Annotated in this window: 56 protein-coding genes and 1 pseudogene (2 of these 57 running past the window's edge); 27 read left to right on the top strand and 30 right to left on the bottom strand. The window is 64.5% G+C overall.

Annotated features, from left to right (window positions below; all coding sequences use genetic code 11):
• Together ATB98_RS09300 and ATB98_RS09295 are read left to right on the top strand one after the other, a co-directional pair.
• Positions 1-179 carry the end of a tripartite tricarboxylate transporter permease gene (locus ATB98_RS09300; protein ID WP_066872381.1) on the top strand. It extends 1330 nt beyond the left edge of the window, so only the last 179 of its 1509 coding nucleotides appear in the window; its start codon lies beyond the left edge, outside the window; it ends in the stop codon at positions 177-179.
• Positions 180-259: 80 nt separating this feature from the next.
• Complete coding sequence (locus tag ATB98_RS09295; protein ID WP_066872378.1) at positions 260-1465, top strand: alpha-hydroxy acid oxidase; 1206 nt, start codon at positions 260-262, stop codon at positions 1463-1465.
• A 90-nt stretch (positions 1466-1555) separates the two neighbouring features.
• On the opposite strand, the pseudogene ATB98_RS29955 reads toward ATB98_RS09295, so the two are convergent.
• The 4 genes and pseudogenes from ATB98_RS29955 to ATB98_RS09280 form a co-directional block, all read right to left on the bottom strand.
• A pseudogene (locus ATB98_RS29955) lies at positions 1556-1645 on the bottom strand (SAM-dependent methyltransferase); the annotation flags it as partial.
• Between the two features lie 58 nt (positions 1646-1703).
• Positions 1704-1892, bottom strand: coding sequence for a DUF1059 domain-containing protein (locus ATB98_RS09290; protein ID WP_066872375.1), 189 nt, complete (start codon positions 1890-1892; stop codon positions 1704-1706).
• A gap of 347 nt (positions 1893-2239) precedes the next feature.
• A complete protein-coding gene (locus ATB98_RS09285) occupies positions 2240-3625 on the bottom strand; it encodes an MFS transporter (protein ID WP_066872372.1) in 1386 nt (461 codons plus the stop codon).
• A 165-nt stretch (positions 3626-3790) separates the two neighbouring features.
• Positions 3791-4738, bottom strand: a complete 948-nt coding sequence (locus tag ATB98_RS09280; RefSeq protein WP_066872369.1) for a dihydrodipicolinate synthase family protein — start codon at positions 4736-4738, stop codon at positions 3791-3793.
• 174 nt (positions 4739-4912) lie between these two features.
• Between ATB98_RS09280 and ATB98_RS09275 the strand changes: the two genes are divergently transcribed.
• From ATB98_RS09275 to ATB98_RS09240, 8 genes are all read left to right on the top strand, one after another.
• Positions 4913-5947: a LacI family DNA-binding transcriptional regulator gene (locus ATB98_RS09275; RefSeq protein WP_066872366.1), complete on the top strand. Its 1035-nt coding sequence runs from the start codon at positions 4913-4915 to the stop codon at positions 5945-5947.
• Between the two features lie 318 nt (positions 5948-6265).
• A complete protein-coding gene (locus ATB98_RS09270) occupies positions 6266-7048 on the top strand; it encodes a FadR/GntR family transcriptional regulator (RefSeq protein ID WP_066872363.1) in 783 nt (260 codons plus the stop codon).
• A gap of 34 nt (positions 7049-7082) precedes the next feature.
• Positions 7083-8066 (top strand): D-erythronate dehydrogenase, encoded by a 984-nt coding sequence (gene denD, locus ATB98_RS09265; protein ID WP_066872360.1) that lies wholly within the window; start codon positions 7083-7085, stop codon positions 8064-8066.
• A gap of 1 nt (position 8067) precedes the next feature.
• Positions 8068-8844 (top strand): SDR family oxidoreductase, encoded by a 777-nt coding sequence (locus tag ATB98_RS09260; RefSeq protein ID WP_066872357.1) that lies wholly within the window; start codon positions 8068-8070, stop codon positions 8842-8844.
• An 86-nt stretch (positions 8845-8930) separates the two neighbouring features.
• Positions 8931-9998 (top strand): ABC transporter ATP-binding protein, encoded by a 1068-nt coding sequence (locus ATB98_RS09255; RefSeq protein ID WP_066872354.1) that lies wholly within the window; start codon positions 8931-8933, stop codon positions 9996-9998.
• Positions 9999-10150: 152 nt separating this feature from the next.
• Positions 10151-11455 carry an ABC transporter substrate-binding protein gene (locus ATB98_RS09250; RefSeq protein WP_066872351.1) on the top strand — a complete coding sequence of 435 codons (1305 nt, stop codon included), beginning with the start codon at positions 10151-10153 and terminating at the stop codon, positions 11453-11455.
• Between the two features lie 99 nt (positions 11456-11554).
• Positions 11555-12487, top strand: a complete 933-nt coding sequence (locus ATB98_RS09245) for a carbohydrate ABC transporter permease (RefSeq protein ID WP_066872348.1) — start codon at positions 11555-11557, stop codon at positions 12485-12487.
• A gap of 15 nt (positions 12488-12502) precedes the next feature.
• Positions 12503-13402, top strand: coding sequence for a carbohydrate ABC transporter permease (locus ATB98_RS09240; protein ID WP_066872345.1), 900 nt, complete (start codon positions 12503-12505; stop codon positions 13400-13402).
• Between the two features lie 15 nt (positions 13403-13417).
• Here ATB98_RS09240 and ATB98_RS09235 read toward each other — a convergent pair whose 3' ends face one another.
• The 7 genes from ATB98_RS09235 to ATB98_RS30335 form a co-directional block, all read right to left on the bottom strand.
• Positions 13418-14077, bottom strand: a complete 660-nt coding sequence (locus ATB98_RS09235) for a DUF6064 family protein (protein WP_066872342.1) — start codon at positions 14075-14077, stop codon at positions 13418-13420.
• Between the two features lie 38 nt (positions 14078-14115).
• The gene (locus ATB98_RS09230) at positions 14116-15033 is read right to left on the bottom strand and encodes an aldo/keto reductase (protein ID WP_066872338.1); all 918 of its coding nucleotides are present in this window, start codon (positions 15031-15033) and stop codon (positions 14116-14118) included.
• 148 nt (positions 15034-15181) lie between these two features.
• Entirely contained in the window at positions 15182-15664 is a 483-nt protein-coding gene (locus ATB98_RS09225; protein ID WP_066872335.1) for a VOC family protein, read from the bottom strand.
• A gap of 109 nt (positions 15665-15773) precedes the next feature.
• Complete coding sequence (locus tag ATB98_RS09220) at positions 15774-18884, bottom strand: efflux RND transporter permease subunit (protein WP_066872332.1); 3111 nt, start codon at positions 18882-18884, stop codon at positions 15774-15776.
• Positions 18884-20101, bottom strand: a complete 1218-nt coding sequence (locus ATB98_RS09215) for an efflux RND transporter periplasmic adaptor subunit (RefSeq protein WP_066872329.1) — start codon at positions 20099-20101, stop codon at positions 18884-18886. The genes ATB98_RS09220 and ATB98_RS09215 overlap by 1 nt, the downstream gene beginning before the upstream one ends.
• A 103-nt stretch (positions 20102-20204) precedes the next feature.
• Positions 20205-20477, bottom strand: coding sequence for a hypothetical protein (locus ATB98_RS09210; protein ID WP_234781894.1), 273 nt, complete (start codon positions 20475-20477; stop codon positions 20205-20207).
• A gap of 252 nt (positions 20478-20729) precedes the next feature.
• Positions 20730-20852, bottom strand: coding sequence for a hypothetical protein (locus tag ATB98_RS30335; RefSeq protein WP_268801781.1), 123 nt, complete (start codon positions 20850-20852; stop codon positions 20730-20732).
• Between the two features lie 376 nt (positions 20853-21228).
• On the opposite strand from ATB98_RS30335, the gene asnB reads away from it, so the two are divergent.
• The 4 genes from asnB to nadE are packed head-to-tail and all read left to right on the top strand — an operon-like array spanning position 21229 to position 26045.
• Complete coding sequence (gene asnB, locus ATB98_RS09205) at positions 21229-23166, top strand: asparagine synthase (glutamine-hydrolyzing) (protein ID WP_066872323.1); 1938 nt, start codon at positions 21229-21231, stop codon at positions 23164-23166.
• A 28-nt stretch (positions 23167-23194) separates the two neighbouring features.
• Positions 23195-23461, top strand: coding sequence for an acyl carrier protein (locus ATB98_RS09200; RefSeq protein WP_066872320.1), 267 nt, complete (start codon positions 23195-23197; stop codon positions 23459-23461).
• A gap of 29 nt (positions 23462-23490) precedes the next feature.
• Positions 23491-25038, top strand: a complete 1548-nt coding sequence (locus tag ATB98_RS09195) for a class I adenylate-forming enzyme family protein (RefSeq protein ID WP_066872317.1) — start codon at positions 23491-23493, stop codon at positions 25036-25038.
• On the top strand, positions 25035-26045 hold the full coding sequence (gene nadE, locus ATB98_RS09190; protein ID WP_066872314.1) for an NAD(+) synthase: 1011 nt from the start codon (positions 25035-25037) through the stop codon (positions 26043-26045). Before ATB98_RS09195 ends, nadE begins: the two co-directional genes overlap by 4 nt.
• Before the next feature lie 149 nt (positions 26046-26194).
• On the opposite strand, the gene ATB98_RS09185 is transcribed toward nadE, so the two are convergent.
• Positions 26195-26479, bottom strand: a complete 285-nt coding sequence (locus tag ATB98_RS09185) for a dynamin (protein WP_192934013.1) — start codon at positions 26477-26479, stop codon at positions 26195-26197.
• 233 nt (positions 26480-26712) lie between these two features.
• Between ATB98_RS09185 and minC the strand changes: the two genes are divergently transcribed.
• From minC to minE, 3 genes are all read left to right on the top strand, one after another.
• Positions 26713-27468 carry a septum site-determining protein MinC gene (minC, locus tag ATB98_RS09180; protein ID WP_066872311.1) on the top strand — a complete coding sequence of 252 codons (756 nt, stop codon included), beginning with the start codon at positions 26713-26715 and terminating at the stop codon, positions 27466-27468.
• A gap of 69 nt (positions 27469-27537) precedes the next feature.
• The gene (gene minD / locus ATB98_RS09175) at positions 27538-28353 is read left to right on the top strand and encodes a septum site-determining protein MinD (protein WP_066872308.1); all 816 of its coding nucleotides are present in this window, start codon (positions 27538-27540) and stop codon (positions 28351-28353) included.
• The gene (gene minE / locus ATB98_RS09170) at positions 28350-28613 is read left to right on the top strand and encodes a cell division topological specificity factor MinE (RefSeq protein ID WP_066872305.1); all 264 of its coding nucleotides are present in this window, start codon (positions 28350-28352) and stop codon (positions 28611-28613) included. Before minD ends, minE begins: the two co-directional genes overlap by 4 nt.
• A 192-nt stretch (positions 28614-28805) precedes the next feature.
• On the opposite strand, the gene ATB98_RS09165 is transcribed toward minE, so the two are convergent.
• From ATB98_RS09165 to ATB98_RS09125, 9 genes are all read right to left on the bottom strand, one after another.
• On the bottom strand, positions 28806-29372 hold the full coding sequence (locus ATB98_RS09165) for a thioredoxin family protein (protein ID WP_066872302.1): 567 nt from the start codon (positions 29370-29372) through the stop codon (positions 28806-28808).
• Positions 29373-29493: 121 nt separating this feature from the next.
• A complete protein-coding gene (gene rpe / locus ATB98_RS09160) occupies positions 29494-30186 on the bottom strand; it encodes a ribulose-phosphate 3-epimerase (protein WP_066872299.1) in 693 nt (230 codons plus the stop codon).
• Positions 30183-31118, bottom strand: a complete 936-nt coding sequence (gene cbbX / locus ATB98_RS09155; RefSeq protein WP_066872296.1) for a CbbX protein — start codon at positions 31116-31118, stop codon at positions 30183-30185. Before cbbX ends, rpe begins: the two co-directional genes overlap by 4 nt.
• 13 nt (positions 31119-31131) lie before the next feature.
• On the bottom strand, positions 31132-31521 hold the full coding sequence (locus ATB98_RS09150; RefSeq protein ID WP_066872293.1) for a ribulose bisphosphate carboxylase small subunit: 390 nt from the start codon (positions 31519-31521) through the stop codon (positions 31132-31134).
• Between the two features lie 24 nt (positions 31522-31545).
• Positions 31546-33006, bottom strand: a complete 1461-nt coding sequence (locus tag ATB98_RS09145) for a form I ribulose bisphosphate carboxylase large subunit (RefSeq protein WP_066872290.1) — start codon at positions 33004-33006, stop codon at positions 31546-31548.
• 29 nt (positions 33007-33035) lie between these two features.
• Entirely contained in the window at positions 33036-34115 is a 1080-nt protein-coding gene (gene fba / locus ATB98_RS09140; protein WP_066872287.1) for a class II fructose-bisphosphate aldolase, read from the bottom strand.
• A 1-nt stretch (position 34116) separates the two neighbouring features.
• Positions 34117-36183, bottom strand: coding sequence for a transketolase (gene tkt / locus ATB98_RS09135; RefSeq protein ID WP_066872284.1), 2067 nt, complete (start codon positions 36181-36183; stop codon positions 34117-34119).
• Between the two features lie 11 nt (positions 36184-36194).
• Complete coding sequence (locus ATB98_RS09130) at positions 36195-37064, bottom strand: phosphoribulokinase (protein WP_066872282.1); 870 nt, start codon at positions 37062-37064, stop codon at positions 36195-36197.
• A 12-nt stretch (positions 37065-37076) separates the two neighbouring features.
• Positions 37077-38126 (bottom strand): class 1 fructose-bisphosphatase, encoded by a 1050-nt coding sequence (locus tag ATB98_RS09125; protein WP_066872279.1) that lies wholly within the window; start codon positions 38124-38126, stop codon positions 37077-37079.
• Positions 38127-38226: 100 nt separating this feature from the next.
• Between ATB98_RS09125 and ATB98_RS09120 the strand changes: the two genes are divergently transcribed.
• The 6 genes from ATB98_RS09120 to pqqE all read left to right on the top strand — a co-directional run bounded on the left by ATB98_RS09120 (position 38227) and on the right by pqqE (position 42822).
• Positions 38227-39168, top strand: a complete 942-nt coding sequence (locus ATB98_RS09120) for a LysR family transcriptional regulator (protein WP_066872276.1) — start codon at positions 38227-38229, stop codon at positions 39166-39168.
• A gap of 420 nt (positions 39169-39588) precedes the next feature.
• Positions 39589-39684 carry a pyrroloquinoline quinone precursor peptide PqqA gene (pqqA, locus tag ATB98_RS09115; protein ID WP_066872273.1) on the top strand — a complete coding sequence of 32 codons (96 nt, stop codon included), beginning with the start codon at positions 39589-39591 and terminating at the stop codon, positions 39682-39684.
• A 45-nt stretch (positions 39685-39729) separates the two neighbouring features.
• Entirely contained in the window at positions 39730-40641 is a 912-nt protein-coding gene (pqqB, locus tag ATB98_RS09110; RefSeq protein WP_066872270.1) for a pyrroloquinoline quinone biosynthesis protein PqqB, read from the top strand.
• On the top strand, positions 40638-41408 hold the full coding sequence (gene pqqC, locus ATB98_RS09105) for a pyrroloquinoline-quinone synthase PqqC (protein ID WP_066872267.1): 771 nt from the start codon (positions 40638-40640) through the stop codon (positions 41406-41408). The genes pqqB and pqqC overlap by 4 nt, the downstream gene beginning before the upstream one ends.
• Entirely contained in the window at positions 41405-41701 is a 297-nt protein-coding gene (pqqD, locus tag ATB98_RS09100; RefSeq protein WP_066872264.1) for a pyrroloquinoline quinone biosynthesis peptide chaperone PqqD, read from the top strand. The genes pqqC and pqqD overlap by 4 nt, the downstream gene beginning before the upstream one ends.
• Positions 41698-42822, top strand: a complete 1125-nt coding sequence (gene pqqE / locus ATB98_RS09095; RefSeq protein WP_066872261.1) for a pyrroloquinoline quinone biosynthesis protein PqqE — start codon at positions 41698-41700, stop codon at positions 42820-42822. The genes pqqD and pqqE overlap by 4 nt, the downstream gene beginning before the upstream one ends.
• 32 nt (positions 42823-42854) lie before the next feature.
• Here the strand turns inward: pqqE and ATB98_RS29950 are convergent, their stop codons facing one another.
• On the bottom strand, positions 42855-43064 hold the full coding sequence (locus tag ATB98_RS29950) for a hypothetical protein (protein WP_084435396.1): 210 nt from the start codon (positions 43062-43064) through the stop codon (positions 42855-42857).
• A gap of 355 nt (positions 43065-43419) precedes the next feature.
• Between ATB98_RS29950 and ATB98_RS09090 the strand changes: the two genes are divergently transcribed.
• Positions 43420-43800 (top strand): DUF427 domain-containing protein, encoded by a 381-nt coding sequence (locus tag ATB98_RS09090; RefSeq protein ID WP_066872258.1) that lies wholly within the window; start codon positions 43420-43422, stop codon positions 43798-43800.
• Between the two features lie 12 nt (positions 43801-43812).
• On the opposite strand, the gene ATB98_RS09085 is transcribed toward ATB98_RS09090, so the two are convergent.
• The 8 genes from ATB98_RS09085 to uxaC form a co-directional block, all read right to left on the bottom strand.
• Positions 43813-44148, bottom strand: coding sequence for a cupin domain-containing protein (locus ATB98_RS09085; protein ID WP_066872254.1), 336 nt, complete (start codon positions 44146-44148; stop codon positions 43813-43815).
• Positions 44149-44158: 10 nt separating this feature from the next.
• Complete coding sequence (gene kduD / locus ATB98_RS09080) at positions 44159-44923, bottom strand: 2-dehydro-3-deoxy-D-gluconate 5-dehydrogenase KduD (protein ID WP_066872250.1); 765 nt, start codon at positions 44921-44923, stop codon at positions 44159-44161.
• The gene (gene kduI, locus ATB98_RS09075) at positions 44920-45768 is read right to left on the bottom strand and encodes a 5-dehydro-4-deoxy-D-glucuronate isomerase (protein WP_066872247.1); all 849 of its coding nucleotides are present in this window, start codon (positions 45766-45768) and stop codon (positions 44920-44922) included. Before kduI ends, kduD begins: the two co-directional genes overlap by 4 nt.
• Positions 45769-45796: 28 nt before the next feature.
• Entirely contained in the window at positions 45797-46558 is a 762-nt protein-coding gene (locus ATB98_RS09070) for a FadR/GntR family transcriptional regulator (protein WP_066872244.1), read from the bottom strand.
• 7 nt (positions 46559-46565) lie between these two features.
• A complete protein-coding gene (locus ATB98_RS09065; RefSeq protein ID WP_066872241.1) occupies positions 46566-47849 on the bottom strand; it encodes a TRAP transporter large permease in 1284 nt (427 codons plus the stop codon).
• A 4-nt stretch (positions 47850-47853) separates the two neighbouring features.
• Positions 47854-48423, bottom strand: a complete 570-nt coding sequence (locus ATB98_RS09060; protein WP_066872238.1) for a TRAP transporter small permease — start codon at positions 48421-48423, stop codon at positions 47854-47856.
• 143 nt (positions 48424-48566) lie between these two features.
• The gene (locus tag ATB98_RS09055; protein ID WP_066872236.1) at positions 48567-49544 is read right to left on the bottom strand and encodes a TRAP transporter substrate-binding protein; all 978 of its coding nucleotides are present in this window, start codon (positions 49542-49544) and stop codon (positions 48567-48569) included.
• Between the two features lie 31 nt (positions 49545-49575).
• A complete protein-coding gene (uxaC, locus tag ATB98_RS09050; RefSeq protein ID WP_066872233.1) occupies positions 49576-50985 on the bottom strand; it encodes a glucuronate isomerase in 1410 nt (469 codons plus the stop codon).
• Between the two features lie 223 nt (positions 50986-51208).
• On the opposite strand from uxaC, the gene ATB98_RS09045 reads away from it, so the two are divergent.
• The 3 genes from ATB98_RS09045 to ATB98_RS09035 all read left to right on the top strand — a co-directional run.
• Positions 51209-52228 carry a Gfo/Idh/MocA family protein gene (locus ATB98_RS09045; RefSeq protein WP_066872231.1) on the top strand — a complete coding sequence of 340 codons (1020 nt, stop codon included), beginning with the start codon at positions 51209-51211 and terminating at the stop codon, positions 52226-52228.
• 138 nt (positions 52229-52366) lie between these two features.
• On the top strand, positions 52367-53695 hold the full coding sequence (locus tag ATB98_RS09040; RefSeq protein WP_066872228.1) for an MFS transporter: 1329 nt from the start codon (positions 52367-52369) through the stop codon (positions 53693-53695).
• 252 nt (positions 53696-53947) lie between these two features.
• Positions 53948-55749, top strand: partial view of a hypothetical protein gene (locus tag ATB98_RS09035; RefSeq protein ID WP_066872225.1) — the beginning only. Its footprint extends 5278 nt past the window's final position; the window shows 1802 of its 7080 coding nt (coding positions 1-1802); its start codon is at positions 53948-53950; its stop codon lies off the right edge, out of view.

The following is a 55749-nucleotide window of genomic DNA, read 5'->3' as shown; positions in this document are numbered from 1 at the left end:
CGCTACTCGAAACAAACATTCGCCGCGCCATGACCATCTCTCATGGTGATCCGGGCGTGTTCTACGAGCGCCCGATCAGCCTGTTACTGCTCATCGCGACCGTCGGCATGTTTGTACTGATGATCCTACCGTCGTTCCGGCGGACACGCCAAGAGGCCTTCCAGGACGAAGAGGCATAAGCCTCCTGCAGATCACTGAACTTCACAACGGCCGCCACGTGCAGTCGTCATTCTTCCAACCTCAACCGGGCTGATTCCGCATGTCGGAGAATTCAGAGAACCGGGCGCCGGCCGAGCGGATGACCCGTCAGCTAAAACATTATTTGTGCCTCAGCGACTTCGAACAGAAGGCCAAGCGTCATCTGCCTCATCCCTTGTTCGCTTATGTGTCCGGTGCAAGTGAGACCAACGCTTCGTTGCGCTACAATACTGAAGACTTCGATGCGTACGCCTTCAAGCCGCGCGTGCTACGAGACGTGTCCCAACGCAGCACCGAGACGACGTTATTCGGTGAGACTTTCAGCGCGCCGTTCGGGATTGCTCCGATGGGGATCAGTGCATTGATGGCCTACCGGGGCGACATCGTGCTTGCGGAAGGGGCGGGCCGAGCGCGAATTCCGATGATAATGAGCGGCTCTTCCCTCATCAGGCTTGAAGACGTCATTTCCGTTAGTCCCCAGAGCTGGTTCCAGGCTTATCTTCCGGGAGAGCCGGACAGGATCGACGCTCTGATTCAGCGGGTGCAAAAGGCCGGCTTTCAAACGATGGTACTCACGGTTGATACCGCCGCTTTGGCGAACCGCGAAAACAACATCAGAGCCGGATTCTCTACCCCACTGCGACCCAGCGCGGGGTTGCTGTGGGAAGGCATCACCCATCCTCGCTGGACGATAGGGACGTTCTTGCGCACCCTCGTGCTGCACGGCATCCCGCACTTCGAGAATTCATACGCGACGCGCGGCGCCCCCATCATTTCGTCCAATGTCCTGCGGAACTTCGGACGCAAAGATCACCTGAACTGGACGCATCTTGAACGCATCCGCCAGCGTTGGCCGGGAAAACTCATCGTCAAAGGCGTGATGCATCCGGAGGACGCTGCCAGAGCCCATAGTGCCGGTGTCGACGGCCTCATAGTTTCCAACCATGGCGGTCGCCAGCTCGATGGAACGATGTCGCCGCTCAGCGCGCTTCCCGAGATTGTCGATCAGGTCGGCGGCAAGACAACGGTCATGGTCGATGGGGGCTTCCGGCGGGGCACCGATGTCATCAAGGCCCTTGCTTTGGGCGCGCGCTTCGTTTTTGTCGGTCGCCCATTTCTGTATGCGGCTGCCCTAGCGGGATTGCCCGGCGTTTTGAAGGCCGCCGACATTCTCAAGACGGAGCTGCACAGAAACATGGCGCTCCTCGGACTCACAACGATCGATGAGATCACGGGGGCGTGCATCGTCCGCCGTAGGCCGGCTTGATCCATCTAAGGGAAGATCGAGGAACTGAAGGACATTGATCGCCTGCACCGCAGATGACCGCTTAGGAGAGAGTTTTCGATGCGGGCCGCGGCGCGACGCTGGCGGCCCTACCACGCGCTCGCGATAGGGATGCAGGCGCCCGTTACGCATGGAAAGATCGCATAGCTTCGGCAGGATCACATCGCTGTAAAATGCCCATCCGCGGCTCCTTAGAGTGACGCGACGGTGCGCGTCCGTCCTACGTTTCGCGAACTAAGTTTTTGATCTGTTGCCGATCTTCCGAGGACCACTTGTTGGGTTCCTCCTGATGGGCGGTTTCTCCGTGGAGCTCGATGTGCTTCCATAGCTCCGCTTCAGTCTCGGCCGTGAACGACGCCGGACAGGTTTCCATTCCAGGGTAATCCTTGCAGCGATATGAATAGGCCATTGCTTCACCCTCCTACGCTGCCATCAAAGTAGCATGGGTCGTACCAACAACGAACAGAGGCAAAACGCTGGAGCCGCCGAACCTAGGACGAACTCGGCGAATGACCGCACAGAGCCGAACCGTGCCATTCTTGGTGCGGATGCCGCCGACCGCTCCGGGCCGAGCTTTCAGGGTTCCTAACGTCGTGGAAGGGCGGAAGCCGAAGTTCGGCGGTCCTTCCAAGCGGACATACAGCCAGAGCTATAATGGAGGCCTTTGGCAGTCGTTTTGTCGGCCAAATTACAACCGATGACCCGGCGGTTTCCCGCCAGGTCCGGAATCAGTTCCGATCAACAGCCAAGTGTTGCTTACGGCGACAGTTCCTCAAGCACGCGCCCCTTGGTCTCGACCGCGAACACGGTGGTTATCAGCGCACCGATAAGGAGGATAACGGCAAACGCGGCAAAGACGTACTGAATGCCCATCGACGACATCACCCATCCGACGACGATCGGCCCTGCGGACGAACCAAGCCGCAGCCAAGCGCTGCCCGTGCCGGTGCCCACAGCGCGAAGGCGCGTCGGGTAGATCTCGGCCGAATAGAGATAGAGCGAGAAGGTGACCGTCTGGACGATCGCATAGGCAAGTCCGGCGAGGATGAGCACCTGGGTCGCCGAGGTTGCGCCAAGCCATGCCAGCAGGAGCAGCGGTAACGGAGCGATCAGCAGCGCGCCAGTGTACCACCGCTTGCGCCCGACCTTGTCGATGAACAGTGCGCAGATCACGGCCGCGATGACGCCGCCGACCGAGGTGAAGAAACCGTAGAGAATGCTCGTTTCGAGCGGCAGGTTGAAGCTCTGGCGGTAGAGCGTTGGCAGCCAGGTGATGGTGCCGTTCGCAACCATATAGGCTGAGAACCACATCGCCCAGACCGACAGCGTCCGCTTCAGGTAAACGCCTTGGAAAAGCTCACGCCAGTCCGATTTGCGCTGAACAGGCCGCGCTACAATCTCGGGCTCGGGCAATTCTCGACCAGCCGCGCGAGCACTATCCTCCATCCGCGTCACGAGCCGATCGGCTTCCTCATAGCGGCCGTTCGCCACCAGCCAGCGCGGTGATTCCTTCAGGAACCAGCGTAACGGGATCATCAGGATCGCGGGGACGAGGCCGACGACGAACATCGCCTTCCATCCGTAAGCCGGAACCATGAAGTAGCCGATCATGCCCGCACCGACGAGGCCAAGCAGGAACATGACCTCATAGAGGAGGAAGAAGCGGCCGCGCCCCTTGGAACTGATCATTTCATTGATATAGGCGCTGGCGACGGGGACCTCGCCACCCGTGCCAATTCCTTGAATGAAGCGGAAGGCCATCATCATCCCGGCTCCTGCGGCGAAGAGGCAGGCGACGTCCATGCTCACGAACAACAGGATTGTGAACAGCAGAACCTTGAGGCGTCCTACCCTTTCCGCCAACCAGCCAAAGAAGATCGCACCAAGGAGCTGACCGAGATAACCCATCGACAGGATCATGCCCGTCTGCCCTGGTGAGAGACCCCACTCGCGGACAAGTACCGGCATGGCATAGGCTATGGCGATGACGGTGTAGCCGTCGAAGAAGGTGGCGGCGCCTACAATGTTGCGTGCCCAGAAGACCTCACGGGTGACCGGCAGGCGTTCAAGGCGAGCGCTGATTTCGGCTTGCGGATCCAAGGGTGGTTTTGCCGTCCCCACGGGGAGTGGCTGATAATACATTTTCTCCTCCTATTGAAACAGCCCCGACATCTTTTCTCCCGGCCGAAGGCTTTTCGCGTTGTGCGTTGACATCAGATCGGCAGCGCAACGAGCCGCTGCGCGTCGTTTCTCCTCTGGACTCAGTCGAGCAAAAGTGCCCCCGTGGAGAGCACAGGGGCATGAAGATCACTCGGCAGCCTGGAGTTGATCGACGCGGCCGATGCCGGCGGCATCGAAGGCGGCAAAGATCTCGGCTTCCGCCTTTTCGCCGAGGTTTTTCAGCGGCTCCCGGATTGTCGCATGATCGAGCAAGCCGCGGTGGACGAGGCCGAGCTTCAGCGCAACGGTGCCTTCCATGTGGGAGCCGCGATGATAGACGGCGCGGGTCACCGGCAGCAGACGTTCGAAGATCTTGCGGGCTTCCGGATAGTTCTGGGCCTTGCCAGCCTTGATCAGCTCGATCAGCAGTTCCGGCGCGATATTGCCGTAGCCGACGAGCAAGCCGTCGACGTCGAACATGGTCGGAAGCAGCCACTCGTCGTGGCAGCTGAGGACCTGCAGATTCGGATTAGCCTTTTTCAGTTCCGGAATTTCCACGTACCAGCGCTTCATGTTGCGCACGCCGTTCTTGGTGGCGACGACACCTTCCTGCGTGGCGATCGCGAGCTGGGTGTCGAGATCGTAGGATGCCTTGGTCACATCCGGATACTGGAACAGGATGCACTGAAGGCCTGACTCTTCCCAGATCGCCTTGTAGCGGCTTTGCGGAGCGCCCTTCTGGAAGCCGAAACGCAGCCAGCCGTGGTTCGGGTAGACGAGCGCGCCGGTTGCCCCTGCGGCCTTGCATTTCTTGGCTTCCTCAGCGGCCACCTTCGTACCCTCGCCGGTGATGCCGGCGATAATCGGCACTGCGCCGTCAACCGCTTCGACATAGGTGCGGATCAGCGCGAGACGCTCTTCCACGGTCAGGAATGTACCCTCGCCGGCATGGCCGAGAATGACGAGGCTCTTCACGCCCTCCATTGAGACGAGCCATTTGGCAAGGCGGGCGTTCGCCTTGTGGTCTACTTCGCCATCACGGGTAAAGGCGGTGACGGGTGCCGGGCTAAGGCCGCGAAGGTCCATCGGTTGCATTGGGTATCTCCTCATGAGCAATCACTGTTCTCTTGGAACAGTGACGGGATCGTTAGTGGGAACGTTCCCAATATCGTTCTCGATTTTGCTGGAGTCAACAATTTTTTTGGTGCATGGTGATATCGAGTGGGCGGCAGGGACCGACTCGCGTGGCAGAGGCTCGGAAAAGACGCAATGAATTCAAAGGTGGATGAAGCTTCCAGGCACTCCCGCGTCACCATTCTCGAGGTGGCGGCGGCGGCTGGAGTCTCGAAATCAACCGTGTCGCGGATCCTCGATGAGCGGCTGCCGCGCTCGGACAGCGATACCGCGCGACGCGTACGGCAGATTGCCGAAGACCTTGGATACGTCCGGGATGTTTCCGCAGCAAGCCTGAGACGCGGCAGCACTATGACGGTCGGCGTGATCGTGCCGCGGCTGACGGACACCGTTATGGCGATGCTCTACGAAGCCCTGGCAAAGGCCTGCAGCCGATCCGGACGGTTCGCAATCGTGGCAACCACCGACGATAAGCCGAAAGCCGATCGCCTCGCGGCCGAAACCCTGCTGAAGCGAGGTGTCGACGGCCTCATTCTCTCGACCGCGCGCGATGATGACGACTTTCCGGACGAACTGACCGCCAGAGGCGTGCCGCATGTGCTTGCGGTGAGAACGGACGGCCGGAGCCTTTCATCCGTCGGCGACGACAAGCTCGGCGGCTATCTGGCAACCCGACACCTCCTCGACCTCGGCCATCGCCGGATTGGCATCATTGCCGGGCCGGCCTATGCATCGAATTCGCGGGGGCGGGTCGAAGGCTACAGGCATGCCCTGAGCGAGGCGGGTCTGACGATCGACCCCGCATGCATCGTCGCGTCGACCTTCGGCATCGACTCCGGGTCGGAAGCCGTCGAGAAACTCATGCTGCTTGACGCACGGCCGACCGCGATCTTTGCCGTCAACGACAATACCGCGATCGGAGCCCTTTCCGGCTTGGCAAGGCTTGGACTGTCCGTGCCGGGGGATGTTTCCTTGGTGGGGTACAACGACATACCGATCGTCAGCCATCTTCCGACACCACTGACGACATTGCGCGTGCCCTTCGAGCAGATTGCGGCGAATGCGCTCGACCTGCTCTCCAGCGAGACCGTTCCGGGCGACGATCGTATTCGTGTCGCCGCACCAACGCTCATTCCCCGGAAATCCAGTGGCCCGGCAGGGGCAAGCTGAAAGAGCAGATCCAGGGAGAGCGGGTGCCCACTTTCTGGCTAACACCGGAAATCCCGTTTGCGGCACAGGATCAGCCACACAGCATATCACGCGCGGCACCTCAGTCTCTCTACGCTCAGGCGAGGAGCCTCAAACGGCGCGGCACGGGCCAGCCGGGATGGACAGCCCTCCCGAACTCGCGTGCGCTGCACAAAAGCCTCATGCATTTTTGGTGCGGCGCGGCGACGAACTGGGGTTGACCGGGCACTCCTTTAGGCGATCTATTCGTATTACTGATCTGCTGGACCAACCAGTGGATCAGTCGGAGGAGTGGCGCCGATGGCTGGCAGTCCGATACTCACGCAGATGCCGAAGGTTGGGCGCAGCCTCGACCGCCGCACGGCGCGCGACCTGATTGCCGACAAGCTGATGGTGCTGGTCGCCACCAATATGCTGAGGCCGGGCGACGAGCTGCCGGGCGAGCGGGAGCTGGCGAGCGTGCTCCATGTCAGCCGCGAGACGGTGCGCGGTGCCATCCAGACGCTGGCGGCGCGAGGCATCATCGAGGTGTCGCAGGGAAGCCGCAGCCGGGTCGCCGATGTCGACCTCAGCGACGTCACGGTTACGATCGCCTCGCCGAACGCCATCGACAGCTACGACCTCGAAGACGTTCATGCCGCAAGGCTCCATATCGAACTCAAGGTGGTGGGCGACGCCGCCGACAAGATCGACGAGGAGACGCTGAAGAAGCTCGAGAGCCTGCTCGACGCGCAGAAGCTCTGCGGCGACGATGCGATGCGATTCCTGATCTGCGACCGCGAGTTCCACGTGGCGATCTACCGGGCCTGCGGCAATCCGCTGCTCTCCGATTTCGTTACCGATCTTTACACCTACATGATGGATTTCCGGCGGAGCGCCATGTCGCGCCCGGGCGCGATCGAGGCGAGCTACAAGGACCACGGCGAGATCGTCGCCGCCTTGAGGCGGCGCGACCGCGCGGCTGTGGTGGCCGCCTTTCACCACCATCTCATCCGCATTTACGAGACGACGAAGGACATGCTCGCCGGCAAGGACGCCGGTGGGAGAAGGCAGAAACAGAAAGGCACGCTGAGCCCGGATTGATCGGGCGTGGCCGGACAGAGGAGGTTCGCCGCGAATGCATGTCATGGTCATAGGTGCGGCCGGGATGGTCGGCCGGAAACTGGTTGGAAAGCTGGCCGCCGAGCCGGCCGTCCTCGGCTACGAGGTTACCCGGCTGACATTGGTGGACGTGGTCGAGCCGCCGGTGCCGGCGGCACTCTCCGCGACGTCGACGGCGCCCGCAGTCGATCTGTCGTCCGAAGGCAGCGCGGAGCGCCTCATCGCATCGCGGCCGGACGTCATCTTCCACCTCGCGGCGATCGTCTCCGGCGAGGCCGAGGCCGATTTCGACAAGGGATACCGCGTCAATCTCGACGGCACGCGGGCGCTCTTCGAGGCGATCCGCCAGGAGGCCCGACGCGAACGCTATTTCCCGCGCATCATCTTCGCCTCGTCGATCGCCGTCTTCGGCCAGCCGTTCCCGGAGAAGATCGGCGACGAGTTCTTCACGACGCCGCTGACGAGCTACGGCACGCAGAAGGCGATCTGCGAACTTCTGCTCGCCGACTATACGCGGCGCGGCTTCTTCGACGGCATCGGCATCCGCCTGCCGACCATCTGCGTCCGCCCGGGCCAGCCCAACAAGGCGGCCTCCGGCTTCTTCTCGAACATCCTGCGCGAGCCGCTCGCGGGGCAGGAGGCCGTCCTGCCGGTGGATGAAGACGTCCGCCACTGGTTCGCGAGCCCCCGCTCGGCCGTGGGCTTCTTCGTCCATGCGGCGCGGATCGACACGAGCCTGATCGGCCCGCGGCGGAACCTCACCATGCCCGGCCTCTCGGCGCTGGTGGGCGAAGAGATCGAGGCGCTCGGCCGCATCGCCGGCAAGAAGGCCGTCGGTCTAATCCGCCGCGAGCCGGACCCGGTGATCCGCGCGATCGTCGCCGGCTGGCCGACCAATTTCGACGCGCGCCGGGCGCGCGAGCTCGGCTTCACGGCGGAAAGCAACTTCGACGAGATCATACGCATCCATATCGAGGACGAACTCGGAGGGAGGGTCTGACATGGCGCAGGCGAAAAGATCGGGCGAAGGCAGGATCGCGCTGGTGACAGGCGGCGGCACCGGCGTCGGACGCGGGATCGCCGCGGCCCTGAGTGCCGAGGGCTACAGCCTCGTCATCACCGGCCGCCGTCCGGACGTGCTCGAGAAAGCGGCCGCCGCGATCGCGGCGGAAACCGGCGGCAACGTCCGGGCGATCGCCTGCGATATCGGCGATCCGGACCAGGTCGGGGCGCTCTTCGGCGCCATCCGCTCCGAATTCGGCCGGCTCGACCTGCTCGTCAACAATGCCGGCTCGAACGTGCCGGCCGTGCCGCTCGAAGAGGTGACCTTCGAGCAATGGAGCAGCATCCTCGCGGCGAACCTGACGGGCGCCTTCCTCTGCACCCAGCACGCCTTCCGGCTGATGAAGGCCCAGGACCCACGCGGCGGGCGGATCATCAACAACGGCTCGATCTCGGCAACGACGCCGCGGCCGAACTCGGCGCCCTATACGGCCACCAAGCACGCGATCACCGGGCTGACGAAATCGACGGCGCTCGACGGGCGGCCGTTCGACATCGCCTGCGGGCAGATCGATATCGGCAACGCCTCGACCGACATGACCGAGAAGATGAGCACCGGCGTGCTGCAGGCGAACGGCGAGGTCGCACCGGAGCCGACCATTCCGGTCGCGCATGTCGCCGAGGCGGTCGTCTACATGGCGAGCCTGCCGCTCTCGGCCAATGTGCTGACCATGACGGTGATGGCGACGAAAATGCCGCTGGTCGGGCGCGGATAGGAGAATTCTGCGCCGGCCGCTCCATATCCGAAGGGGTGCGGAAGGGTGCGGCGCGGAGGCAGGTATCAGTTCTGGGAGGAACGCATATGGCAGGCGTGGATTTTGTCGATGTCAGGAAATCCTTCGGTGCCTTTCCGGTCATCAAGGGTGTGAACATCGAAATCGAGGACGGCGAGTTCGTGATCCTCGTCGGCCCCTCCGGCTGCGGAAAGTCGACGTTGCTCCGGATGCTGGCGGGGCTCGAGAACATCACCGCGGGCGAGATCCGCATCGGCAATCGCGTCGTCAACCGGCTGCCGCCGAAGGACCGCGACATCGCCATGGTGTTCCAGAACTACGCGCTCTATCCGCATATGACGGTCGCCGACAACATGGCCTTCTCGCTGATGCTCGCGGGCAAGCCGAAGGAAGAACGGGACAAGCGCGTCGGTGTGGCGGCGGAAATCCTCGGTCTCGCGAAGCTGCTCGACCGCTATCCGCGCCAGCTCTCCGGCGGTCAGCGCCAGCGCGTCGCCATGGGCCGGGCGATCGTGCGCGATCCGCAGGTGTTCCTCTTCGACGAGCCGCTGTCGAACCTCGACGCGAAGCTGCGCGTCGCCATGCGCGCCGAGATCAAGGAACTGCACCAGCGGCTGAAGACGACGACGGTCTATGTCACCCACGACCAGATCGAGGCGATGACCATGGCCGACAAAATCGTCGTCATGCATGACGGCATCGTCGAGCAGATCGGCGCGCCGCTGGACCTTTACGACAACCCGGCCAATCTCTTCGTCGCCGGTTTCATCGGCTCGCCGGCGATGAACATGATCAAGGGACGGCTCGATGCGAACGATCCCAATCGGTTTCTCACCGCCGACGGAACCGCGCTGCCGGTGGCGCGGCCGGCGGCAGCCGCGCGCGGGCGCGACCTCGTCTACGGCCTCAGGCCCGAATATATCGCGCTCGACCCGAACGGCCTGCCGGCGGAAGTCGTAGTGATCGAGCCGACCGGCTACGAGACGCAGATGATTGCGAGGCTCGGCGGCAACGAGGTGACCTGCGTGTTCCGCGAAAGGGTGAATGCCAAGCCGGGTGAGACGATCCGGCTGTCGATCGATGCGGCGCATGTGCACCTTTTCGACGCCGACAGCGGGCGACGGCTGTTCGACTGACGCGCGGGCGGGCCCGGAGAAGGGGAGGAGCCTTCTCCGGGCGCCGCGGCCAGGATGCCGGGTAAGTCGCCGGGCATCGCCATCAAAGCATTCGCCCCGCGGGACGGTGAATGCCGGAAGAAGATGCTCCCGCTCTCAAGGAGGAGTACCAAATGCCGATAAGAAGACGTGATTTTCTCGCCGCCTCCGCCGCGCTTGCGGGCGCCGCGGGCCTTGGCATCCGCCCGTCCTTCGCGCAGGCGGAGCCGAGCTACAAGCCCGAGGAAGGGGCGAGCCTCAGGCTTCTTCGCTGGACGCCCTTCGTCAAGGGCGACGAGGACGCCTGGCTCGCCAACACGAAGAAGTTCACCGAGGCGACCGGCGTCGAGGTCCGCATCGACAAGGAAAGCTGGGAGGACATCCGCCCGAAGGCGGCGGTTGCCGCGAATGTCGGCTCGGGCCCGGACATGGTGATGTGCTGGTTCGACGATGCCCATCAATATCCCGACAAGCTCGTCGACGTCACCGAGCTCGCCAACTATCTCGGCGAAAAATATGGCGGTTGGTATGACGGCCTCAAGGGCTATGCCACCCGCGGCGACAAGTTCATCGCCATGCCGCTGACGGCGATCGGTAACGCCGTCTGCTACCGCGACAGCCACATGAAGGCGGCGGGCTTCAGCGAATTCCCCAAGGATACCGCAGGCTTCCTCGAGCTTTGCAAGGCGCTGAAGGCCAAGGGCACCCCGGCCGGCTTCCCGCACGGCAAGGCGGTCGGCGACGGCAACAACTATGCCCACTGGCTGCTGTGGAGCCACGGCGGCAAGATGGTCGACGAAAGCGGCAAGGTGACCATCAACAGCCCGGAGACGCTCGCCGCGGTCAACTATGCCAAGCAGCTCTACGAGACCTTCATACCGGGCACCGAGAGCTGGCTCGACATCAACAACAACCGCGCCTTCCTCGCCGGCCAGGTGTCGCTGACGGCGAACGGCGTCTCGCTCTACTACGCGGCCAAGAAGGACCCGGCGCTTGCGGAGCTCGCAGCGGATATCCGCACCACCAACTTCCCGGTCGGTCCGGTCGGCCAGAGCGTCGAGCTTCATCAGACGAGCTCGATCCTGCTCTTCAACCACAGCAAGTATCCGGAAGCGGCGAAGGCCTACATCAAGTACATGATGGAGGCCGACCAGATGAACGCCTGGATCGAAGGTTCGAGCGCCTATTGCTGCCAGCCGCTGAAGGCCTTCGCCAATAACCCGGTCTGGACCTCCGACCCGATCCACGCGCCCTATGCGCGGGCTTCCGAGACCTTGCGTCCGAACGGCTACGCCGGCCCGCTCGGCGCGGCGTCCGCAGGCGTCATGGCGGACTACGTGCTCGTCGACATGTTCGCCACCGCGGTGACGGGCCAGATGTCGCCGGAGGACGCGATCATCGAGGCCGAACGGCGGGCCAACCGCTATTATCGCGTCTGATTGCTCGTGGCGGCATATCGGCCGCCACGACTATCGACAAGGCCGGCGGTAAGAGCCGCCGGCCCCATTTCTAAACCCATTCTTGGCCGGAGAATTTCGATGTCCATCACGTCGTCCGGAAAGCCGCCATCCGCCATGGCTTCGCTGATGCAGAACAACAATGTGCTCGGCTTCCTGTTCATGCTGCCGGCCGCCGTGTTTCTCATCTGCTTCCTCACCTATCCGCTGGGGCTCGGCGTCTGGCTCGGCTTCACCGATACGCGCATCGGCCGCGACGGCATCTTCATCGGGCTCGAGAACTACGAGTTCCTGGCGCGGGACTCGGTCTTCTGGCTCTCGGTCTTCAACACGCTGCTCTACACCTTCGTGGCGTCGATCCTAAAATTCGTGCTCGGCCTCTGGCTGGCGCTGCTCCTGAACGAAAACCTGCCGTTCAAGTCCTTCTTCCGGGCGATCGTGCTTCTCCCCTGGGTTGTGCCGACGGTGCTGTCGGCGCTCGCCTTCTGGTGGATCTACGACTCACAGTTCTCGATCATCTCATGGTCGCTGATGCAGATCGGCCTGATCGACGGGCCGATCAACTTCCTCGGTGACCCGACCAACGCGCGCGCCTCCGTCATTGCCGCCAATGTCTGGCGCGGCATTCCCTTCGTGGCGATCTCGCTGCTCGCCGGCCTGCAGACGATCCCGGCATCGCTGCAGGAGGCGGCCTCACTCGACGGCGCCACCAGCTGGCAGCGTTTCCGCTATGTGACCCTGCCGATGCTGACGCCGATCATCGCCGTCGTGATGACCTTCTCGGTGCTCTTCACCTTCACCGATTTCCAGCTCATCTACGTGCTGACCAAGGGCGGACCGGTGAATGCGACGCATCTGATGGCGACGCTCTCCTTCCAGCGCGGCATTCCCGGCGGCCAGCTCGGCGAAGGAGCGGCGATCGCGGTCGCCATGATCCCCTTCCTGCTCGCCGCCATCATGTTCAGCTTCTTCGGCCTGCAGCGTCGCAAATGGCAGCAGGGCGGACAGGACTGAGATCGGGAGGATAAGATGAACACGACCGTAAGAACGCAAGACGAGGTCCTCACCGATACCGCCGAGGGCATGAGCTATCTCAACCGCCTGCCGCGCCGGATCGTCACCCTTTACCTGCCGATGGCGGTCTTCGTCTTCGTGCTGCTCTTCCCGTTCTACTGGATGGCGATCACGGCGGTGAAGCCGAATTCGCAGCTCACCGACTACAACAACTACAGCCCGTTCTGGGTGGTCGGGCCGACGCTCGACCACATCAAGTACCTGCTCTTCGAGACCTCCTATCCCGGCTGGCTGTGGAACACGATGCTCGTCGCCCTCGGCTCGACCATCCTCTCGCTCGCGGCGTCGATCTTCGCGGCCTATGCGATCGAGCGGGTGCGCTTCACCGGCTCGCGGCCGGTCGGGCTGATGATCTTTCTCGCCTATCTGGTGCCGCCGTCGATCCTGTTCATTCCGCTGGCGCTTATCGTGTTCAAGTTCGGCATCTACGATTCCAAGCTGGCGCTGATCTTCACCTATCCGACCTTCCTCATCCCCTTCTGCACCTGGCTGCTGATGGGCTATTTCCGCTCGATCCCGTTCGAGCTCGAGGAAAGCGCGCTGGTCGACGGGGCGACGCGCTGGCAGATCCTCGTCAGGATCGTCCTGCCGCTCGCGGTGCCGGGGCTGATCTCGGCCGGCATCTTCGCCTTCACGCTGTCGTGGAACGAGTTCATCTATGCGCTGACCTTCATCCAGTCGTCGGAGAACAAGACGGTGCCGGTCGGGGTGCTGACGGAACTGGTGCGCGGCGACGTCTTCGAATGGGGCGCGCTGATGGCGGGGGCGCTGTTCGGTTCGCTGCCCGTGGTCATCCTCTACTCGTTCTTCGTCGACTACTACGTCTCGTCGATGACGGGGGCGGTGAAGGAGTGACGACGTGCGGCAAGGTCATCGCCTTGCCGCGGCGAGGGCCACGAAGGTGGCGACGATGACGGCGAGCGGCGCCCATGCGCCGGCGTCTTTCAGCGCCAGGAGGGTGAGGCCGCTGAAGCCGCACCACAGAACTGGGATCGGTACGAGCAGCCAGAGTTTCTGCCGCGTCTGTGCCAGGAGGGCGCCAAGCGTCGCCGCGACGGTCGGGTCCGGCATCATGGCGAAGGTCTCGGCCGTTCCGGGGGCGCGGCCAGAAAGCAGGGGCAGGAAGGGATAGAAGAGCGCGCCGAAGGCCATGAGGCCGAGGCCGCCGCTACGGCGCAGTCTCCCTGCGGGCATGGGTACGCGGTCCGTCAGCCGGATCGCGAGAAGCAGCAAGAGGGCTTGCAGCAGGAACGGGGCCGCGACGTAGGACATTGCCCAATTGATGGTGGCGTAGCGCAGCCACAGGAATTGCCAGGCGCAGAAGACCCAGGCCGCCGCAAGGATCGCCAGCGCCGCGGCGCGGGCGCGCCGGGCGCGCGCCGCGATTGCGAAAAGAACGACGAGGGCGCCGGCGACGAAAACGAGTTGCAGCGGCCACAGGTCCTGATTGTAGCGTTCGATCAGGCGGAAGTAGACGCGCGGCGAGAACATCAGGAAATCCGCGAGCCTGTAGGTCGCCCAATCGGACATCAGCCTCTGCCCATCCCTACGGTCTGCGTTCTGCGCCTTCAAAGCGCTTCCGCATAGTCGACCATGCGCCGGCGCATCTTCTCGTCCGGCAGAACGCCTCTTGCCGTATCGAGATTCTCGCGCACATGGTCAGCGCGCGTGGTCGCGGGTATGGCGCAGGTGACGGCCGGATGCGAGATGATGAATTTCAGGAGGAACTGCGCCCAACTGCGGGCACCCGTTTCCGCCGCCCAATCGGGCAGCGGCGCATCCTCGAACCGCCGGATCAACGCGCCCTGCCGGAAGGGGCGGTTAACGATGACGGCTATGCCCTTGTCCCGCGCCAACGGCAGGATGCGGTCCTCGACCTCGCGGTCGAGGATGTTGTAGGTGATCTGCACGAAATCGATCGGCTCATTGGCCATGACGCGCTCGATCTCGCGGTGCCTGCGCCCTTCCGACGTCGTTATCCCGACATAGCGCAATTGCCCCGCCGCCTTCCTGTCGAAGAGGGCGGGCAGATGGTCTTCCCAGGACACGAGATTATGGACCTGCATGAGATCGAATTTCGCCACACCCCAATAGGCGCGGGATGCCTCGAGCTGCGCGGCTCCCTCATCCGGGTCGGATATCCAGACCTTCTCGGCCGAAAACAGCCGTTCGGGATAGCCGAGCTTGCGCAGCCCGTAGCCGATCGTCGGCTGGGACGATCCATACATCGGCGAGGAATCGATCATGCGGCCGCCGCCTTCGAAGAAGGCGGCGATGACGGCGGCGCATTCGTCCTTCAGGACGGGATCGTCCCCGACGTTGAACGTGATCCAGGTGCCGAGGCCGACGACCGGCATCGGCTCGCCGCTCTTCGGAATGGGCCGGGTGAGGAGGTCGGCCGACTGGCCGGCCGCGACCCGCGGCACGAGCGGCAGCGACAAGCCGAAACCGAGCCCCTGAACGACGGCGCGCCGGGTGATGGCCATCGGGGTCTCTCCTTCCGTTCGAGCCTTGCGGCCGGGACGACATGCGCGAAGGCAAGGCGAGTTCGCTGAGACGTGATGATAACCCGGCCGCAGCCCGCCCGCAGCCACGAAGTCGTGATCGCGGGCGTGTGCTCTGCGCCGAGCGCGATCACGGCTCGCCGCGATAGGCCCGCTCGAGTGCGGCGATGGCGAGCTTCACCATGCCGAGCATCGCTTCCGTCGCGCGCTTCGCCGCTTCGCGATCGGTACCCGCGATCATCTCGCCAAGCGCCCGCGGGACGATCTGCCAGGAGAGGCCCCAGCGGTCCTTGAGCCAGCCGCATTGCTCGGGCTCGCCGCCATTGGCAATGAATGCGTCCCAGATGCGGTCGATCTCCGCCTGGCTGTCGCACTCGACCAATATCGAGAAGGCATGGTTGAACGGATCGAACGGACCGGCCTCGAGCGCAATGAAATTCTGGTCGCCGAGCTTGAACGCGATCACCTGGACGCTGCCCGGCGGTCCGCTCGGCGTGTCGGCCGGCACCGTCGTCGAAGCGCCGGCGGTGGAATTGGGAATGACCGAGACGTAAAACTCGACCGCTTCGCGCGCGTCCTTCGCGAACCAGAGGTTGGAGATGATCTTGGGCATGGAGGACCTCCTTCGTGTCGTCATGTGCTGAAGACGTTCCGGCAGCGCCCATGCCGACAGGGGGGAGAAAAAATGCGTGACCGGATTTATCAGTCGCGCGATCGCCCGATCACGAGGCCACCATGCGTCGTCGCGGCCGAGGGGAGAACAGCAGACTGAGGCCTTCGGCAAGCTTTTCCATGTAGAGATAGATCACCGGCGTGACGAAGAGCGTTAGCGGCTGCGAGACGAGGAGGCCGCCGACCACGGCGACGCCGAGCGGCTGGCGCAGTTCGGCGCTGGCGCCGCTGCCGAGCGCGATCGGAAGCGTGCCCATCAGTGCTGCGAGCGAGGTCATCATGATCGGCCGGAAGCGCATCAGGCAGGCCCGCTGGATCGCCTCAGTGGGGGCCATGCCGGCGCGCTCGAGTGAGAGTGCCACGTCGATCATCATGATTGCGTTCTTCTTCACGATGCCGATGAGCATCAGAAGGCCGATGACCGCGATGATCGACAGGTCGAAGCCGGCGAGCCTGATCGCGACCAGCGCTCCCGAGGCCGCCGAAGGCAGGCCGGAAAGGATCGTCAGCGGATGGATGAAGCTCTCGTAGAGAATGCCGAGAACGATATAGATGGTGAGGATCGCTGCGAGGATCAGCCAGGCCTGGTTGGACATCGCATCCTGAAAGAGTTGCGCCGTGCCGTAATAGCGCGTCGTGACCTCCGACGGCATGCCGATCTCGCTCTTCAGACGGCCGATCTCGCTGACGCTGTCGCCGAGCGCCACCCCGGTGGGCAGGTTGTAGGAGATGGTGACGGCCGGCAGCTGCCCGAGCTGGTTGACGGTGAGCGGCCCGGGGGAAGTGTCGATGCGGGCGAATGCGCCGAGCGGCACCAGCTTGTTGTCGGCGGTCGGCACCTGCAATTCGGCGAGCGCCGATGGCGGCCAGTTTTTCGCCGGATCGAGTTCCATGATCACCTCGTAGCTGTCGCCGGAAGTGTAGATGGTCGAGATCTGCTCTGAGCCGAAGCCGCCATAAAGCGTCGAGCGCAGCACGTCCGCCGTGATGCCGAGTGCGGCCGCCTTGTCGCGGTCTATCACCAGCTCCGCCTGCGGCGCATTGTTCTGCAGGTCGGAGTTGACGTCGGTGAAGAAGGCACGGTCCCGCCGCATCGCTTCCGTCAACTTGTCGGCCCAGCCGTTCATCAAGCCCTGGTTCAGGCTCTGCACGACGAGCTGGTATTGGCTGGCGGAGCTGCGCGCACCGACGGAGAGGTTCTGGACCGGCGTGATGGAACTGCGGATGCCGGCAATGTCGCCGAGCTGCGAACGCAGTTCCGACAGGATCCTTGGCAATGGCGGCCGGTCGCTCTTCGGCTTCAACTCGATGAAGAGCCTTCCCGAATTCGAGGCCGACGAGCCGCCGGTGCCGACTGAGCTTGCTACATGCGCGACATAGGGCGAGCGGGCGAACACGTCCTCGACCTTCCCCTGCAGCGCCGACATGGCCGCAAAGGAGATGTCCGGGCGCGCCTGCGTCGTCACCTGGAGCTGGCCGATATCCTCCTGCGGGAAGAAGCCCTTCGGCGTCGTCCGCACCTGGTAGATCGTCAGCCCGATGGTGGCGAAGAAGAGGAGGAGGAGGACGGCGAGGCGGTGGCGCAGGCAGAGCGTCAGCAGGCGCTCATATCCGCGGAGCATCGCTTCGAAGCCACGCTCGAGCAGCGCATCCAGCCCGTGCCTTTCCTTGTCATCGTCGGCCACATTCGGCAGGCGTGCGGCGAGCATGGGTGTCAGCGTCAGGGAGACGAAAGCGGAGGCGAGGATCGCAATCGTCACCACCACGGCGAACTCGTTGAAGATCCGGCCGATCACGCCGCCCATCAGCAGCACCGGGATGAACACGGCGACGAGCGACAGCGAAATCGCGATGATGGTGAAGCCGATCTCCCGCGACGCCGCAATCGCCGCCGCGAAGGCGCCCTGTCCCGTTTCCTCCATGTGCCGGACGATGTTCTCCAGCATGACGATGGCATCATCGACCACGAGGCCGACGGAGAGGGTCAGCGCCATCAGCGAGATATTGTCGATGGAGAAGCCGAAAAGATACATGACCGCGAAGGTGGCAATGACCGAGATCGGCACGGCAAAGGCCGGGATGAGCGTTGCCCGGAGGCGCCTGACGAAGAGGAAGATCACCAGGATCACCAGCCCGATCGTGATCGCGAGGGTGAATTCCACATCCTCAACGGCGCCGCGCACCGTCTGGGAACGGTCGTTGAGCATCTTGAGCGACGCCGCCGCCGGCAGGGACTGGCGGAAGGAGGGCAGCATCGCCTTCACCTTGTCGACCACGGCCACCGTATTCGCGTCTGGCTGGCGCTGGACTGCAAGGATGATGGCGCGCGACCCGTCATGCCAGCTTGCGGTCTGGGTGTTGGCGACCGAGTCGATGACCCTGGCCACGTCGCCGAGCCGAACGGCCTTGCCGTCGGCGCTCTTGACGATCAGCTTGGAGAAGGCGGCGGCATTGTCGAGCTGCGTGTCGGCGACGATGGTCATCTGCCGCCCGGTCGACTGCACCGTGCCGAGCGGTGAATTGTCGTTTGCCGCCGCGACGGCCGCCTTGAGAGCATCGAGCGAGATGCCGCGGGCGGCGAGCGCGTCGGGATCGACCTCGATGCGGACGGCGAATTGCTGGCTGCCGAAGATCGAGACTTCCGCAACGCCGTCGAGGGTTGACAGCGCCGGTGAGATCACCTGCTCGGCCAGGGCATCGAGCTTTGTGAGCGGCACCGTGTCGCTCTTCAGTGCGAGGAGCAGCACCGGCGCGTCCGCGGGGTTGACCTTGCGGAAGCTCGGCGGCGACGGCATGTCCTGCGGCAGCGTGCGCAGCGTACGGGTAATGGCCGCCTGGACGTCGGCGGCCGCGGCGTCGATATCGCGGCTGAGTTCGAACTGGATGGAGATCGACGTCGAGCCGAGCGCGTTCGTAGTCGAGATGCTGTCGATCCCGGCGATCGTGTTGAACTGCTTGATGAGCGGCGTTGCGACGGAGGTCGCCATCGTCTCGGGGGAGGCGCCGGGCAGGGTCGCGGAGACGTTGATCACCGGGAAATCGGTCCGCGGCAGCGCCGCGATGGGCAGCACGGTGTAGGCAAAGAGACCCGCCGCCACCAGCGCCAGGGACATCAGCAGTGTGGCGACGGGACGGCGAATGCAGAATTCGGAGATCGACATCACCGCTTCTCCGCAATCCGCGCCTTGTCGCCGGCCTTGAGATTGAGTTGTCCCTCCGTCACCACCTTGTCGCCCGCCGCCAGCCCCGAACTGATCGCAGCTACCTGCCCGTCATTGGCCGCGACGACGACCGGGCGCAGTTCGACCGTATCGTTCGGGGCCAGGCGGTAGACGAAGTCACCTTTCTGGCCGGTCTGCACGGCAACGGCTGGAATGACGGCGGCCTTGGGCAGAATGTTCTGCTCGACGTCGATTTCGACATACTGCCCCGGCCAGAGCTTCTGCTCGCCGTTGTCGAACCGAGCGCGCATCATCACCGTGCCCGTCGCCGCGTCGATGGCGGAATCGATGAAATCGAGCACGCCGGTGCCGATGAGCCCGCCGGTGCCGCTCTGGCGCGCCTTGACCTGCGGCGGGGCGCCGGTATCGAGCCGCGCCTTGAAGCTCTGCAGATAGGACTCGGGCAGATGGAAGGCGACCTCGATCGGATCGATTGAAGTGATGGTGACGAGACTCGTCGGCGAGCCGCTGCCGGACGTGCCGACGAGATCGCCGATCGCCACCTGTACGGCACCGAGGCGGCCGTCGATCGGCGCACGAATGCTGGTATAGCTGAGCGTCACCTCGTCCACGTCGACGGTCGCCTGGTCGGCGTCGACGGTCGCCTTGGCGGACTGCTGCGCGGCGAGCGCCGTATCATAGGCCTGCTCGGTTCCGCTCCGGTCGTCGCGCAAGGTCCTTGCGCGCTCGAGCTCGATCTTGGCATCCGCCAGGAGAGCGGTGTCCTTCGCCAGTATCGCCTTGTCGCGGTTGAGTGCTGCTTTCAGGGCGCGGTCGTCGAGCGACACCAAGAGGTCGCCGGCACGCACCATCTGTCCATCCCTGACATGGATTGCGGTCACCTGGCTCGAGACACGGGCGTTGACCGTCACGGTCTCGGGCGCCTCGACATTGGCGAAGGTGCTGACGACGACGGGAAAGTCCTGCGTCTTAACCTGCGCGACTTCGACCGCGGCTCCCCGCGGCCCGCCCGCGGCTCCCCGCGGCCCGCCCGCGGAGCGCTTGTCCCCATCGGGCCGAGGCCCGGCCTCATGCGCGCCTGAACCTGCGTCGGTAGCGAAGAGCGCGGTCGCCGGCAACCCCGCGAGCGGCGCGATCATGGTCCCGCCGAGCATCGAGCCGAGGGCGACGACGGCAATGAGGACCCGACTCTGCATGATCGCGCACTCCGCTTCGCCGGATCGAGACCGGGGGTCTCGTCCGAACTCCAACGGAGCATCTATGAGAAGCGGGAGCGCAGTCTAGTGCTTTTTCAATAGCTTACGAAGATTTAATCTGGCCCGGAGTGATACTGGCCGGCTCCAGGCCGGTCGACACGCCGATGCCTTGATCGTCCGGCCGGACCGCCTCGATCTCGAGATTGTGCCTTGCATGGCGCATGCGCTGCCATTCCTTTTCGAGGCGCAGGAACGCATCCGTCGACATGAATTTCTGCTGCATCTGGTCCTCCTCGCGGGCTGCGTCAAGGAACACGCAAGAGGGTTCTTTGTTCCGGCAGAACCTGCGAACCCATGAAGAAATCGCTTTGGTCATGGTGCCGGCGGTCCCGGCGCGGCGGTGAAAATAGGTGGCCCCGCCCGACGCTTAACCGGCGGGGCGCACCCATCGCCCCTCGAAACTGGTGAGGCCGCCCCACCCTCAAGGGGTCGTTCGGCGGCCTCAAGGCCGACGCCTCATGCCGGATTCCACTCCGGGCGCGGGCTCGCGTCAAGGTTTAGCGCTTAGTCAATTCGGGTTAGGATAAGTGGTAGTGGTGGCGTGCCGCCCGCACGCCGCGGGGCTCAATCAGGCGCCCTGCAAGGCCAAGGTTGCGGCGCCCGCGATCACGACTGCGGCGATCGCGATGGCGATGCCGTACCGCATCATCCTCAGTCGGCGCGTCCGCTCACCGGTCCAATCGTAGCTCATCATGCGCTCCGGAGACATTGCACGTCAGACGAGAAGATTGGACGCTTTTCCTTAATAAAAAGGAAACCACGTCTGTGCGCCTCGCGCCGCGGCTGTTTGCAAGCGGCGCGGGGACAGTGCTGGGTCGCGGCGCGACCGCCGTTATCGGCTTGTTAATCTTGCGACAAGCAGGTTTATTATGCTTTGATTAAAATTATCGTAAACCTTTATCCAGTAGAATTGCAGTTACTTTCAGCGACGCCAAATGAGCAAAAGCGGGGTTTATTGCCGAAAGCTCTTGAAGCATTTACCATCCTCGCAGAATTCTTCCGACATTAACCTTTGTTGCCGCCATCTCGTCTATGTTCGCACGGTCAAAGCGGGCGTGGGATTTGGCATGTGCGGCTTCAGCGGCTATCTTGGTTCAATACGGGACGGAAGGGTCCTGCTCGAAAGAATGACGGCCGCGATCGCGCATCGCGGGCCGGACGAGCATGGCATCTTCACGACGCCCGAGGCGGGCCTCGGCCATGTGCGGCTGTCGATCGTCGGGCTTGGCGACGGCCAGCAGCCGATGTCGGATGCGAGCGGCGACCTGACGATCGCCTTCAACGGCGAGATTTTCAACTATGTCGAGTTGCGCGACGAGCTCCGCGCCAGGGGCCGCCGTTTTCGTACGTCCAGCGACACGGAGGTCATCCTCCATCTTTATGAGGAGATGGGCGAGAACTGCGTGTCCGTGCTCAACGGCGACTTCGCCTTTGCGCTATGGGACGCGCGCCGGCGCCGGATAATGCTGGCGCGTGACCGCATGGGTGTCAGGCCGCTGTTCTATACGATGCACGGCGGTACGCTCTATTTCGCCTCCGAGATCAAGGCGCTGCTCGAGGTGCCGGGTCTGTCGGCGGCGCTCGACCCGATCGCGCTCGACCAGATCTTCACGATCTGGGCGCCGATCGCGCCGCGCACTCCGTTCCGCGACATCCACGAGCTCGAGCCCGCGCATGTGATGATCGCCGACCAGAGCGGCGTGACGACGCGGGCCTATTGGTGCCTTCAATATCCGGATCGGGATCAGCCGCCGGCCTACACGGACGAGAGGCAGGCGGCGGAGGAACTGCGCGCTCTGCTGACGGATGCGACGCGCATCCGCATGCGCGCCGACGTGCCGGTCGGGGCCTATCTCTCGGGTGGGCTCGATTCGTCGATCGTCTCGGCTCTGGCGGCAGGCATGACGCCGCAGGGCTTGAGGACCTTCTCGGTCACCTTCGACAGCGCGGAGCACGACGAGAGCGCCTTCCAGGAGGAGATGGCGACAGCGCTCGGCACGCGGCATGGCGCGGTGGCGTGCCGCGGCGGCGACATCGCCAGGGTCTTTCCCGATGTGATCCGCTTCACCGAGCGGCCGGTCATCCGCACGGCGCCGGCACCGCTCTACCAGCTTTCCGGCCTCGTGCGCGAGGCTGGCCTGAAGGTGGTGCTGACGGGGGAGGGCGCCGACGAGGTCTTTGCGGGCTACGACATCTTCAAGGAGGCGCGCGTGCGCCGCTTCTGCGGACGCCAGCCGGGTTCGCATATCAGGCCGCATCTCTTCCGCAAGCTCTACCCCTACCTGCCGGGGCTGAAACAGCAATCGGCCGAATATCTGGCGGCTTTCTTCGGCGCCGGCGACGTGTCCCTCGACGACCCGCTCTTCTCGCATCGCCCGCGCTTCAAGGGCACCGCGGCGACGAAGATGTTCTTCTCCGGCGACCTGCGCGCCGAGCTCGAGGGCTATGATGCGGCCGACGAGCTCATGAGCCGGCTGCCCGGGGATTTCGCGCGCTGGCACACGCTTCACCAGGCGCAATATATCGAGGCCCGTTTCCTCTTGCCCGGCTACATTCTCTCCAGCCAGGGCGACCGGATGGCGATGGCGCACGGGATCGAAGGCCGCTTCCCCTTCCTCGATCATCGGCTGGTCGAGTTTGCCGCCGGATTGCCGCCCGAGATGAAGCTGAAAGGCCTCACGGAGAAGCATATCCTGCGCGAGGCGACGAAGGACCTCCTGCCGCCCGCGATCGGCAAACGGACGAAGCAGCCCTATCGCGCCCCCGACAGCCACGCCTTCAGCGGCGCCGGCGAGCTCGACTACGTCCGCGAAGCCATGAGCGAGGACGCGATCGCCGCCGGGGGGCTCTTCAACGCCAGGGCCGTGTCGAAGCTCCACGAGAAATGCCGATCGCGCCCGGCTTCCGGCTTCCGCGACAACGCCGCCTTCGTCGGCATCCTGTCGACGCAACTCTGGCTTCAGACATTCACCGGCAGCAGGCTCCGCACGGCGGACGCTGCCTGAAATCTTTCATGGAAGGGAATAAGTGGAAATGACGGATACGGTTAAGGACAGGGTCAAGGCCTTCATTATCGAGAACTTCCTCTTCGGCGACGGCTCGTACGAGCTTGCCGACACCGCCTCGCTGATCGAAAACGACATTATCGATTCCACCGGGGTGCTCGAACTCGTCGCCTTCATCGAGGACAATTTCGGGATCGCCATGGCCGATAGCGACATCGTGCCCCAGAACCTCGATTCGCTTGCGCGCATCGCGGCCTTTATCGAGGCGAAAGCCGCCGTGCCGGTCTCGGCCTGACCGACTGAGCGCTTGGAGGCATCACGACCATGCGGTTCGAGCAATTCCTCATCGGCAATGCTGCGGCCAACGGGGCGAAGACGGCGCTGATCACCGACCGCAGGCGGCTCGGCTACGCTGAGTTCGACGATCTTTCGGCGCGGCTCGCGACCGCCCTTCAGGCAAACGGCGTAAAGCGGAACGATCGCGTCCTCGTCTTCATGGACAATTGCTGGGAGGCGGCGGTGGCGATCTTCGCCATCCTAAAGGCCGGCGCGACCTTCAGCCCGATCAATGCGTCTACGAAGGCGGACAAGCTCGCCTATATCGTCGCGGATTGCGAAGCCGCGGCGATCCTGACGCAGGCGAAACTGATGCCGGTCGTCGCCGAGGCGCTGGCTCTTTCGCCGGACAATGCGCTATTCGTCGCCTCGACCGCAGCGCCGGGTGGCCGTACCCCCGAGGGGGCCGCATCCTTCGAGGACTGCCTTGCCGCAGAGCGCGCGCCCGTCCGCCATGGCGGCATCGACGTCGACCTCGCCATGCTGATCTATACGTCCGGCTCGACCGGCCGGCCCAAGGGCGTGATGATGACCCACCGCAATATCGATGCGGCGTCGGAGTCGATCACCACCTATCTGCGCAACACGCCCGACGATATCATCCTCAACGTCCTGCCGCTCGCCTTCGACTACGGCCTCTATCAACTGCTGATGACGATCCGGCTCGGCGCCACGCTCGTGCTCGAGAAATCCTTCGCCTTCCCGCAGGCGATCTTCGAGCGAATCCGCGCCGAGGGCGTCACCGGCTTCCCGCTGGTGCCGACGATGGCGGCGATGATCCTGCAGATGCGCGACCTCGAACCCGGCTTCCTGCCGAGCCTGCGCTACCTATCCAACACCGCGGCGGCGCTGCCGCCGGCGCATATCGCGCGGCTGAGGGAGCTCTTTCCGACCGCCCGCCTCTATTCGATGTACGGGCTGACGGAGTGCAAGCGCTGCACCTATCTGCCGCCCGAGGAGCTTGACCGGCGGCCCGGATCGGTCGGCATCGCCATTCCCAACACGGAGGCCTTCGTGGTCGACGACGAGGGCAAGCGCGTGCCGCCCGGCGTCCCCGGCGAACTCGTCATCCGCGGTCCGCATGTGATGCAGGGCTATTGGCGCAACGATGCCGCGACCGCCCAGATGCTTCGCCCGGGGCCGAACCCGTGGGAAAAGGTGCTTCATACCGGCGACCTCTTCCGCACCGACGAGGAGGGCTTCCTCTATTTCGTCGGACGCAAGGACGACATCATCAAGACGCGCGGCGAGAAGGTGGCGCCGAAGGAGGTCGAGACCGTGCTGCACGCCCATCCGGGCATTGCGGAGGCGGTCGTCATCGGCGTTCCCGATCCGGTGCTCGGGGCAGCGATCGGCGCGCTCGTGGTGCTCTCGGACCCGACGCTTTCCGAAAAGGACATCATCCGCCACTGCGCCCGGCATCTCGAGGATTTCATGGTGCCGAAGATCGTCGAATTCCGCACCGAACTGCCGAAAACGGACACAGGCAAGGTCAGCCGCCGGCTTGCGGCCGAAACATTGGAGCCCGCAGAATGAATATCCGCCCGAGTGAGGACGCATTCATCTTCTCCGCCGATGCGCTGAAGATCGACGAGGCCGTGGAGACGCAACGGATCGTCGCGGGGCTCAGGGCGCAATTGCGGGCGATGCGCAAGCGCGGCCTGGTGCTGGGGCTTTCGGGCGGGATCGATTCCAGCGTTTCGGTGGCGCTCGCGGTTCGCGCCGTCGGCGCGAAAAATGTCTTCTGCCTGTTCATGCCGGAAAATGACTCCGATCCGGAAAGCCTGCGCCTCGGCCGGCTGGTCGCCGAAACCTTCGGGGTGGAGGCGATCGTCGAGGATATCGGACCGACGCTTGCCGCGATGGGCTGCTACGCGCGCCGCGACGCCTTCATCCGCGAACTCGTGCCCGGCTACGGGCCGGGCTGGGCCTCGAAGATCGTCATCGCCAATGCGCTCGAGGGTGAGGGCTACAATATCTCGTCGCTGGTCGTCCAGGACCCGGAGGGCAGGCAGACGAAGCTGCGCATGCCGCCCTCCGCCTATCTCGGCATCGTGGCGGCAACGAACATGAAGCAGCGCACCCGCAAGCAGATCGAATACTTTCATGCCGACCGGCTGAACTTCGCCGTGCTGGGGACGCCGAACCGGCTCGAATACGACCAGGGCTTCTTCGTCAAGAACGGCGACGGGGCCGCCGACGTCAAGCCGATCGCCCATCTCTACAAGTCGCAGGTCTATGCGCTTGCCGGCTATCTCGGGGTGCCCGAGGAAATCCGCCGCCGGCCACCGACGACCGACACCTATTCGCTCGCACAGACGCAGGAGGAGTTCTATTTCTCGCTGCCCTACGACCGGATGGACCTCTGCCTCTACGGCCTCAACAACGGTATCGGCGCCGATGCGGTGGGGCGTGCGGCGCAATTGAACGCCGACGAGGTGAAACGCGTCTGGGCGGACATCGCGGCCAAGCGCAAGGCGACGCGCTACCTGCATCTCGGGCCGCAGCTCGTGGAGCCCGTCAAGGAAATCACCCGCTACTGACGCGGGGGCGCTGTACCGCCCGCGTGTGCATACGAACCTCAACGCTGCACCCGCCGTCGCGCGAGCCGGCGTTCGGTTTAGGACCAGTCGTCCTCCAATATCAGACCGCACGTCCCGCCGCGAACGGGACGTGCGATTTCGCGAAGCTCTTATTGAGCCGGCTGAGCCGGGGCAGGCGCGGGCTCGGCCGGGGCAGGCGTCGTCGGTGCCGGTTCGGCCGGGGCAGGCGTCGTTGGTGCCGGTTCGGCTGGCGCCGGCTGGGTTGGCGTCGTTTCCGTTGCAGAAGGTGCGGGCTGCTCCGCTTCCTGCTGCGTTCCCGGCATGAAGAAGATGACCGCGAGGATGACGATCGCGAGCACTATGATGCCGATGATCACATTTCGGTTCATGCTGATTCCTCCGCTGCTGACGACCATCTTCGATTGAAGGCGCATTAGCCATCGCCGAATCAACCGCAGATGAGCCGCTAGCCTATCATGCATCTGGCTAAGCGTTGAATAGCAATGAGATAATCCCTCTCCGCCCCTCAATGAATGGTGGCTGCGGGGCCTTGCCGCGCGCCGCCGGCGCCTCCGCGACGAGGCCTTCGCGGGGCAAAGAAGGAGGTCGGATTAACTATTTGTTAACCATGCGTCGGCTACATCTTGGCAATGAAAAATTAACGAAGATGACCAAAGTGCTAACCGACGCTCGTTCGATCCGTATCAAGGGCCGCTCCTTCCTGGCGCTCGTACTTTCCCCGGAACTGCCGCTCGATTGGTGGCTGGGCCGACTCGACGATCTCGCCGCCCGTTCGGCGGGCTTTTTCCTCGGCCGGCCGGTCGTCCTCGACGTGGCCGACCTCGAGATCGACCGGGCGCAACTGAAGGGCCTCATCGAGGAGCTCGGCAAGCGCAATGTCAGGATCATGGGCATCGAAGGCGGCCGTCCGTCGCTCTTCGAGCCGGGCATGCCGCCGGCCATGAAGGGCGGCCGTCCGGCCCCCGATTTCGAGGTTCCGGAGAACGAGCCGGCGGCCGAATCGTCGAAGGCCGCTGCCGAGGTCGCATCGGCCGCGCCGGTCATCCGCGAGGAGGTCCAGCCGGCCCGGGCCACGGCCTCGATCATCGTCCGGGAGCCCGTGCGCTCCGGCCAGTCGGTGATCTTTCCCGAAGGCGACGTGACGGTCATCGGCTCCGTGGCATCGGGTGCGGAAATCATCGCGGGGGGTTCGGTCCATATCTACGGGACACTCAGGGGACGAGCGCTGGCAGGGTCGGTCGGAAATGCATCGGCGCGCATTTTCTGCCGCAAGCTCGAGGCGGAGCTGCTTGCGATCGACGGCGTCTACAAGACCGCCGAGGACATGGCGCCGGGACTTCGCGGCCAGGCGGTGCAGCTTTGGCTCGAAGGCGATTCGATCATGGCGGAGAGACTTAACTGAGCCGGCTGCCGGCTCGATTCTAACGGATTGGAGCGGGATGCGGGCCCGCTCTGCAACAGGAGCGGGAAGATGGCGAAAGTTGTTGTTGTTACATCGGGCAAGGGCGGCGTCGGCAAGACGACTTCAACCGCCGCACTCGGCGCGGCGCTGGCCCAGCGCAACGAGAAGACGGTCGTCGTCGACTTCGACGTCGGCCTGCGCAATCTCGACCTCGTCATGGGGGCCGAGCGCAGGGTCGTTTACGACCTGGTCAACGTCATACAGGGCGACGCCAAGCTGACGCAGGCGATGATCCGCGACAAGAGGCTGGAGACGCTCTTCCTGCTGCCGGCATCGCAGACCCGCGACAAGGATGCGCTGACGCCCGAGGGTGTCGAGCGGGTGATGGACGAGTTGAAGAAGCACTTTGACTGGATCATCTGCGACAGCCCGGCCGGCATAGAGCGCGGCGCGACGCTCGCGATGCGCCACGCCGACGTCGCCGTCGTGGTGACGAACCCGGAAGTCTCCTCGGTTCGCGACTCCGACCGCATCATCGGCCTCCTCGATGCAAAGACGGAGCGGGCGGAACGGGGAGAGCGGGTTGAAAAGCACCTGCTGCTGACGCGCTACGACGCCGTCCGCGCCGAACGCGGCGACATGCTGAAGGTCGACGATGTCCTGGAGATCCTGTCGATCCCGCTCATCGGCATCGTTCCGGAGAGCGCCGACGTCCTCAAGGCTTCCAACCTCGGTGCCCCGGTGACGCTCGCCGACAGCCGAAGCGCCCCGGCGATCGCCTATCTCGACGCCGCCCGCCGGCTTGCCGGCGAAACGCTGCCGATCACCATTCCGGGAGAAAAGCGAGGCTTCCTCGGCAAGATATTCGGACGGAGGGCAGCATGAGCATATTCCGTTTCTTCAGCAAACAGAGCTCCGCGCCGACGGCGCGCGAGCGCCTTCAGGTCCTGCTCGCGCATGAGCGGGCCTCGGTCGGGCAGTCGGACCTGGTGGCGGTGCTCCGGGAGGAAATCCTTGCCGTCATCGCCAAGCACGTGCAGGTCGACCGCGACAGGGTGAGCGTGAAGATGGACCGCGGCGAGCACGTCACCACGCTGGAAGTCGACATCGAGATCCCGATCACGGCGGGGGTCCGGGCGGCCTGAGAGGGTCGCTCCGTTCCAGGTCTCCTTGAAGCGACCTCGGTTCAAGGACAAAGACAGGGTAGCAATTCGAAGTCCTGCGGCGCCGCGCGTCTGATGCGCGGCGCCGTAGTCGCAACAGTGACGGGAGCCCGGAGCAGTGCCCGGGCTTTCCGCTTTTGTGGTCCCTTATTGGCGCTCGTGGGCGGAACGGCGTCAAGGCTGATACGGCGAAGTCTTCCATTTGATGGAACAACCGATCGAGGGCTGCTGCTCCGCCGGGCCTTTCCCGGTGCGCGACACCATGACCATCGCCTCGTAGAGGTCGCGCCTCAGATCGGCAGGGCCGATGTCCTTGCGCGAGGCGTCCAGGCGACCGCGATACTGCAGTTCCATGTCGCTGTTGAACCCGAAGAAGTCGGGCGTGCAGACGGTGTCATAGGCTTTGGCGACGGATTGGTCCTCATCGTGGAGGTAAGGGAAGGGCAGGGCGTGCTGCGCGGCAAAGCGCTTCATGTTGTCGAACGAATCCTCCGGATAGGCCTCGGCGTCGTTCGCGTTAATAGCCAAGAAGCCGATGCCGTGGTCCTTGAGGTCCCTCGCGTCCCGGGCGATACGGCTGATGACCGCCTTCACATATGGGCAATGATTGCAGATGAAGGCGACGACGAGCCCGTTCGGGCCGGAAAGGTCGAGGATCGAATAGGTCCGGCCATCGGTCGCCTGCAGGCGGGCGTCGACCGCCTTCCAGCCGAAATTGCAAAGGGGCGGGGTCGCTGCCATGTTGCTTCAACTCCTCTTTCTAGAACGGATAGCCGAGAACGGATAGCCAAGTGTACGCGGATTTCCGCCCGCTTCACGCGCAAATGCGATCACGATTCCGGTTCCGGGGCGTCGCCCGTCGTCACCGTGAGCCGAGGGTCGCCAATCCGGGTGCGTCCGCGGCGGCGCGCAACGCCCTGATATTGCCGGCATAGGCCTCCCGGCCGCCCTTGAAGACCGCGGACCCGGCAACCAGCACGTCGGCGCCGGCCCGGGCAACCAGCGGCGCGGTCTCGGGCGTGACGCCGCCGTCGATCTCGATCTGGATCGGACGGTTGCCGATCATCGATTTCACGCGCCGCACCTTCTCGACGACCGCCGGGATGAAGGCCTGGCCGCCGAAGCCGGGATTGACCGTCATCATGAGGATCAGGTCGAGCCGGTCGAGCACATATTCTATTGCCGTTTCCGGTGTCGAAGGATTGAGCGAGACGCCGGCCTTGCAGCCGAGATTGCGGATCGCCTGCAAGGACCGGTCGAGATGGATGGTCGCTTCGGCGTGCACGGTGATGACGTCGCAGCCGGCATCGGCGAAGGCGCCTAGAAACGGGTCGGCCGGCGCGATCATCAGATGACAGTCGAACACCTTGTCGGTCCGGTTGCGGATCGCCTTGATGACCGGAGGCCCGAAGGTGATGTTCGGCACGAAATGACCGTCCATCACGTCGAGGTGGATCCAGTCGGCACCCGCCTTCGAGACGGCCTCGACCTCCTCGCCGAGCAGCGAGAAATCGGCCGACAGGATCGAGGGGGCTATGAGGGTCTTCCTGCTCATGACGATGTCTCCGGATGTTTGGGCTCGACCATGCCGAAGACACGGCTGGCGGAAATGTCCCGGGCCGTGATGGTCGAGAGTTGCTCGGCATTGACCGGCCCGGCGCTTTCCTCGAACAGGCGGTTCGCCTGGCGCAGCCGGGCGCGGTCGAGCGCATTGCGGATGGAGCGCGCATTGGCGAAATGCGGCTGTTGCCGCCGGCGGGCGATATAGTCGCTCATCACCGTCGCCGCCTTGGTGTCGAATCGATAGCCCTGATGGCTGAGCATGGTCTCGGCGATCGACAAGAGCTCCCCGTCGTCATAGTCGGGGAAATCGATGTGGTGGGCGATGCGTGAGCGGAAGCCCGGATTGCTCTCGAAGAACCGGTCCATGCGGTCGGCATAGCCGGCGAGAATGACCACCAGGTCGTCGCGGTTGTTCTCCATCACCTGCAGGAGGATCTCGATCGCTTCCTGGCCGTAGTCGCGCTCGTTGTCGGGGCGATAAAGGTAATAGGCCTCGTCGATGAACAGCACGCCGCCCATCGCCTTCTTCAGGATCTCCTTGGTCTTGGGCGCGGTGTGGCCGATATATTGCCCGACCAAATCGTCGCGCGTCACCGATACCAGATGCCCTTTGCGGATATAGCCGAGCCGGTGCAAGAGATTGGCCATGCGCAAGGCGACCGTCGTCTTGCCGGTGCCGGGATTGCCGGTGAAGCTCATGTGCAGCGACGGCGGCTCATGGCTGAGCCCCATCGCCCGGCGGGCCCGCTCGACGAGCAGCAGGGCTGCCGTCTCGCGGATCCGCTGCTTCACGGGCTTTAGTCCGACAAGTTCCCGATCCAGCTCCTCGAGGATCTCGGCGACGCCGGACACCCTGTATTCCTCCGCGAGATCGACCGATGTCGGCAGGGTTTCGGGGTCCGGCTGAGCTTCCGGCATCACCATCTGTTTGCTCCTCCTACGCTCGCGTTTCCCAGGCGTAATGCTGGCTGCGGCCGCGGCTCTCCGTTCGGGTCATCCTGAGGCTCGGTTCGTTTTCCGGACGGTTGACGATGAAGGACATCGTCACGGTCTCGAGCCCGCGGCTGGAATCGAAGGCATTGAGGCGGATGTAGTGTTGCGGGTGGGTCTTGCGGCAATCCTCCAGCTCCATCATCACGCCCTTGGCATCCTTGAGGTCGAACATCGGATTGCCCCACATTTCCCAATAGGTGTTGCGGGGGTGGGGGTCGTCGGTATGCTCGACGCCGATCGCCCATCCCCTGCCGAGGCAATATTCCACCTGCGCCGTGATCTGCTCGTCCGTCAGGTCCGGCAGGAACGAGAAGCACCCTTGAGTGATACGCATGATCGTCTTTCCTTCTCTGATGCGTCAGGCGACGCTTACGGTCGGGACGAAGTCCGAGGAGTCCGTCGGGGTGTAGTTGAAGGTGATGTTGCCCCAGGTCTCGAGCGCCGCTTCCAGCGGCTTGCACCATTTGGCCGCCGCCCGGAGGATTTCCGGGCCGTCGTTGGCGATGTCACGGCCCTCGTTGCGGGCAAGCACCATGGTTTCGAGCGCGACGCGATTGGCGGTAGCGCCCGCCTGGATGCCCATCGGATGCCCGATCGTGCCGCCGCCGAACTGCAGCACGACGTCGTCGCCGAAGAGGTCGAGCAGTTGGTGCATCTGGCCGGCATGGATGCCGCCGGAGGCCACCGGCATGACCTTCTTGATGTCGGCCCAGTCCTGCTCGAAGAACAGCCCGCGCGGCAGGTCGACCTCGTTCTTCATCTCGCGGCAGACATTGTAGTAGCCCTGCACGGTCAAGGGGTCGCCTTCGAGCTTGCCGACGGCGGTGCCGGCGTGCAGGTGGTCGACGCCGGCGAGCCTCAGCCATTTGGCGATGACGCGGAAGGAGATGCCGTGGTTCTTCTGCCGCGTATAGGTGCCGTGGCCGGCCCGATGCATGTGCAGAATCATGTCGTTCTGCCGGCACCATTCCGAGATGGACTGGATGGCGGTCCAGCCGACGATGAGGTCGACCATGACGATGACGGAGCCGAGCTCCTTGGCGAATTCGGCACGGCGGTACATTTCCTCCATCGTGCCGGCGGTGACGTTGAGGTAATGCCCCTTGACCTCGCCGGTGACGGCGGAGGCGTGGTTGACCGCCTCCATGCAGTAGAGGAAGCGGTCGCGCCAATGCATGAAGGGCTGCGAATTGATGTTCTCGTCGTCCTTCATGAAGTCGAGGCCGCCCTTCAGTCCCTCATAGACGACCCGGCCATAGTTCTTGCCCGACAGCCCGAGCTTCGGCTTGGTGGTGGCGCCGAGCAGCGGCTTGCCGAACTTGTCGAGCCGCTCGCGCTCGACGACGATGCCGGTCGGCGGGCCCTTGAAGGTCTTCACATAGGCGACGGGCAGCCGCATGTCCTCGAGCCTTGCCGCCTTCAAGGGCTTGAACGAGAAGACGTTGCCAATAATCGATGCGGTGAGATTGGCGATCGATCCTTCCTCGAAGAGGATGAGGTCGTAGGCCACATAGCAGAAATATTGCCCCGGCGCTCCCGGGACCGGATCGACCCGGTAGGCCTTGGCGCGATACTGGTCGCAGGCGGTCAGCCGGTCGGTCCAGACGACCGTCCAGGTGGCGGTCGAGCTTTCGCCGGCAACGGCGGCGGCCGCCTCGATCGGGTCGACGCCGTCCTGCGGCGTGATCCGGAACAGCGCGATCAGATCGGTGTCCTTCGGTTCGTAGTCGCCGTTCCAATAGCCCATCTGCGCGTATTTGAGCACGCCGGCCCTGTAGCGTTCCTTGCCCTTGATCTCTGTCTTTGCATCGGCGTTCATGGCGAAGTCCTTTCCTTTGATAGCTTGCGTCAGGCGGCCTCGGACCGCGTTGCCAGGGGTTTGAGCGAGCCGCTCGCATAGCGCCGGGCCATCTCCGCGAGCGGGACGACCTTGATTCGGGAGGCGTTGCCCGCAGTGCCGAAGGCCTCGAAACGGGCCTTGCAGACGGCAGACATGGCGTCCATGGCGGGCTTCAGGAACTTGCGCGGGTCGAATTCACTGCGGCTCGTATCGGCGACGCGGCGAAAGGCGGCGGCTGCGGCGAGCCGCAGGTCGGTGTCGATATTGACCTTGCGCACGCCGAAGCGGATGCCTCTGACGATCTCCTCGACGGGCACGCCGTAGGTCTCGCGCATCTCGCCGCCATGGGCGTTGAAGACGTCCTGCCACTCCTGCGGCACCGAGGACGAGCCGTGCATGACGATATGGGTGTTCGGCAGCCGCTCGTGAATCTTCTCGATGACGTCCATGGCGAGCACGTCGCCGGTCGGCTTGCGGGTGAATTTGTAGGCGCCGTGCGAGGTGCCGATCGCCACCGCCAGCGCATCGACCTCAGTCTCGGCGACGAAGCGGGCGGCCTCGTCCGGGTCGGTCAGAAGCTGCGACCGGTCGAGCGCGCCTTCGAAGCCGTGACCGTCCTCGGCCTCGCCGTGGCCGGTCTCGAGCGAGCCGAGGCAGCCGAGTTCGCCTTCCACCGAAGCGCCGACCATGTGGGCGAGGCGGCTCACTTCGGCGGTGATCGCGACGTTGTAGGCATAGTCGGCCGGGGTCTTCGCGTCCTCCTTCAACGAGCCGTCCATCATCACCGAGGTGAAGCCGTGCTGGATCGCCGAGAGGCAGGTCGCGACATTGTTGCCGTGGTCCTGGTGGATGCAGAGCGGGATGTCGGGATACATCGCCTCGAGCGCTTCCATCATCTTGGCCAGCATGATGTCGTTGGCATAGGTGCGGGCGCCGCGCGAGGCCTGCAGGATCACCGGTGCATCGCAGGCGCGCGCCGCCTCCATGATCGCCAGCCCCTGTTCCATGTTGTTGATGTTGAAGGCCGGCACGCCGTAGCTGCGTTCGGCGGCATGATCGAGCAATTGGCGGAGCGTGATGCGGGCCATGTCAAACCTCCCTGGATGATGTGATGACGTCTCTCGGTCTCGTGAGCGGCGCTTCCCGATAATCCCCGCGAACCAGCTCCAAGGCTTCCGCGACGACGTGGTCGGCGGTGATGCCGAAATGGCGGTAGAGGTCTCCGGCGGGCGCCGAGGCGCCGAAGCCAGGCATGCCGACGAAGACGCCGTCCGGCCCCATCCAGCGATCCCAGCCGAGGCGGCCGGCCGCCTCGACGGCGATGCGCGGCGCGTCGCCGAGGACCTGCCGCCGGTAGGCTGCATCCTGGGCCTCGAACTTCTCCCAGCAGGGCATGGAGACCACCGCCGCTTCGATGCCCTCCTCGGCCTGCAGCCGTTCGGCTGCGGCAAGGGCGATCTCGACCTCCGATCCGGTGGCAAGCAGCGTGACGTCGCGTCGCCGGCGCGCTTCCTTCAGCACATAGGCCCCGCGCGCCGACAGGTTCTCCTCCCCCTCGCTCTGGCGCAGCATCGGCAGGGCCTGACGCGACAGGGCAAGGACGCTCGGCGTCTTCTTCTCGCCAAGCGCGATCTCCCAGCACTCGGCCGTCTCGATGATGTCGGCGGGCCGGAAGACGTTGAGGTTGGGGGTCGCCCTGAGCATCGCCAGATGCTCGACCGGCTGGTGCGTCGGTCCGTCCTCGCCGAGCCCGATGGAATCATGGGTCAGGACGTAGATGACGGGAAGGCCCATCAGCGCCGAGAGACGCATGGCGCCGCGGGCATAGTCGGAAAAGACCAGGAAGGTGCCGCCATAGGGGATGAAGCCGCCATGGAGCGCAATCCCGTTCATGGCGGCCGCCATGGCGTGCTCGCGGATGCCGTAATGCAGATAGCGTCCCTTGAAATTGCCGGGCGCAATGGCTTCAGTCTGCGACGTCATCGTCAGGTTCGAGCCGGTGAGGTCGGCCGAGCCGCCGATCGTCAGCGCCGTCGCGCCGTTGATGACCTCCAGCACCATCTGCGAGGCCTGCCGCGTGGCGACCTTCGACGCTTTCTTGCGATGCGCGGCGCGGAATTTCGCCAGGAGATCGGCCACTTCCCTGTCCAGTTCCCGGCCGATCGTCCGTTCGTAGCGCTTTTTCGAGCGCGAAGCGTCCAGCCGGATTTCCCATGCCTCGCGCGCCATCCGGCCCCGCGCGGCCACCCTTTGCCAGGCGGACCTGATCTCCGGCGGTACGAAGAAGGGCGGGTGGGGCCAGCCGAGTTTCTCGCGCGTCGCGGCGATTTCCTTCTCGCCGAGTGCGGCCCCATGGGTCTTGTGCGAGCCCTCCATGGTTGCCGCGCCCTTGCCGATCCGGGTACGGCAGGCGATCAGCGACGGTTTGCGGGTCCGGCGCGCCCGCTCGATCGCCTTCGCCATCGCCTCCGGATCATGGCCGTCGACGCTCTGCGCATCCCAGCCGGCGGCGCGGAAGCGCGCAAGCTGGTTCATGGAGGTGGAGAGGTCGGTCGAACCATCGATCGATATCCGGTTGTCGTCCCAGAGCACGATGAGCTTGCGCAGCTTCAGATGCCCGGCAAGGTCAATCGCCTCGTGGCTGATGCCCTCCTGCAGGCAGCCGTCGCCCGCAACGACATAGGTGAAGTGGTTGCAGAGCGAACTCGTAAAGCGGGCGGCCATCATCTGCTCGGCGATCGCCATGCCGACGGCCGTGGAAATCCCCTGGCCGAGCGGGCCGGTGGTCGTCTCGATCCCGAGCGCATGGCCGTATTCCGGATGGCCGGCCGTCTTCGAGCCGAGCTGGCGGAAGGCCGAGAGCTCCGCCATCGGCATGTCGGCAAAGCCGATCAGGTGATGGATGGCATAAAGCAGCATCGAGCCGTGGCCGGCCGAAAGCACGAAACGGTCGCGATCCGGCCAGTCGGGCAGCGAAGGATCGATCCGGATGAAGCGGTTGAAGAGCACGGTCACCGCGTCGGCCATGCCCATCGGCATGCCGGGATGGCCGGACTTGGCCTTCTCGACGGCATCCATGGCGAGAAAGCGGATGGCGTCGGCCATGTTGCGTTCCGATGCGGCGGCACGGGTGTCGATCTGCTGCGAAACATTCATGGGTGGTCTCCTCACGACATGCGGTGCTTGCGCTCGAGCAGCTTGTGGATGAGCGGGGTGAAGATCAGCTGCATGGCCAGGTCGAGCTTGTCGCCCGGCACCACGATGGAATTGGCGCGCGACATGAAGCTGTTGTGGAGCATCGACAGGAGGTAGGGGAAATCGATGCTTTGCGGCTTGGCGAATCGGATGACCAGGATCGATTCCGCCGCCGTCGGTATCCAGCGGGCGATGAAGGGGTTCGACGTGTCGACGATCGGCACGCGCTGGAAATTGATGTCGGTCAGCGAAAACTGCGGGCAGATATAGTTCACGTAATCGGGCATCCGCCGGAGGATCGTGTCGGTCACGGCCTCGGTGGAGTAGCCGCGCGTCGCCTTGTCGCGGTGGATCTTCTGGATCCATTCGAGATTGATCACCGGAACGACGCCGATCTTCAGGTCGCAATGCTGGGCGAGATTGACCTCGTCGGTGACGGCACAGCCGTGCAATCCCTCGTAGAACAGGAGGTCGCTGTCGCCGAACTCCTCCCAGTCCGTGAAGGTGCCGGGGGCGGCGCCATATTTCGCGGCCTCGGCGTCGTCATGCACATAGTGGCGGGTGCGCCCGACGCCGCGCCGGCCATATTCGGCAAAGACGCTTTCGAGGATTTCCAGCTCGTTCGCCTCGGCGGAGAAATGGGTGAAGTCGACGCCTCTCGCCTTCTCCTCGGCTATCTTGCGGCGCATGCTTTCGCGGTCGTAGCGGTGGAAGGCATCCCCTTCGATGAAGGACGCGCGGACGTTCTCGCGCTTGAAGATCTTCTCGAACGTGTCCTTGACGGTCGTGGTGCCGGCGCCGGACGAGCCGGTGATCGATATGATCGGATATTTGGCGGACATGTGTTGTTCCCCTCAGGCGCGAAACAGGCCGCGCTTGCCGAAGAGCGGCGCGCGTTCGCCAATCATGTTCGGGTCGACGTGATAGCGCGCGACGCGCGCCACCTCGCGCTGCGAGCCGAAAGCCAGCGGCACGCGCTGGTGCAGGTTTTCCGGAACGAGATCGAGAATGCGGGTGATGGAGTTCGTGGCCGCACCGCCGGCATTCTCGATGACGAAGGCGATCGGATTGGCCTCGTAGACGAGCCGCAGCCGGCCCTGGTGGTAGCCCTTGCGACCGTCGGCGGGGTAGAGGAAGATGCCGCCGCGAACGAGGATCCGATAGGTCTCGGCGACCAGAGAGGCGACCCACCGCATGTTGAAGTCACGCTCGCGCGGCCCTTCCGATCCCGCCAGGCAATCGTCGACATAGAGCCGGACGGCCTCTTCCCAGTGGCGGTAATTCGACATGTTGATGGCGAACTCGCTGGTGCGCTCCGGGATGCTGACCGACTTGTAGGCCTCGACGAAGCATCCGAGCCGATTGGAAAAGATGAAGATCTCCGTGCCCTTGCCGAGCGACAGGACGAGCGTGGTCTGTGGGCCATAGATGAAGAAGCCGGCCGCCAGCTGGCGGTTTCCGGGCTGCAGGAAGGACTGCGCAGGGTCGGTGTCCGGTCCCTTGACGGCGGGCACCACCGAGAAGACCGTGCCGATGGAGATGTTGCCGTCGATGTTGGACGAACCGTCGAGCGGATCGACGGCAACCGCAAGGCGCGCGGTCGGATCGAGGAGGGCAGGCTTTTCGAGCTCCTCCGAGGCGTAGTGGGCGACGGGTGCTTCCTGAAGGCAGGAGAGGAAGAGCTCGTCGCACAGGACGTCCAGGTCCTTCTGCAGGTCGCCGTCGGCATTGGTGCCGCCGCCGGTGCCGTTGAACGCGGTGCCGAGCGCCCCCTGATTGACGATCTTGCGGACGACGAGGGCGGCGGTTGCCAGCCTCTGGATCACCGCGGCGACTTCCTGCCCGATATCGTCGCCATTGGCGGTGCGTGAGCTGAGATAAGCCTCGAGCGTTGCGCCTGACATGATGCCTCCTCCAGAATGTTGAGGGCAGCATGGCGCAAACGGAGAGTTTGTAAAATTTATTCGATTGACTTGGGAAGTTAGCTTTTCTTACTCTTGCTGTATGCGCAACCTGACCATTCGCCAGCTCCGCACCGTGGAAGCCATCTGCCGCCTGGGGAAGATCAACCTCGCGGCCGAGGCCTTGCGTGTGACCGGGCCGGCGCTCACGCTGCAGGTCCAGCAGCTCGAAAGGGATGCCGGCGTGCCGCTGTTCGACCGGACGCGCAGCGGCATGGTTCCGACGGCCTACGGTCTTGCCTTCCTCGAGGCGGCGCGGGCGGTCGAGGACAGCCTGGCGGCGCTCGAGGATTCGATCGGTGCCATCAAGGGGCTGAGAACCGGGCGATTGCGCCTCGGCGTCGTGTCGACCGGAAAATATTTTGCGCCGCAGCTCATTGCCGCCTTCCGCGACCAGATGCCGGATATCGAGATCAATCTCTTCATCGGCAACCGTGCCGAGATCATCGCCAAATTGAGGGATCACGAGGTCGATATCGCCCTCATGGGGCGGCCGCCGCGCGACTTCGAGGTGCGGGCGCAGGTGTTCGGCGATCATCCGCTGGTCTTCATCGCCCCCGCCGGCCACGCGCTCGCGGGCATTCTCGAGATTTCGCGCGAGCGGATCGCCCAGGAACAATTTTTGGTGCGGGAAAAGGGGTCGGGGACGCGTATCTCGCTGGAGATATTCCTGAGCGACACGCCGCACAAGCTGGAGGAAGTCGGCACCGAGATCGCTTCCAACGAGACGATCAAGCAGGCCGTCATCGCCGGCCTCGGCATTGCCTTCATCTCGGCCCATACGATCGAGCAGGAGGTGAAGCTCGGGCGCCTCGTCATCCTCGACGTCGTCGACACGCCGATCCGCCGCCAATGGTTCAGCGTCACGCGCATGGATCGTGCCGCGACGCCGGCCGTGCAGGCCTTCGAGCGCTTCCTGCTCGCTTCCGGTGCGCGCTATCTGCCGGTGGTGAGCAAACCCTACCCCGCAAACGCCTTCCGCTGAGCGGATAGCGATCGGCTCCTCTGTCGCCTTGCTCGCCGCACGCCCGGCTTCGTGAAGCGGCCGGGCGCACAAATGTGCCGCCTTCGCAAGCCGCCGGCATGTCGACCTAGGTCGTAATTGCTAGTCCCCACCCCGCTTGCTACCATTCGAGACGGAGGAGGAGATAGCGCGATCGCTTGTCGGCCGATTGTCGAAAGCGGCGAGCCGCGAGGCTTTCAGCCCGCCAGCCCGCGCGGAAACCGACCTTGCGAAGAAGCCCGGCCACGGCGCTGCCGGGCCTCGCCGGATGAGGCGCAAGCCACCCGGCCGTTCACTCAAGCCGCGCTCGTCCCGGGCGCCGCTTGTTCCATGCTCGCCCCGGCTGCGAGGGCGCCTGCGAGAACGGGAGCGAGCACCCAACCCAAGCCGAATGGAGGAAATATGGCCTGGCACAAACCGAAATTCATCGAAGTCAGCTGCGCTATGGAAATCACCCGCTACGTTCCCGCTGACGGGGATGAGCCGATCCTCTTCTGAGGCAGCGCAGCGAGGGTCGGTCCGAAACGCATTAGGTATCTCCCGGTGAAGAAAACGTCCGATCTTCGCATCATCGTTCTGGGGGCCGCCGCCGGCGGCGGCCTTCCGCAATGGAACTGCGGCTGTGCAAACTGTTCGGCGGCGCGCGATACGGCGTCCCCCCTCAAGCCGCAGACGCAATCCTCCCTCGCGGTCAGTCTCGATGGCGAAGCCTGGGCCGTTTTCAACGCCTCGCCGGACATCCGCCAGCAGATTCAGGCCAATCCGCAACTGCAGCCGCGCCGCCTGCGCCACACGCCGATCAAAAGCGTGGTCCTCACCAACGGCGATATCGACCACCTGGCGGGACTGCTCGTCCTCAGGGAAAAGCAGGCGTTCACCGTCTTCGCGACCGCGGCCGTCGACCGCATCATCGCCGGGAACGCGATCTTCGGCGTGCTCGATCCGGAATTCGTTGCGAGGAAGTCCATCGCGATCGAGCAGGCATTCTCCCCGCTCCCCGGCCTTGAAGCGCGGGTGTTCGCCGTGCCCGGCAAGGTTCCGCTCTTTCTCGAAGACGGCGAACCGGACCTCAACGTTGAAGGCGAAGACACGGTCGGAATTGAGCTGCGCGCCGGCGGCAGACGTGTCTATTACATTCCGGGCTGCGGCATGATGAACGACGCCCTTGCCGCGCGCCTCGAAGGGGCCGATGCGCTGTTCTTCGACGGCACGCTCTTCAGCGATGACGAGATGATCGCGACCGGAACGGGCCGGAAGACGGGCCGTCGCATGGGCCACATGCCGATCGCCGGCGAAGGAGGCAGCCTCGATGCGCTCGCGCGATTGAACATTCGCCGAAAGATCTACGTCCACATCAACAACACGAACCCGATCTGGCGGCCCGGCGCCGAGCGCGAACGCGTCGAGGGACGAGGCCTGGAAGTCGGGTTCGACGGCATGGAGGTCCGACTTTGACGACGCCAACCGACAAGCACGCTTTTCATGCCCGGCTTCTGGAGATCGGCAAGGAGCGCTATCACGACAAGCACCCCTTTCACGTGATGCTCCATGGCGGCCACTGCACGATGACGCAGGTTCGCGCCTGGGTCATCAACCGCTACTATTACCAGAGCCGCATCCCGATGAAGGATGCGGCTTTCCTGTCGCGTTGCGACGACCCGGACCTGCGTCGGGCCTGGCGCTCCCGCATCGAGGACCATGACGGCGGCATCGACGAGGGCGGCGGCATCCGCCGTTGGCTGCGTCTCGCCGAAGCTGTCGGCCTTGACCCTGCTTATGTCGCTTCGACCAAGGGGGTGCTGCCCGCGACCCGCTTTGCCGTCGACGCCTATGTGTCCTTCGTCCGGGAAAAGCCGCTCGTCGAGGCGGTGGCATCCTCGCTGACCGAGCTTTTCGCGCCGAAAATCCATTCGGAGCGCATCGCCGGGCTGCTGGAGCACTATGCCTTCGCGGACGATGCGGCGCTCGCCTATTTCCGCCAGCGGCTGAACGAGGCGCCGCGCGATGTCGAGTTCGGCCTCTCCTTTGTCCTCGATCACGCCGACACCCGCGAAAAGCAGGATGCGGCCGCAGCCGCGCTCACCTTCAAGACGGATGTTCTCTGGTCGCAACTCGACGCGCTCTATTCCGCCTATGTGACGCCGGGCCGCATTCCGCCGGGCGGCTGGGACGGCGAGGAGGGCGTCGTCGGCAAGACGATCGCGACGGAGGCAGCCGAATGAGCGGCGATGCCCCTCGGATTTCCGGTTCCAGCGTCGTCAAGCTGGCGCGAGGGGTGCGGCTGCGCGAGGATCCGGTCCGCGGCCAGACGGTGCTGCTGGCGCCGGAAAGCGCCATGGCGCTCGACGATATCGCCGTTGCCATCGTCGAGGCCCTCGATGGCAAGCGGAGCCTCGAGCGGATCGCCGCCGACTTTGCCGAAAAGTTCGACGCTCCCGTCGCCCGGATCGCGGAGGACGTCGAGACGTTCATCCACGAGCTTGCCGTCCGCCGCATGCTGGAGATCGTCGAATGAGAACGAGCGTCACCTCCGCCGGCGATATCGCGCGCGACATTCCGCGCGCTCCGCCGCCCATGGCGATGCTCGCCGAGCTGACGCATCGCTGTCCGCTCGCCTGCCCCTATTGCTCCAATCCGATCGAGCTGACGCGGGCGAACGAGGAGCTGTCGACGGAGGAATGGATAGGCGTCTTCAGGCAAGCCGCCGATCTCGGCGTCTTGCATCTGCACTTGTCGGGCGGCGAGCCGGCCTCGCGCAGGGATCTGGTCGAACTCACCCGGGCGGCGGTTTCCCTGGGGCTCTATACCAATCTCATCACCTCGGGCGTGGGTTTGACCGGGGCCCGGATCGGCAGCCTCGCCGATGCCGGGCTCGACCACCTTCAGCTCTCGCTCCAGGGCGTCTCCCCCGAAAGCGCCGACCGGATCGGCGGCTATCAGGGCGGCTATGAACGGAAAATGGCCGTCGCCGCCTGGGTGGCCGGTGCCGGCATTCCGCTGACCCTCAACGCCGTCTGCCACCGGGAGAACATGGGCGAGATCGACGCGATGATCGAGCTTGCGATCCGGCTGAAGGCGCGGCGGGTGGAGATCGCCACGGTGCAGTTTCACGGTTGGGCCGAGCGCAACAAGGCGGCCCTGATGCCGACGCGCGAGCAGGTCGAGCGGGCGACGCGAACGGTCGCCGAGGCGCGCGAGAAATATCAGGGCGTGCTGGTGATCGACTACGTGCCGGCCGACTACCATTCCAGATACCCGAAGGCCTGCATGGGCGGCTGGGGCCGGGTGGGGCTGAACGTCACGCCGTCGGGACGGGTGCTTCCCTGCCACGCCGCGGAAACCATTCCGAGCCTGTCCTTCGAGAATGTGCGCGAAACCTCGCTTGCCGCGATCTGGTACGACAGCGACGCCTTCAATGCCTATCGCGGCGAGGACTGGATGCCGGAGCTCTGCCGGAGCTGCGAGCGCAAGAAGGTGGATTTCGGCGGCTGCCGCTGCCAGGCCATGGCGCTTGCCGGCGACGCCAGCGCAACGGACCCGGTTTGCATCCGCTCACCGCTTCGCGAGCGGCTGACGCGCGAAGCGGATGCGCTTTCGACGACGCAGTCGGCTGGCCTGATCTATCGCGGCCGGTGAACGGCGCAGGAGAGCATGAAACGACGCGGCGCTCAAATCATTCGACCAACGTCCGGAAGCATGCATCGCCATCTCTTGACGCGAAGCGCCGGATGCTGCTCCGACCATTGCGCCACGTATATGACGGACTGAAACATGCATTGGTGCAAGGAAACGAGATCCTGAAGCTGCAGGTTCTCCTCGCGGCATTTTTCCGGTGCCGACGCAAGGCACACGGTCATCACAAGCGTTACCGGTCCCATGATGTCCCCCGAATCTGGGATGCAGTTACGCGAATGCTAATGAAGTAATTGATGAAATGGAGCCCCCCTTTTCACAAAAATGTGCTCATCCGACCCGCACCGCGTGATCGCTGGCCATGTGGTGGCCTTTGGGCAACACCTCCGTCGGCGCGGCACCCGGCGTTTTGGGGCCGGGCGGCCCGCTGGAGCATTTTGCAGTCCGGTGGAGTCACGTGACCGAAAAATGCGGCAAAAACAAATGGATAGAGGGGTGGCGCGAACGCCTGTGAGCGCGTCCCGCTCCAGCCGCCCCCTTGGGAAGCGGGCGGTCTGCCCTATGTAACAGCGGGTGCAATCATCCCGAAGGCGATCGCTGATGTCCGACAAGCCGATCAGAATTCCCGGGCCCGACCATCCGATCACCATCGACCGCAACCCGGCGCGCGTCGTCGTCAGGCTCGGTGGGCACGTCGTCGCCGATACGCGCGAGGCGCTGACATTGCGCGAGGCATCCTACGCGCCGGTGCACTATATCCCCCGCGAGGACGTCGACATGTCGCTGCTTGCGCGCACCGATCATGCGACGCATTGCCCCTACAAGGGCGACGCTTCCTATTACAGCATACCGCTCGGCGGCGAGCGTTCGAAGAACGCCGTCTGGACCTATGAGGACCCGCATGCGGCGGTCCGTGAAATCAAGGACCGCCTGGCGTTCTATCCGGATCGGGTGGATTCGATCGAGGAACTGGCTGGCTGAGGAGCCGGTTTCCTATTTCAGGAAGTCGGCGCGATGCGGCGTGAAGCTGTCGATCAGCCGCCCGGCTGCCAGCGCGACGACGCCGTGGACCACGCCCGAGGGCGCGATGAAACTGTCGCCGGCGGAAAGAACCGTGCTGTGTCCGCCGACCGTGACTTCGAACTTTCCTTCCGCGACATAGCTCGCCTGGACGTGCGGATGCGAGTGCGGCGCGCCGATGCCGCCCTTCTCGAAGGTGAATTCGACCATCATCAGCTCGTCCGTGTGGAGGATCACCCGCCGGCGGTTGCCCTGTCCGAGATCGGTCCATTCACCTTCGTCGGCGCGAGCGAAAAGCTGCGTCTCCATTTTCATCTCCTCATCGCGCGAGCCAGCCGCCGTCGACCGGAACGACGGCCCCATGCATGTAGTCCGAGGCGGGGGCGAGCAGGAACACGGTCGCGTCGCCGATATCGTCCGGGGTGCCCCAGCGGCCGGCCGGAATACGCTCCAGGATCGCGGCGCTGCGCTTCTCATCGGCGCGGAGCGCCTCGGTGTTATTGGTGACGATATAGCCGGGCGCCACCGCATTGACATTGATGCCCTTGGCGGCCCATTCGCAGGCGAGGAGGCGGGTGATGCCGAGCGCGCCGTGCTTGGAGGCGGTATAAGAAGCGACGCGGATGCCGCCCTGGAAGGAAAGCAGCGAAGCGATGTTGACGATCTTGCCGCGCCTCGTCTCGGCGAGCAGGCGGCGGCCGTAGGCCTGGCTGAGGAAGAAGAGCGATCCGAGGTTGATGTCGATCACGTCGTCCCAGTCGGCTTCGCTGAGGTCCACGGCGTCGGCGCGGCGGATGATCCCGGCATTGTTGACGAGGCCGTCGAGCGGACCGTGTTCATTCCACAAGCGATCGATGAGCGCGCGGGCTGCCGCGCGGTCCGCAAGATCGGCATGGGCGGCGATGAAAGCCCCGCCCGCTGCGGCGACCTTCGCCTGGGTTTCATCCATGGCGGAGCGGCCGACGCCGACCACCGTGCCGCCGGCCCGGGCGATCGCGACGGCAATGCCCTGGCCGATTCCCGTATTGGCGCCGGTGACGACGATGCGGCGGCCGGCAAGGCTGAAGGCCGAGGGCAGGCTCATCTGAGTGCCTCCATCGGCACCATTTCCACGTCCGTATAATCGACATTGTCGCCGGCCATGGCCCAGATGAAGGCGTAGTTCGACGTACCGCAGCCGGAATGGATGGACCAGGGCGGGGAAAGCGCCACTTCCTCCTTCGCCAGCACGAGGTGGCGCGTTTCGCTGGGCTCGCCCATGAGGTGCAGGACACGCGCGCCGTCGGCGAGATCGAAATAGAGGTAGGCCTCCATGCGCCGGTCATGCACGTGGCACGGCATGGTGTTCCAGACCGAGCCGGCAGCAAGCTGCGTCATGCCGACGACGAGCTGGCAGGTCTTCACCCCTTCCGGATGGATGAACTGGAAGATCGAGCGCTCGTTCGAGGTGGCGGGGCTGCCGAGATCGATCCGCTTGGCATCGCCGATGCGGATGTGGCGCCTGGGCAGCGCCTGGTGGGCGGGCGCGCTGAGCAGATAGAACTTGGCCGGGTTGGCCGGGTCTTCGGACGAGAAGGCGACCTCCTCTCCCAAGCCCGCATAGGCCATGTCGCGCGGCTCGAGCCGGAAGCTTTCGCCATTCATCTCGACGCGTCCCGGGCCGCCGATATTGACCGCGATGAGCTCGCGCCGGTCGAGAAAGCGCGGCGTGCCGGTCGGACGGATGGTCTCGAGCGGCAGAGGCGCGTCGGTCGGCATCGCGCCGCCGACGATCATGCGGTCGTAATGGGTATAGGTGAGCGATATCCGGCCCGGGCGAAAGAGATCGCCGATGTGGAAATTCGCGCGCAGCGCATCGGTATCCATGCGCGCGGCGGTGGCCGGGTCGATGGCGTGACGGATGGTGTAGTCGACATGGCTTGCGGTCATCGGCTCGCTCTCGGATTGGGGAAGGACATCAGACCCGGCGCTTGGCCGCGCCCCATTCGGCCTGCTGGCCGCTCAACCGGACGCGGTAGCGTTCCTGGCTGGCGGTCAGGTGGGCGCGCATGGCGGCGCGGGCGGCCTCCGGGTCATTGGCGGAAATGGCTTTGAGGATCGCCAGGTGCTCGCGCTGCAGGCTTTCCTGGTACTCGCGCGACAGCACGCTGTCGGTGCCCCAGGGCGAGGCGACATCGCAGGGGATCGCCCGCATGCCGAGCGCGTCGAGGACCTCGACATAATAGGGATTGTTGGTGGCGGCGGCGATCGCCCGGTGGAAGGCGAAGTCGCTCTTGCCGGTCGCCTCGCCGCGCTCGAGCAGGCGGTCGAACTCGAAGAACGCCTCCTGGATCTGCGCCTCCTGCGCGGCGTTGCGCCTGAGCGCCGCAAGACCGGCGCTTTCGATCTCCAGCCCCATGCGCACCTCGATCACGTTCAGCGCATGGGAGATCCGGTTTCCGACATCGAGGCTGATCGAGCCGAAGGCCAGCGTCGGGTGATCCTTGACGAAGACGCCGGCGCCCTGCCGCGCCTCGACGAGGCCGTCGGCGGCAAGCGTCGCAAGCGCCTCGCGGACGACAGTGCGGCTGACGCCGAAGAACTCGCTCATCCGGCTTTCCGTCGGCAGCTTCTCCCCGGGCGCGATCTCGCCTTTCAGAACCTGCTCGCGGATCGCGCTTGCCACCCGTTCGGAGAGCTTCGGCTTGCGCTCGATCTTGTATTCGGCGAGAGAAACCATGTCGCCATCACCCCTTAAACACGCTCGGCAGCCAGAGCGAAAGGGCCGGAACATAGGTGACGAGCCCGAGGACGATCAAGCCGGCGAGATAGAAGGGCCAGATGCTGCGCATGGCTTCCCAGACGGAGATCTTCCCGACCGCGCAGGCCACGAACTGCACGGCGCCGACCGGCGGCGTGTTGAGGCCGATGCCGAAGTTGAGGATCATGATGACCCCGAAATGAACCGGGTCGACGCCATAGGCCATCGCCACCGGCAGGAAGATCGGCGTGCAGATGATGATGGTCGGCCCCATGTCCATGAAGGTGCCGAGGAACAGCATCAGGACGTTGATCAGGAGGAGCACGATGATCGGGTTCTCCGAGATCGTGTTCATCCAGTCGATCAGCGCGGCAGGGACCTTCAGGAACGCCATCAGCCAGGAGAAGGCGGCCGCCATGCCGATGATGAGCAGCACCATGGCCGTGGTGCGCACCGCGCCGAAGGTGGCGTGAACGAAATCCTGCCACCGCATCTGCCGATAGACGAAGACGGTAACGGCGAGCGCATAGAGAACGGCGATGCAGGAACTCTCGGTCGCCGTGAAGACGCCCGAGCGGACGCCGCCGAAGATGATGCCGATGAGCAGCAGGCCGGGGGTCGAGACCAGCAGCAGGCGGCCGACCCTGCCGAAGCCCGGAAAGACCTCGGTCGGATAGCCGCGGTGGCGCGCGACGACATAGGCGGTCGCCATCAGCGCGACCGCATAGAGGAGGCCGGGAACGATGCCGGCGGTGAAGAGATCGGCGATCGAGATCTTTCCGCCCGCCGAGATCGAATAGATGATCATGTTGTGCGACGGCGGCAGCATCAGCGCGATCAACGCCGCCATCGAGGTGACGTTCACGGCATAGTCGGCGCCGTAGCCGCGCTCCTTCATCTGCGGGATCATCAATCCGCCGACCGCTGCGGCTTCCGCAACCGCCGATCCGGAAATGCCGCCGAAGAGCGTCGCGGTGACGATATTGACCTGCCCGAGGCCGCCGCGGATATGCCCGACCAGCGAGGCCGCGAAGGCGACGATCTTCTGGGCGATGCCGCCGCGTACCATCAGGTCGCCGGCATAGATGAAGAAGGGGATGGCGAGCAGCGAAAACACGCTCATGCCGGAATTCAGACGCTGGAAGATGACGAGCGGCGGGAGCCCGAGATAGAGCACGGTGGCGAAGGACGCGACGCCAAGGCAGAAGGCGATCGGCGTGCCGATCAGCATCAGGGCGGTGAACACGCCGAAGAGGATGATCATGTCCATCGCGTCAGACCTTTATTTCCGCAGTGTCGAGTTCGGCGGCAACTTCGGCCGGCGGCATTTCGTCGAGAACGTCGTCGATCGGCTCGCCGGCAAGCCGCAGAACGATGCGTTCCAGCGCGAAGAGGCCGATGAGGACGCCGCCGGCAACGAGCGGGACGTAGTCCCAGCCGCCGGAGATCTGCAGCGACGGCAACACGGTGTCCCAGGTGAGGCGGACGAGTTCGATCCCGTACCAGATCATGCCGATGCCGAAGGCGAGGGCGACGAGATCGGAGATCATGCGCAGCCACTTCTTGCCGCCTTTCGGCACCACGTAGAGCAGCACGTCGAAGCCGAGGTGATAGTTTTCGCGCACGCCGACGGCGGCGCCCAGAAAGATGAACCAGCTCATCAGCATGACGGCGCCGGGTTCGGTCCAGCTCGGAGAATCGTTCAGCACGTAGCGGCAGAACACCTGCCAGGCGACGATGGCCGTCATCACGACGAGGCCGCCGCCGGCGAGCCACAGCGAGAGCGAGCTCAGCCAGGAGAGCGCGCGCCCAGTTTTCACCAGTGTTGTAGGCACAGTCTTCATTCCCTCAAAGAGAGGCGGGCAGGCCACTGCATGTCTCCTTGAACCGACATCGATTTAAGAGACATGCAGCAGTTCAAAGCGCTACGGCGACCCTTGCGCGTCTGATAAGACGCGCGGCGCTGCAAGCCTGCCCGTCGGTCTCGTCACTGAACCGCCTGCACGTCCTCGACCATCTTTTTCAGGACCGGGTCGGTGACGTGCTTTTCGTAGACCGGCTTCATCGCGTCGATGAAACCCTGCTTGTCGGGCGTGGTGATCTTCGCGCCGGCGGCCTCGACCTTGGCGCGCGACTCGCTGACCTTGGCCGCCCAGAGCTCGCGCTGCTTGGCGACGCTGTCCTTGGCGGCCTGCTTGAAGATCTCCTGGTCTTCCGGGGTCAGCTTGTCGAAGGCGGCCTTGTTCATCACGAACACCTCGGGAAGAATCGTGTGCTCGTCGAGCGAGAAGTTCTTGGCCACCTCGAAATGCTTGGCGGTATCGTAGCTCGGAAAGTTGTTTTCCGCGCCGTCGATGACGCCGGTTTCGATTGAAGAATAGACTTCGCCATAGGGCATCGGCGTCGCGTTCGCGCCGAGCGCTGCCACCATGTCGACGAAGATGTCGGACTGGATGACGCGGAACTTCAGGCCCTTCATGTCGGCAACCGAGTTGATCGGCTTCTGCTTGTTGTAGAAGGAGCGCGAGCCGGCATCATAATAGGCAAGCACCACCAGCCCGGCCCCTTCGAAGGCCTTCTTGATCTGGTCGCCGATCGCGCCGTCCATGACCTTGTGCATGTGTTCTTCCGAACGGAAGAGATAGGGCAGGGCCGGAACGATCGATTCCTTCACCGTGCCGTTGAAGGGTGCCATCGAAACGCGGTTCAGCTCGATGACGCCGGAGCGGACCTGTTCGATCGTGTCCTTTTCCTCGCCGAGTTGCGCGGAATGGTAGACGTCGACGGCGTAACGACCGGCCGTACGCTCCTTGACCAGTTCGCCGAAATATTTGACCGCCTCGACCGTCGGATAGCCGTCCGGATGGGTATCGGACGAGCGCAGCACCGTCTGGGCGCTGGCCGCGGTGGCCATGAATGAAGCGGCAACGAACAGGCCGGCCGCCAGTTTTGCGAAGTGTTTCATGCTTTCCTCCCGTTTCGCATGATCGATTGGTTCAGAGCTTGTAAGCCTTCTTTGCGAGGCCGTAGGCCAGTTCCCGCGCGAGCTCGTACGCCTCGTCCTCTCGCAGGCGGTGTTCCGCGACAAGTCGCGCGAGAAATGCACAGTCGACCCGGCGGGCTATGTCGTGGCGCGCGGGGATCGACGGAAAGGCCCGGGTGTCGTCGTTGAAGCCGACGGTGTTGTAGAAGCCGGCCGTCTCGGTGGTCATCTCGCGGAAGCGGCGCATGCCTTCCGGACTGTCGTGGAACCACCAGGCGGGCCCGAGCTTCAGGGCCGGGTAGACGCCGGCGAGCGGCGCCAGCTCCCGCGCATAGCTCGTCTCGTCCAGGGTGAAGAGGATGACGGTCAGGTCGCGCTCGAGGCCGACGGCGTCGAGCAGCGGCTTCAGCGCGGTGACATAATCGGTGCGGGTCGGGATATCGAAGCCCTTGTCGCGACCGAACTTCGCCATGACGGCGGGCGCGTGGTTGCGGAAGGAACCCGGATGAATCTGCAGCACGAGCCCGTCGTCCAGGCTCATCTTCGCCATTTCCGTCAGCATCTGGGCCCGGAACAGCCGCCGCTCGCTGGCGTCCGCCTTGCCGGAGCGCACCTTGTCGAACAGGGCCGCGGCCTCCGCTTTCGCCAGATTGGCGGTATCGGCCGTGGCATGGCCGTGGTCGCTGGAGGTCGCGCCGAACTCCTTGAAATAGGCCCGCCGGGCACGGTGCGCATCCAGATAGCCCGACCAGCTTCCGGTGTCGGCGCCGGTAATCTCGCCAAGCCTGTCGAGATTGGCTGAAAAGCCCTCGAAGTCCGGATCGACCACCGCGTCCGGCCGGTAGGCCGGGACGACCCGCCCCTTCCAGCCGCTGTCGCGGATCTTCGCGTGCCAGGCCAACGGATCCAGGGCGCCGTCGGTCGTGGAGATCACCTCTATGTTGAAGCGCTCGTAGAGCGCGCGGGGGCGATAGTCCGGGCGCGCCAGGCATTCGCCAATCCGGTCGTAGAGCCGGTCGGAGTTGCCAGCCGAGGGCAGTTCGTCGACGCCGAAGAGATTCGAAAGCGTATAGTCGAACCACAGCCGCGTCGGCGTCCCGCGGAAGAGATGATAATTTTCGCAGAAGCGCCGCCAGATCGTACGGCCATCCGTCTCGACCGGCGAACCGTCGAGCGTCGGGACGCCGAGGTCTTCGAGCCTCACGCCCTGGCTGAACAGCATGCGGAAGACATAATGGTCCGGCACGATCAGGAGTTGCGCGGGATCGGGGAACGGCTCGTCGAGCGCATACCAGCGTGGCTCGGTGTGCCCGTGCGGGCTCACGATCGGCAGCCCTTTCACTTCGGTATAGAGGTTTCGCGCCACCGCACGCGTGCGCTCGTCCCCCGGAAACAGAAGATCTGGATCGATCAGTCCCGCCATTCTAGCCCGCTCCTCCAACAGGTCCGTTATGGCTACGGCTTGTAAAATATAATGTCAACATACAAAATTGATGATGTTGTATGACGAATTTCTTGCGCGATGCCGGCCACTCGGGGTAGGCAAGAGATGAGGAGAACGGGGAGGAAACCCATGCGCAATGCGAGACTGACCGGCGCGCACCCGTCTTTGCGCCTGCCGGGCGCTTTCGATCGGAGGCTCTGAGATGGCAAGGCTGCGCGTCGGCGTGATCGGGCTCGGCATGGCAGCGGCGCCGCATGCCAAAAGCCTGCTCGATCTTGAGGACAGGGTCGAGGTCGCCGCCGCCTTCAGTCCGACCGCGGCGCGGCGGCGCGCATTTTCCGACACCTATGGCTTCGCCGTCTGCGACGCGGCCGAAACGATCTTCGATGACCGGTCGATCGCGGCCGTCCTGGTACTGACGCCGCCGAATACGCATCTCGAGCTCGTGAGGCGCGCTGCCGAAGCGGGCAAGCACGTGCTTCTCGAAAAGCCGCTGGAGATTACCGGCGAGCGGGTGGAGGCTCTGGTCGAGACGGCGGAGCGCGCCGGCGTCAAGCTTGGCACCGTTCTGCAGCACCGGTTCCGGCCGGTAAGCCGGGCCCTTGCGCAGCTCATCGACGAGGGGCGGCTCGGCGAAATCGTCAGCGCCTCGGCCCGCCTGCACAACTGGCGGCCGCAAAGCTATTACGATCAGCCGGGTCGCGGCACGCGTGCCCGCGATGGCGGCGGCGTGCTGCTGACCCAGGCGATCCATACGCTCGACCTCCTGATCTCGCTCGCCGGGCTTCCCGAGGAGGTCAACGCCTATGCGACGACCAGCAAGGTGCACCGCATGGAGACCGAGGATCTGGCGATGGCGGCGATCCGCTTCGCAAATGCCGCGATCGGCACGGTGAGCGCCACCACCTGCGCCTATCCCGGCTATCCGGACGAGATCGACATCATCGGCACGCGCGGCATGGCGCGCCTCGGCGGGCGAAGCCTTGCCGCTTCCTTCCATGATGGAAGCGAAATCTCGATCGAAGACGAAGCGGCGGGCGGCGCCGGCGCCGACCCCATGGCCTTTCCGCATCACCATCACCGTGCGGTGCTCGCCGATTTCCTCGATGCGATCGAGCACGGACATGCGCCGCGCGTGGACGGGCGCGAGGCGCTGAAGGTCCATCGCCTCATTGCGGCGATCCTCGCCGCCGCCGAAAGCGGCCAGCCGCAACGGCCGTAACGTCCGCTTTAGAAAAAGAAGAGGTGCGCTTTCCGTTGACCCTGCGGCACTCGCCGGGGGGCGCCGGTTCGTGATCGGGGAATTTCGTGCTAGAGTGCAGGATTTCGCAGGCCATGTCCTAAAACGGGAGGAACCAACATGGCTCTTCAAGTCCCGACGGATTTCCGCCGCGTGATCGTTGCCGCCTCGGTGGGAAATATCATTGAATGGTATGACTTTTATATCTTCGGGAGCCTGGCCGCGGTCCTGTCGGTCAAGTTCTTTGAACCGTCGCACCCGGTCGCGGCGCTGCTGAGTACCATCGCGCTCTTCACCGCGGGCTTCCTGATCCGCCCGCTGGGCGCGTTCCTGTTCGGCTGGATGGGCGACCGGGTCGGCCGTAAATACACGTTCCTCATGACGCTCAGCGGAATGGGCCTCGGCACCGGCGCGATCGGCCTGATCCCATCCTACGAGGCGATCGGCCTGACCGCGGCGTTCCTGCTCTTCGGCCTCAGGATGATCCAGGGCCTGTGCCTGGGCGGCGAGTATGGCGGCGCCATCACCTACGTTGCCGAGCATGTGCCCGACGAACGCCGCGGCTATTATACCGGCTGGCTCCAGACCTCGCCGACGCTCGGGATCGTGGTGTCGCTCGGCGTGATCATCGCGACGCGCACCTATTTCGGCAATGAGGTCTTCGAGGCATGGGCGTGGCGCGTTCCCTTCCTCATGTCGTTCCTGCTGGTCGCCATCGCGATATACATCCGGCTCCAGCTCCAGGAGACGCCGATCTTCCAGGAGATCAGGGCGAAGGGGCAGATGACCCGGAATCCGTGGAGGGAGGCGTTCCTCAGCTCCAACGCGAAATATGTCGGGATCGCCACCATCGTGCTGATCGGGCAAGGCGTTGTCTGGTACAGCGGCCAGTTCTGGGCCCTGTACTTTCTGCAGCAGGTCTCCAAGGTCGATGCGCTGAGCTCGGCCTATATCGTCGGAGCGGCGCTGCTCCTTGCGACACCGAGCCTGATCTTCTTCGGCTGGTTGTCGGACATCATCGGCCGCAAGCCGGTAATCCTCAGCGGCATGTTGCTCGCCGCGATCACCTATTACCCGCTGTATCTGTGGCTCGGAACGGTCACGCAGCCCGACAACATCAATTATCCGACCGCGATCTTCATCATCTTCATCCTCGTCTGCTATGTCGGGATGGTCTATGGCCCGGTCGGGGCGTTCCTGGCGGAATATTTTCCCGGCAGGATTCGCTACACGTCGGTGTCGGTGCCGTATCACATCGGCAACGGCTGGGGCGGCGGCTTGGTGCCCTTCGTCACCTCGGCGGCCTTCGCGGCCACCAACAGCGTCGGCTACGCGCTGATCTATCCGATCGCCGTTCCTGCCGTTTGTTTCCTGCTCGCGCTGTACCTGATGCCCGAGACCCGCAGGATAAGCATATGGCAGCCGGTCGAGCCGAGAGCCGGATCGTAACGGTCACGCCGCTCGCGGCGGCCGAAAACGGCTGCCGCGCAGGCGCGAAGCCGAGACGCTCGCGCCAGGAATCCCCCGGTCGATCGCAAGCCCGGACGGCACCGGGCTTTAACGCCTTGAAAAGAATCTGCTTTCGCGTGCCAACTTCAGGTTCAGGCAAGCCAGTCCCCCTATCGATGGTAGCGTACGGCCGCGCGCCCTCCCGGCGGCGGGTTGGACAGGCGATTCGCTATAAGCCTCAAGGGTTCACGCATGAGCACGACCATTCCTTCCCTCAGTGTCAGCCAGATCAGGTCGCTATCGACGGCGAGCGTTTCTGCCTGGACGACGGAAGACGTGGCGTCGCTTTCCACCAGCCAGATCAAGGCGCTCTCTTCGGCGCAGATCGCGGCTTTGGACACGGAGGATGTCGATATCCTCAGCTCCCGCCAGTTGCGGGCGATCTCCCAGACCGCAATCGTCGGCCTGACGCTGGATCAGTTGGCCGTGCTTGACAAGAGTGACATCGAAAGCCTGGGCACGAACCAGGTTGCGGCGCTCACCACCACCCAGATCGACGGATTGACGACGGAGCAGGCGGAGGCGTTCAGTGCCTCCCAGGTCGCCGTCCTCAACGCGGCTCAGCTTTCTGTCTTGAGCGACGAGGATCTCGCGGCCTTCTCTACCGCCGACATCGCGGCCATCGATGGAAAGGCCGTAACGGGGCTTGCCGCGGATGTCGTCGCCTCCCTTTCTTCCGCCCAGGTTGCGGCCTTCAGCACGCGCGCGATCGCAGGCCTTTCGACCGCGCAGATCGCCGCCTTGTCCGCCGACCAGATCGCCGCCCTGACGACGGTCCAGATCGGCGCGCTGAAGGGGTCGCAAGTCGGGGCGCTGGGCGCGGGCGGCATCGCCGCGCTTTCGACCGACCAGATTGCCGCACTGAGCACCCTGGCGATCGCGGGCCTTTCGACGGACATGGTCGCTGCCCTGTCGGCCGATCAGGTCGAGGCGCTGTCGGTCGCGCAGGTGAAGGCGCTGAGCGCGGCGCAGCTCGGGGCGCTCGATCCCGACGCCATGGAGCGGTTCTCAGTCTCCGAAATCGCGGCGATCAGCAACAAGGCCGTATCGGGCCTGGCGAGCGGCGCCATCGCCGCGCTTTCCACCGCCCAGGTTGCCGCGTTCAGCACGAGTGCGGTCTCGAGCCTGACGACGGCACAGGTCGCCGCCCTGTCGACCGACCAGGTCGAGGCATTGTCCGCCGCACAGGTGAGGGCGCTGAGCCTGAGGCAGATCGCAGCGCTCGGGGCGGAGGATATCGCGACCTTCTCGACCGCCGACATCGCCGCGATCACCAACCTGGCCGTCAAGGGTCTCGGCACCGAGGCCATCTCCGCGCTTTCCGCCGAGCAGGTGGCGGCGCTCAGCACCAGTGCGGTTTCGAGCCTGACGGCCGCGCAGATCGCCGCCCTGTCGACCGACCAGGCCGCGGCCCTTTCCGCGGCACAGCTCAGGACATTCAGTGCGGCGCAAGTCGCGGCCCTCGGCACGCAGAATGTCGCGGCCCTGTCCACCGATCAGATCGCAGCGCTGAGCGCCAAGGGAATCCCGGGCCTGACGACCGACCAGATCGCCGCGCTGTCGCCCACGCAGGCGGAAGCCCTTTCTGCCGCGCAGGTGAAGGTGCTGAGCGCAGTGCAGGTTGCCGCGCTCGGAACGGACGCCATCGCGACATTCTCGACCGGCGAAATCGCGGCGATCGGCAACAAGGCGGCGCCGGGGCTGACCACCGATGTCATCGCATCCCTCTCCACCGACCAGGTCGCGGCGCTGGGCACGAGTGCGATCGCGAACCTGACGAGCCTGCAGATCGCCGCCCTGTCGGCCGGCCAGGCCGAGGCGCTGTCCGTCTCGCAGGTGAAGGCGCTGAGCTCGCGGCAGATCGAAGCCCTGGCGACCGAAGGCATAGCAACGTTCTCGACCGCCGATATCGCCGCAATCACCAGCCAGGCCGTGACCGGCTTCAGCACGGAGGCGATCGCCGCGCTTTCCACGGCCCAGCTTGCCGCCCTCGG

The sequence above is a fragment of the Sinorhizobium saheli genome (assembly GCF_001651875.1).
Taxonomy (GTDB): domain Bacteria; phylum Pseudomonadota; class Alphaproteobacteria; order Rhizobiales; family Rhizobiaceae; genus Sinorhizobium; species Sinorhizobium saheli.
The sequence above is the reverse complement of the archived record's forward strand: the minus strand, read 5'-3'. Positions and strand labels throughout refer to the sequence as shown.

What these genes read in the sequence shown, in the direction of transcription:
- pqqA (WP_066872273.1), top strand. Translation starts at nt 39,589, where the DNA reads ATGGCCTGGCACAAACCGAAATTCATCGAAGTCAGCTGCGCTATGGAA.
- kduD (WP_066872250.1), bottom strand. Translation starts at nt 44,923, where the DNA reads ATGAGCCTGCCCTCGGCCTTCAGCCTTGCCGGCCGCCGCATCGTCGTC.
- pqqD (WP_066872264.1), top strand. Translation starts at nt 41,405, where the DNA reads ATGAGCGGCGATGCCCCTCGGATTTCCGGTTCCAGCGTCGTCAAGCTG.
- ATB98_RS09210 (WP_234781894.1), bottom strand. Translation starts at nt 20,477, where the DNA reads ATGACCAAAGCGATTTCTTCATGGGTTCGCAGGTTCTGCCGGAACAAA.
- ATB98_RS09195 (WP_066872317.1), top strand. Translation starts at nt 23,491, where the DNA reads ATGCGGTTCGAGCAATTCCTCATCGGCAATGCTGCGGCCAACGGGGCG.
- denD (WP_066872360.1), top strand. Translation starts at nt 7,083, where the DNA reads ATGCATGTCATGGTCATAGGTGCGGCCGGGATGGTCGGCCGGAAACTG.
- ATB98_RS09235 (WP_066872342.1), bottom strand. Translation starts at nt 14,077, where the DNA reads ATGTCCGATTGGGCGACCTACAGGCTCGCGGATTTCCTGATGTTCTCG.
- ATB98_RS09255 (WP_066872354.1), top strand. Translation starts at nt 8,931, where the DNA reads ATGGCAGGCGTGGATTTTGTCGATGTCAGGAAATCCTTCGGTGCCTTT.
- ATB98_RS09285 (WP_066872372.1), bottom strand. Translation starts at nt 3,625, where the DNA reads ATGTATTATCAGCCACTCCCCGTGGGGACGGCAAAACCACCCTTGGAT.
- ATB98_RS09045 (WP_066872231.1), top strand. Translation starts at nt 51,209, where the DNA reads ATGGCAAGGCTGCGCGTCGGCGTGATCGGGCTCGGCATGGCAGCGGCG.
- rpe (WP_066872299.1), bottom strand. Translation starts at nt 30,186, where the DNA reads ATGAGCAGGAAGACCCTCATAGCCCCCTCGATCCTGTCGGCCGATTTC.
- ATB98_RS09280 (WP_066872369.1), bottom strand. Translation starts at nt 4,738, where the DNA reads ATGCAACCGATGGACCTTCGCGGCCTTAGCCCGGCACCCGTCACCGCC.
- ATB98_RS09290 (WP_066872375.1), bottom strand. Translation starts at nt 1,892, where the DNA reads ATGGCCTATTCATATCGCTGCAAGGATTACCCTGGAATGGAAACCTGT.
- ATB98_RS09200 (WP_066872320.1), top strand. Translation starts at nt 23,195, where the DNA reads ATGACGGATACGGTTAAGGACAGGGTCAAGGCCTTCATTATCGAGAAC.
- ATB98_RS09240 (WP_066872345.1), top strand. Translation starts at nt 12,503, where the DNA reads ATGAACACGACCGTAAGAACGCAAGACGAGGTCCTCACCGATACCGCC.
- tkt (WP_066872284.1), bottom strand. Translation starts at nt 36,183, where the DNA reads ATGAATGTTTCGCAGCAGATCGACACCCGTGCCGCCGCATCGGAACGC.
- ATB98_RS09295 (WP_066872378.1), top strand. Translation starts at nt 260, where the DNA reads ATGTCGGAGAATTCAGAGAACCGGGCGCCGGCCGAGCGGATGACCCGT.
- ATB98_RS09145 (WP_066872290.1), bottom strand. Translation starts at nt 33,006, where the DNA reads ATGAACGCCGATGCAAAGACAGAGATCAAGGGCAAGGAACGCTACAGG.
- ATB98_RS09085 (WP_066872254.1), bottom strand. Translation starts at nt 44,148, where the DNA reads ATGGAGACGCAGCTTTTCGCTCGCGCCGACGAAGGTGAATGGACCGAT.
- ATB98_RS09215 (WP_066872329.1), bottom strand. Translation starts at nt 20,101, where the DNA reads ATGCAGAGTCGGGTCCTCATTGCCGTCGTCGCCCTCGGCTCGATGCTC.
- pqqE (WP_066872261.1), top strand. Translation starts at nt 41,698, where the DNA reads ATGAGAACGAGCGTCACCTCCGCCGGCGATATCGCGCGCGACATTCCG.
- ATB98_RS29950 (WP_084435396.1), bottom strand. Translation starts at nt 43,064, where the DNA reads ATGGGACCGGTAACGCTTGTGATGACCGTGTGCCTTGCGTCGGCACCG.
- ATB98_RS09185 (WP_192934013.1), bottom strand. Translation starts at nt 26,479, where the DNA reads ATGCGCCTTCAATCGAAGATGGTCGTCAGCAGCGGAGGAATCAGCATG.
- ATB98_RS09120 (WP_066872276.1), top strand. Translation starts at nt 38,227, where the DNA reads ATGCGCAACCTGACCATTCGCCAGCTCCGCACCGTGGAAGCCATCTGC.
- ATB98_RS09225 (WP_066872335.1), bottom strand. Translation starts at nt 15,664, where the DNA reads ATGCCCAAGATCATCTCCAACCTCTGGTTCGCGAAGGACGCGCGCGAA.
- ATB98_RS09275 (WP_066872366.1), top strand. Translation starts at nt 4,913, where the DNA reads ATGAATTCAAAGGTGGATGAAGCTTCCAGGCACTCCCGCGTCACCATT.
- ATB98_RS09150 (WP_066872293.1), bottom strand. Translation starts at nt 31,521, where the DNA reads ATGCGTATCACTCAAGGGTGCTTCTCGTTCCTGCCGGACCTGACGGAC.
- cbbX (WP_066872296.1), bottom strand. Translation starts at nt 31,118, where the DNA reads ATGGTGATGCCGGAAGCTCAGCCGGACCCCGAAACCCTGCCGACATCG.
- nadE (WP_066872314.1), top strand. Translation starts at nt 25,035, where the DNA reads ATGAATATCCGCCCGAGTGAGGACGCATTCATCTTCTCCGCCGATGCG.
- ATB98_RS09040 (WP_066872228.1), top strand. Translation starts at nt 52,367, where the DNA reads ATGGCTCTTCAAGTCCCGACGGATTTCCGCCGCGTGATCGTTGCCGCC.
- kduI (WP_066872247.1), bottom strand. Translation starts at nt 45,768, where the DNA reads ATGACCGCAAGCCATGTCGACTACACCATCCGTCACGCCATCGACCCG.
- minE (WP_066872305.1), top strand. Translation starts at nt 28,350, where the DNA reads ATGAGCATATTCCGTTTCTTCAGCAAACAGAGCTCCGCGCCGACGGCG.
- ATB98_RS09250 (WP_066872351.1), top strand. Translation starts at nt 10,151, where the DNA reads ATGCCGATAAGAAGACGTGATTTTCTCGCCGCCTCCGCCGCGCTTGCG.
- fba (WP_066872287.1), bottom strand. Translation starts at nt 34,115, where the DNA reads ATGGCCCGCATCACGCTCCGCCAATTGCTCGATCATGCCGCCGAACGC.
- ATB98_RS09060 (WP_066872238.1), bottom strand. Translation starts at nt 48,423, where the DNA reads ATGAAGACTGTGCCTACAACACTGGTGAAAACTGGGCGCGCGCTCTCC.
- ATB98_RS09070 (WP_066872244.1), bottom strand. Translation starts at nt 46,558, where the DNA reads ATGGTTTCTCTCGCCGAATACAAGATCGAGCGCAAGCCGAAGCTCTCC.
- ATB98_RS09245 (WP_066872348.1), top strand. Translation starts at nt 11,555, where the DNA reads ATGTCCATCACGTCGTCCGGAAAGCCGCCATCCGCCATGGCTTCGCTG.
- ATB98_RS09130 (WP_066872282.1), bottom strand. Translation starts at nt 37,064, where the DNA reads ATGTCCGCCAAATATCCGATCATATCGATCACCGGCTCGTCCGGCGCC.
- ATB98_RS09230 (WP_066872338.1), bottom strand. Translation starts at nt 15,033, where the DNA reads ATGGCCATCACCCGGCGCGCCGTCGTTCAGGGGCTCGGTTTCGGCTTG.
- ATB98_RS09090 (WP_066872258.1), top strand. Translation starts at nt 43,420, where the DNA reads ATGTCCGACAAGCCGATCAGAATTCCCGGGCCCGACCATCCGATCACC.
- ATB98_RS09270 (WP_066872363.1), top strand. Translation starts at nt 6,266, where the DNA reads ATGGCTGGCAGTCCGATACTCACGCAGATGCCGAAGGTTGGGCGCAGC.
- ATB98_RS30335 (WP_268801781.1), bottom strand. Translation starts at nt 20,852, where the DNA reads ATGAGCTACGATTGGACCGGTGAGCGGACGCGCCGACTGAGGATGATG.
- ATB98_RS09065 (WP_066872241.1), bottom strand. Translation starts at nt 47,849, where the DNA reads ATGGACATGATCATCCTCTTCGGCGTGTTCACCGCCCTGATGCTGATC.
- minC (WP_066872311.1), top strand. Translation starts at nt 26,713, where the DNA reads ATGACCAAAGTGCTAACCGACGCTCGTTCGATCCGTATCAAGGGCCGC.
- uxaC (WP_066872233.1), bottom strand. Translation starts at nt 50,985, where the DNA reads ATGGCGGGACTGATCGATCCAGATCTTCTGTTTCCGGGGGACGAGCGC.
- minD (WP_066872308.1), top strand. Translation starts at nt 27,538, where the DNA reads ATGGCGAAAGTTGTTGTTGTTACATCGGGCAAGGGCGGCGTCGGCAAG.
- ATB98_RS09220 (WP_066872332.1), bottom strand. Translation starts at nt 18,884, where the DNA reads ATGTCGATCTCCGAATTCTGCATTCGCCGTCCCGTCGCCACACTGCTG.
- ATB98_RS09055 (WP_066872236.1), bottom strand. Translation starts at nt 49,544, where the DNA reads ATGAAACACTTCGCAAAACTGGCGGCCGGCCTGTTCGTTGCCGCTTCA.
- ATB98_RS09260 (WP_066872357.1), top strand. Translation starts at nt 8,068, where the DNA reads ATGGCGCAGGCGAAAAGATCGGGCGAAGGCAGGATCGCGCTGGTGACA.
- ATB98_RS09125 (WP_066872279.1), bottom strand. Translation starts at nt 38,126, where the DNA reads ATGTCAGGCGCAACGCTCGAGGCTTATCTCAGCTCACGCACCGCCAAT.
- ATB98_RS09165 (WP_066872302.1), bottom strand. Translation starts at nt 29,372, where the DNA reads ATGGCAGCGACCCCGCCCCTTTGCAATTTCGGCTGGAAGGCGGTCGAC.
- asnB (WP_066872323.1), top strand. Translation starts at nt 21,229, where the DNA reads ATGTGCGGCTTCAGCGGCTATCTTGGTTCAATACGGGACGGAAGGGTC.